Raw genomic sequence first — 56490 nt, forward strand, 5'->3', positions numbered from 1 at the left:
GGGAACGTCGAGGAAAACCATTTGCCCGCGCACCTCGCCGGCGAGCGCCTGGAACAGCGTGTCGGCGATCTCCGGCGTATCGGCGAGCAGCGGGCCGATCTTGAAGCCCTCCCGGCACCGGCGGATCACCCCGTAGCCGCGCAAGTTGCCGTCCTCGACGAAGACATAGCCGCGCCGCCCGGCGATCATCGGCGCGCACCAAGTGGTCAGGAACCGGTCGCGCGTGGTGGCGAAAAACGGCCGATCGTAGGCAAGCACGGAGGGCATCACCCCCTGCCCCAGGACGGCGACGCGGGGGTCCATCGGCGGCGTCGCCACCGAGAGCCCGCCATGGCGAAGCGTGTGATAGTCGCTTTCAAAGCCCGTCAGGCGATAGGTCTCTTCCTGCGCCAGAACCGCGTCGAGGCCGATGGTACGCCCCTTCAGGTGTTCGAGGGCGCGGTCCCACAGCGGTCGCGCCAGGCCCTGTCCGCGCCAGTCCGGATGGCAGATGTAGAAACCGATGAAGCCGAAATCCTCGCCGTAGCGGACCGCCGAAATGCAGGACACCGGCGTGCCGTCGCATTCTCCGACGAAGAAACCGCCCGGATCGCTGGCGCGGAAGGCGGCCGCATCCTCAAGGCCCGGGTTCCAGCCCTCCTCCGCGGCCCAGTCGAGGGCGCGCTCCATGTCGGCGGCTTCCATCGGGCGGATGACGAGGGTCGCTGACATGTCTGGCTCTCCGGTGCGCGGATACGGGTCGGGCGTCAGGAGCCCGCAGGCGCCAGCAGCCGGTAGGATACGGGATCGTCCGGGCAGGACGCCAGACCGCATTCAAGCCCGGTGCTGAGCGCATTGGCTGCGGCCAGCAACACGATGAGGCCGACGGCCAGCGTCCCGAACGCCGGCCAGGCCGCGCGGTCGCGCGGGTCGCGCCGGGCGGCGGGCGTAGAATCGCGCAGGATCAGCATGGCGGCGCAGGCGGCAATCGCCACGACGAAGACGACAAAGGCCCAGGTGTAGAAATGCAGCCCGAGGAACGGCGCGCCATAGCCCGCGTCGCCCGGCTGGATGTGCAGCAGCACCTGGCGCATGGCAAAGCCCGCGCCGACCAGCCCGGCGAGAATCGTCACGCCGTAATGCGCCGGATGCGGCCCGCGCGCGACGGTCAGCACCGGGCCGATGGCGAGCAGCAGGAAGCCGCCGCGCTGCAGCAGGCACAGGGGACACGGCAGTTCGCCGCCGAAGATCTGGTCCGCGAAGGCCACCAGCAGGACCGCGGAAATCGCGAAAAGCGCGGCGACGTTGAGAAGACCCTCGGTCTTGTGGGAAATCATCGAAAGATCTTTCAAAACGACAGCGGAAGCGCGTCGGAGGCGTGATGGAAATAGACGCCGATGGCGAAGACGAAGGACAGGCCGGCAAGACCGACGGTCATCCGCCGGGAGCCGAAGCCGGCGGAGGCCAGGGTCGCGGTCAAAAGCACAAACAACGCAGTCAGAAACATGGCCTGAGGGACCTGAAAACGAGAGGACGCGGAACGCGGGTCGAGCGGAAGCCGCACGCCGCCAGGACGCCGACACTGCCTGTGCTTACTCCCGTTTCGCGCCCGCGTCGAGACCGCCTCAGTCCAGATCGACCAAAACGGAGCGTCCTCCCAGTCCGTGCACGCTGTCGCGGGCCCGCACCTCCACCGATCCGGTGCCGGCCGGAATCTCGACACCCGACAACGACCGGGTGAAGGGCTGCTCGTCGACATGAGGATGCGCCAGCACGCGTTGCCCGAGCACCGTGCCGTCGGGCGCCACCACCTCCCACAGGTCGGCATAGTGGTCCCAGCCTTCCTCGGCATGGGCAACGGTGACGTCGAAGCGCCAGGTGCCGTCGCCGGCCTGCTGCGCAACGACCTCGACGACATCCGCCTTTCCGGCGAGCGCGGGGGGCGGCGCGGACCATGCGAGAGCGGCGATCCCCGCGCAAACGGCCCACAGGGTGCTGCGTTTCCTTGGCATGATCGGCCTCCCGGGTTGATTTTGACGGGTGTCTCGGCCTTGACTACCCCCTCATGGCACGGATGCGCGAGTCACAAGCGCGTCACCGCCCGCCGCCTGCGGGCGTGCCAGCCAGAACAGGGGACGCCACGCATGGCCGCCACAGGCTCCAAAAAAGTCATCTATGCCGCTCTCGCCGGCAACGGCCTGATCGCCATCACCAAGTTCTTCGCGGCCGCCTACACCGGCTCCTCGGCGATGCTGTCGGAGGGAATCCACTCGCTGGTCGACACCGGCAACCAGGGGCTCCTGCTCTACGGCCTCAAGAAGGCGGATCAGCCGGCCGACGAGAAGCACCCGTTCGGCTATGGCGTGGAGCTCTATTTCTGGGCCTTCGTGGTGGCGATCCTGATCTTCGCCGTCGGCTCCGGCATTTCGATCTACGAAGGCATCCAGAAGATCCTGCATCCGCATCCGATCACCTCGCCGATCGTCGCCTATGTGGTTTTGAGCCTGGCCATCGTCTTTGAATCGGTTGCCTGGTGGATTGCCTACAAGGAGTTCGACCGGGTGCGCGGCCAGCGCGGCCTTCTGCAGGCGGTGCGCGAGAGCAAGGACCCGGCCGTCTTCACCGTGCTGTTCGAGGACACCGCGGCGATGGCCGGCCTTGTCGTGGCGCTGCTGGGGCTGCTCGGCGTCCAGTTCCTCGGCCTGCCGTGGCTCGATGGCGCGGCCTCGGTCATGATCGGCGTGATCCTGGCGCTGACCGCCGCGTTTCTGGCTTATGAAACCAAGAGCCTGCTCGTCGGCGAGGGCGCCGACCCCGCCACGGTGGAGGTTATCCGCAACCTCGTCGAGGCGACGCCGACCGTCTCGCGCATGAACGAGATCCGCACCCTGCATCGCGGTCCGCAGGACGTGCTGCTGGCGCTGTCCATCGATTTCGAGAACAACCTCACCGTCGGCAGCGTGGAGGAATCGATCTACGCGCTCGAGGTGGCGATCAAGCGGCGCTTTCCCATCGTGCGACGGGTGTTCATCGAAGCGCAGGCCACCCGCCATCATATGGAAATGCTGGAAGCCGACCGCCGGCACGACGATCCGCCGGCGAGTTGACCCGAGGCCCCTTCAGCGCCCGAGGCGCTCCGCCAGATCGCGCCAGGGATCGAGCGACCAATGGCCGCGCGCGGCCCCTGACGGTGACGGCAGCACCTGGATCCGGGTCGTTTCAATCGTCGGGGTCTGGAGGCCATAGGCCAGAGCGCGGGTCGGGCAGCCGAAATACAGGGCCGCGGCCCGCTTGCTGGTGAAGGCCAGGGCGCGCGGCGCCACGGCCGCAATGCGCTCGGCGAGCCCGCGCGCGTCGCAGCCAGCGGGATCGAGCTCATGATCCTGGCCGATGTGCGCCTTGGCGATATCCGTCAGACCGATGCCGAAGTTGGGAAGTTCCGGGAATTCCTGCGGAGAAAACAGGCGCGGCGTCAGGCCGACTTCGGCCAGCGCCCACCAGAACCGGTTGCCGGGGCCGGCGTAATAGGCCCTCGCCTGCGCGGACCGGCGCCCGGCGCCGGTGCCGCAAAAGACAACGTCCAGACCCGGCTGCAGAACGTCGGGCAGGACGGGCGCGCGCGATGCATCTGTCTCGCGCGCCTCCATCGTCAGAACGGGATTTCGTCGTCCATGTCGCCCGGACCGCCGAAGCCGCCGCGCTGACCGCCGCCGGAAGACGATCCGCCACCGGGCTTGCCACCGCCGGACGGACCGCCCTGGTCGTAACCGCCGCCCTGATCGTAGCCGACGCCCTGGTCGTAGCCGCCGCCGCCCTGCTCGACGTAGCCGCCACCACCGCCGGAGCGACCGCCACCGCCAGCGCCGCCCTCACCGCGCCCGTCGAGCATGGTGAGCGATCCGTTGAAGCCCTGAAGCACGACTTCGGTGCTGTAGCGGTCCTGACCGGACTGGTCCTGCCACTTGCGGGTCTGGAGCTGGCCCTCGACATAGACCTTCGAGCCCTTGCGCAGATAGTTTTCCGCGACCTTGGCAAGTCCCTCGTTGAAGATCACGACGCGATGCCATTCCGTGCGCTCGCGGCGCTCTCCGGAGTTCTTGTCGCGCCAGTTCTCGGAGGTCGCCAGACGCAGGTTCACCACGGGACGCCCGTCCTGCATCCGCCGGACTTCCGGATCGGCACCCAGATTGCCGACCAGGATCACCTTGTTGACGCTTCCCGACATCCTCGTCTCCTCAAATCCGTGCTGTGTGCCTGTTGGCCCCGACCATAGGCGCTAGCGCCCGGCGGCGCCGGGCCAATCTGCGGCTTTTCCACAATCGCAAGGCCATCTGCTGCAAATGTTCCTTATTCGTTCCATATCCTGAACCGCTAAACAAGCGGGAAAATGTGGATTCCCTGGCAAGTCCGGTTAAAAGCTCCAATTGAATGCGAGGCGACATCACGCCACGTTCGCCTTGCCGGGCTTGCGTGCACAGGCATGTTCCTTTTATGTTCACGCAATCGGGTTCGCTCCCGCCCGCGTAAGACCATTCCAGTAAGACCGGCGTTCCACGTGCCCCGCGTCCGGGGGCGGGACGCGCCGCCGCAAAAAAGCTCGCGCGCGCCGCGACCATCCGCAATCGGCACTGCCACCAGGGACCCATTCATGTCCAAGAAGCGTTCGTCCGCCCCCTCCACCGCCACGCCGCCGCCTGCGGACCGGCGCCTGATCACCGTTCGGGGCGCGCGCGAGCACAATCTGAAGAACATCGATGTCGAACTGCCCCGCGACAAGCTGATCGTGATGACCGGCCTGTCCGGCTCGGGCAAGTCGTCGCTCGCCTTCGACACGATCTATGCGGAAGGCCAGCGCCGCTATGTCGAAAGCCTGTCGGCCTACGCGCGCCAGTTCCTGGAGATGATGCAGAAGCCGGACGTCGACCAGATCGACGGTCTGTCGCCGGCGATTTCCATCGAGCAGAAGACGACGTCGAAGAACCCGCGCTCCACCGTCGGCACCGTGACGGAGATCTACGACTACCTGCGCCTGTTGTTCGCGCGCATCGGCGTGCCCTACTCGCCGGCGACCGGCCTGCCGATCGAGAGCCAGACGGTGTCGCAGATGGTCGACCGGGTGCTGGCGCTGGAGGAAGGCACGCGGCTCTACCTGCTGGCGCCGATCGTGCGCGGACGAAAGGGCGAATACCGCAAGGAACTTGCGGAGCTGATGAAGAAGGGCTTCCAGCGGGTCAAGATCGACGGCGAATTTCACGAAATCCCGGACGCGCCAGCACTCGACAAGAAGCTGAAGCACGACATCGACGTCGTGGTCGACCGGATCGTAGTGCGCGACGACATTGGCGGCCGGCTAGCGGATTCGCTGGAAACCGCGCTCGGCCTCGCCGACGGCATTGCCATCGCGGAACTGGCCGACAAGCCGTTGCCGGCGCCGGCCGGCGACGCGGTGCTGCAGAACCGCAACGAGACGCATGAGCGCATCGTCTTCTCGCAGAAGTTCGCCTGCCCGGTCTCCGGGTTCACGATCTCCGAGATCGAACCGCGGCTGTTTTCCTTCAACAACCCCTTCGGCGCCTGCCCGACCTGCGACGGGCTTGGCACGACGCTGGCCTTCGAGCCGGAACTGGTCGTGCCCGATCACACCCTGAGCCTGCGTCAGGGCGCGGTGCTGCCCTGGGCGAAGACCGGGTCGACCTCGCCCTATTACACGCAGACGCTGGAGGCGATCACCCGGCACTTCAAGGCGTCGATGACCACCCCATGGTCGGATCTCGCCGGAGAGGTCAGGAACACGATCCTCTACGGCTCGGGGCGCGAAAAGATCGAGTTCACCTATGACGACGGCGTGCGCAGCTACCGCACGGCGAAGACCTTCGAGGGTGTCGTCGGCAACATCGAGCGGCGCTGGCGCGAGACCGATTCCGAATGGGTGCGCGAGGAGCTGTCGCGCTACCAGTCGGACCGCCCCTGCCCGGCCTGCAACGGCAACCGGCTGAAGCCCGAGGCGCTGGCGGTGCGCATTGCCGAGCGTCACATCGGCGACATCGCCAAACTGTCGATCCGCGAGGCAGGCGACTGGTTCGAGGCCTTGCCCGAGACGCTCACCGACAAGCAGTCGCAGATCGCCGTGCGCATCCTCAAGGAGATCCGCGAGCGGCTGAAGTTCCTCAATGATGTCGGGCTGGATTATCTATCCCTGTCGCGCAATTCCGGCACGCTGTCGGGCGGCGAAAGCCAGCGCATCCGGCTTGCCTCGCAGATCGGCTCCGGCCTCACCGGCGTGCTCTATGTTCTCGACGAGCCCTCCATCGGCCTGCATCAGCGCGACAACGCGCGCCTGCTCGACACGCTCAAGCACCTGCGCGATCTCGGCAACACGGTGATCGTCGTCGAGCACGACGAGGACGCGATCCTGACCGCCGACCATGTGGTCGACATCGGCCCGGGCGCCGGCATTCACGGTGGCGAGATAATCGCGCAAGGGGCGCCGGCCGACATTCTCGCCTCCGACGCCTCGCTCACCGGCCAGTATCTCTCCGGCAAGATGGACATCCCGATGCCGGCCGAGCGGCGGCCGATCTCCAAGACCCGCCGGATCCGCGTTTCGGGCGCGCGCGGCAACAACCTCAAGGACGTGACGGCGGATATTCCGCTTGGCACCTTCACCTGCATTACTGGCGTTTCCGGCGGCGGCAAGTCGACCTTCCTGATCGACACGCTCTACAAGGCCGCGGCCCGCCGGCTGAACGGCGCGCGCGACAATCCGGCGCCGCACGACCACATCGAGGGACTGGAGTTCCTCGACAAGGTGATCGACATCGACCAGTCGCCGATCGGGCGCACGCCGCGCTCCAACCCGGCGACCTACACCGGCGCCTTCACGCCGATCCGCGAGTGGTTCGCCGGCCTGCCGGAGGCTAAGACGCGCGGCTATGCGCCGGGGCGGTTCTCCTTCAACGTCAAGGGCGGGCGCTGCGAGGCCTGCCAGGGCGACGGCGTCATCAAGATCGAGATGCACTTCCTGCCGGACGTCTATGTGACCTGCGACGTCTGCAAGGGGAAACGCTACAACCGCGAGACTTTGGAAGTCGAGTTCAAGGGCAAGTCGATCGCCGACGTGCTGGACATGACGGTGGAGGAAGGCGCGCGGTTCTTCTCCGCCGTGCCGTCCGTGCGCGACAAGCTGGAGACGCTCGCCCGCGTCGGCCTCGGCTACATCAAGGTCGGCCAGCAGGCGACGACGCTGTCGGGCGGCGAGGCGCAGCGCGTCAAGCTTGCCAAGGAACTCGCCAAGCGCGCGACCGGACGCACGCTCTACATTCTCGACGAACCGACGACAGGGCTGCACTTCCACGATGTCGCCAAGCTTCTGGAGGTGCTGCACGAGCTGGCCGACCAGGGCAACACCGTGCTGGTGATCGAACACAATCTCGAGGTCATCAAGACGGCCGACTGGATCGTCGACCTCGGGCCGGAGGGCGGCGACGGCGGCGGCATGATCGTTGCCGAAGGTCCGCCGGAAACCATCGTCGAGACGCCGGAAAGCTACACCGGCCGGTTCCTGCGCGAAGTGCTCGAGCGTCGTCCGGTCCAGCGCCTGAGTGCCGCCGAATAAGGCAGCGGGTGCCACGGGCCGGAGTTCGGGGCACCCCGCGCGGCATAAGCCGAAAACCGCAGCCATTCCGCGCCGTTTCGCCGGGCGTTTGCGCGCATGTCTGTGCGCGCCGCGTCCGGGCGTGTCGCTCCGGGATGGTGCAATGCACAATCCGCACGCCTGCCATGCAAACAATGCACTTTTTTTCAGCGGCTGAAAAACCTACTTCATGGTCATCGAATTCGGGCGGCGCAAACGGTTCTACCGGGCGTCGCCTTACACCCATCGAGGCCAATATGTTCGACTCACTTGCGCGCAAGTACCGCACCTGGCGGACTTACCAGAACACCGTCTCCGAGCTGTCGCGCCTGTCCACGCGCGAGCTTGACGACCTCGGCATCGCCCGCGGCGACATTTCCTTCGTCGCCCGTCGCGCCAGCCGATAACAGCTCACGATCAAAGAGATAGACCTCCTCCCCTGTCTCTTTGTCGTGTTCGGGCGGGACCTCCTCCTCCCAATCCCGTCCGACCATTGCGTCGCCCGCCGGTCCTCCTCCCTCCGGCGGGCGATCGCATTTTTGCGGAGCATCCCGGCGGCCACCGCCGCGAGCGGCCAGATGCGCCGCGCTTCCGTTTTCCGGCTTGCAGGATCTGCATGACGGGCATGCGGAATGAGCGCATTCCGCTTCCGGGGACTCACCCCATATCCAAGCAAGAAGAGAGTGCTGCAGCGCAACATGCGCGGCGCATCTCACCCCAGACAGATCCAGACGATGGAGTTTCCAATGCTCGACAATCTCGTGCGCAAATATCATTCCTGGCAGAAGTACCGTCGCACCTATGACGAACTGTCCCGCCTGTCCAATCGCGAGCTGAACGACCTCGGCATCGGCCGCGGCGACATCGACTTCATTGCCCGCAGCAACATGCGCTAATCCGTCGCGGTCCTGAACGGGCCGCCGGATTCTTGCCTCAAAAAGCGCCGGCCGGTTTCCTCCGGGCGGCGCTTTTTGCATTCTGAATCAGCAGTTTGCTCATGAATGCACCGCAACATTCACGAAAGTGAATTGCTACCCGCTCTGCGGGGGGCAGCTATGCAGGAACCGCTCTGGAAATCCCGGCGCGAGTCACCCATATCACTGTTATCGGGTTCGGGCGCACCTCCTCCCAGCGCCTTGAGCCTGACTCGACCGGCGCTCCTCCTCCCAACGCCGGTCACAATCGAAAACGACGCCCACCGGTCCTCCTCCCTCCGGTGGGCGTTCGTTTTTCCGGACCCCGCTTCCGGGCCTTGCCCTCATCCCCAAGCTGCCCCATGACTCACGGACTGAAGCTGCCTTCGCGCGCTTTCCCATCGTGAGATCAATGAATTGTGAGATCAGGGAATCGGCATGTCGCTCGATACCGCCAGTCCAGGCCTTCCGGCCTTCTACGACGACCTCGACCTGACGCTTGAAGAGATCAGCCTCAGGCTCACCGACGGTGTGCGCAACCGGCGGTCCGCGTTTCACACCCCGGCGGTCGCGACGGTGACCCCGCAGAACACCCCGGACGTGCGCCGGATGGTCCTGAGGGGCGTGGACAAGTTGCCCCTGACGCTTCGCTTCCATACCGACAAACGCAGCGGCAAGGCGCATCAAATTCATCAAAATTCGAGCGGATTTTGCGAAATTTACGACTCAGATTGCAAAATTCAGCTCAGATTGAGCTGTCGGCTGACCCTTTTGCAGGACGGCGAAACGGTCGAGCGGGCCTGGTCCGCGACCCGTCCGATGAGCCGCGCCTGCTACCGGATCGAGACCGGGCCCGGCACAGAAATCCCCGCGCCCGGCACGGCCGTCTACGACACCGGACGCCCCGACGAGGGACGGGCGAATTTCGCCGTACTGATGGCCGAGGTCTTGCGGATGGAGTGGCTCTATCTCGCGGCCAGAGGCCATGCACGGGCGCGCTTCGAACGGGCCGGCGACGGCTGGACGGGATGCTGGCTCGCGCCGTGACGCCGTCTCACCGCGCCTTGCGGGTGCTTCCCAGCACGTCGAGATAGGCTTGCTGCATGTCGGAGATCCGGCCGGCGACCGCTGCATTCGCCTTGAAGCTGTTTTCCGCCTGCATCATGTCGACCATCGCGCCCGCCATGTCGGGGGCGAATCCGATCGGACGCGCGCCGCGCACCGGGTCCGCGCCGCCTGGCGCCGGGACGCCCGCGCCGGTCGTTCCCTGGGCCGTCTCGGTCAGCCGATTGCCGGCCTCTGCCCCGGCCGCGACGATGCGGCGCGCGGAGGTTTCGAAGCGATCCTGCGCGCCCTTGAGGCCCGCGATTGAGGTCATCAGTGCCGACATGGCGACCACTCTAGGCCAGAGTGTGTTAACGCTGCTTTTCCGTCGTCCGACGAACCTTACGAATCGCGAGAGCCTCCGCCCCGCCAGGGGCCCGAAAGCCGGATCCGACCGAAATGCTGCTGACCCTGTCCCTCACCGGCCCGTTCTTCGCCGTGGTCGCGCTCGGTTTCTTTGCGGCGCGCAAGGGCTGGATGCCGGACGGGGCGGTCCGCAGCCTGAATGTCTTCGTCTTCTATTTCGCCATGCCGGCCCTGATCATCCGCGCGCTCGGCCGACAGGACATCGCCGCCGCGCTCAATGGTCCGGCCGTTCTCGTCTGGGCGCTCGCCGGCCTGTGTGCCTTCGGCCTTGCCATGGCGATCATGCGTCTCGCCTTCGCCGCGCCGCTGCCTGAAATGGCGCTTGCCGGACAGGCCGCATCGGTTGGAAACATCGGCTTTCTTGCCCTTCCGCTGATGCTGGCCGCCTTTGGCGATGCCGCGGCGCCGCCGATTGCGGTTGCCCTGACGATCGATCTCGTCGTGCTGATCCCGCTCTCCATCGGCCTGCTCGAATGGTCCGCCGGCAAGAGCGGCGGCACGGCGAAGATGCTCACCAGTGTGGCGCGCGGGGTGGTGGCCAATCCGTTCATGCTGGCGATTGCCGCCGGCGGCGCACTGTCGCTCTCCGGACTGACGCTGCCCGAACCGATCGACCGGTTCTTCGTCTTTCTCGGCAGTGCTGCGGGTGCCACCGCGCTGTTTTCCCTTGGCGTCTCGCTTGCCGCGCGCCGGGTCGGTGGTGACGGACGCGCCATCGCGCTTCTGGTCGCGCTGAAGCTTGTCGCCCATCCGCTGCTCGTTTTCGCCCTGGCCCGGGTCTTCGGTCTCGATCCCTTGCAGACCGGGTTGCTGATGGTCATCGCGGCCATGCCGATTGCCGGAAACGTCTTCGTCATCGCGGAGCGCTACGGCGTGCTGGTCCAGCGGCTTTCGACCGCGATCCTCGTCTCCACCGCGCTCGGGGTGATCACCGTGTCGTTTGCGGTGATGGCGGCAAAGGGCTGACAAAGCCGGCAAACCGCCCCATATCCGGTAGACCACCCCGGTTGTCCGCAACCGCGTCCCCCGTCTTTCAAGGAACATCATGCGCGATCCCGAAAACCCGCTGCTCGCCTGCTGGAGCGGCCCTTACGGCCTTCCGCCCTTTTCCCGCATCGAGACGCATCACTACCCGCCCGCCTTCGAAACAGCCCTGAAGGAGGCCCGGAGCGAGGTCGAGGCCATCGCCAATGCCCCGGAGACGCCCACCTTCGACAACACCATCGCGGCGCTGGAACGCGCCGGCGAACGGCTGACGCGGGTTGCCTCGACCTTCTTCAATGTCGCGAGCGCGAACACCTCCCCAGAGCTTCAGGCGATCGAGCGCGACCTGGCGCCGAAGCTTGCCCGCCATTCCAGCGAGACGCTGCTCAACCAGACGTTGTTTGCACGCATCACGCAGCTTTGGGCCGACCGCGACACGCTTGGCCTCGACCCGGAGCAGGCACGGGTGCTGGAGCGCTACCACTCGATGTTCCAGCGCGCCGGCGCCGGGCTGAACGATGCGGATCGCGCGCGCATGAGCGAGATCACCCAGGAGCTCGCCGTGCTGGGCACGCAGTTCTCGCAGAATATTCTGGCCGATGAAGCCGCCTACCGGCTCGTGCTGGATGGCGAGGCGGACCTTGCCGGCCTGCCGCCATTCCTGCGCGCGGCGGCCGCGGAAGCCGCCGAGGAACGCGGCCTTGCGGGAAAGCACGTCATCACCCTGTCGCGCTCGCTGATCGAGCCGTTCCTGCAGTTTTCCACCCGCCGCGACCTGCGCGAGGCCGCCTTCACCGCCTGGCGCGCACGCGGAGAAAACGGCGGCGACACGGACAACCGGGAGATCATCGCCCGCACCCTGAAACTGCGGCGCGAGCGCGCCAGATTGCTCGGCTTTGAGGATTTCGCCGCCTACAAGCTCGACGACAGCATGGCCAAGACACCCGATGCCGTGCGCGAGTTGCTGGAAAGCGTCTGGAGCCCGGCTGCGGACAAGGCGCGCGGTGAAGCCAGGGCCCTGCAGGATCTGGCCGAACAGGATGGCGACAATATCGAGATCGCCCCCTGGGACTGGCGTTTCTACGCGGAGCGCGTGCGCCAGCGCGACCACGCCATCGACGAGGCGGAGCTGAAGCCCTACCTCCAGCTCGAGGCGATGATCGAGGCCGCCTTCGACACCGCGACGCGCCTGTTCGGACTGACCTTCGAGGAGCAGCACGGGCTCGATCTCTATCACCCGGACGTGCGCGCCTTTGCGGTGCGCGACCGAAACGGCAGGGACATCGGCCTGTTCCTCGCCGACTATTTCGCCCGCGCCTCGAAGCGTTCGGGCGCCTGGATGAGCGCCTTCCGCCAGCAGCAGAAGCTTGCCGGCGACATCACCCCGATCATCGTGAACGTGATGAATTTCGCCAAGGCGCCCAAGGGCGAAAAGACCCTTTTGACCTTCGACGACGCGCATACGCTGTTTCACGAGTTCGGCCATGCGCTGCACGGCCTGCTGTCGAATGTCACCTATCCGATCGTGTCCGGAACCTCGGTGTCCCGCGACTACGTGGAACTGCCGTCGCAGCTTTACGAACACTGGCTCGACCAGCCGGAAACACTGCAGCGCTTCGCGGTGCATGTGGAGACGGGCAAGCCGATGCCGGACGATCTGCTTGAGCGCGTCCTTGCCGCGCGCACCTTCAATTCCGGCTTCGACACGGTCGAGTATCTCGCCTCGGCACTGTTCGATCTCGACGCCCATACGGCGCCTGAGGACATGACGGATGTGACGGCGCTGGAGGCCGCGACGCTGACGCGGATGGACATGCCGAAGCAGATCGCCATGCGGCACAGGCCCACGCATTTCGCCCATGTGTTCTCCGGTGAGAACTACGCTTCGGGCTACTACAGCTACATGTGGTCGGAAGTGATGGATGCGGATGCCTTCACCGCCTTCACAGAAGCGGGCGACATCTTCGATCCGGCAACTGCGGCACGGCTTTACGAGCACATCTATTCCAGCGGCGGACGCCAGGACCCGAAGGACGCGTATATCGCCTTTCGCGGCGCGCTGCCGGACGCAAGCGCCCTGCTGAAAAAGCGCGGTTTTGCCTGACAAGCCTGATCGTCGGCGGCGCGCGGGTCGCACGCCGCCTTCATCACCGGTCGATCAGAGAAACTCGACCTTGCCGCTGGCAATGTCGTAGACCGCACCGACGACCTTCACCCGGCCGGCGGCCACGGCGTCAGCGACGATGGGGGTTGCCGCTGTCAGCGTCTCGACGTTGTAGAGCACATTCTCCCGGGTCGCGGCGTCGACCGGATCGGCCGGCTTCTTCGCAAGCGCCCGTTCCACGCCGGGCTTGAGGGCGTTGACCAGATCCGGCAGATGCCCGGGCAGCTCGGTTCCGTTCTCGATGACATCGATCGTCGCTTTGACCGCACCGCAATTGCTGTGGCCGAGCACGACAAGCAGCGGAATGCCGAGAACGGCAACGCCGTATTCAATGCTGGCAAGGCCGTTCCCGTCAACGAAATTGCCGGCAACGCGCAGCACGAAGAGCTCTCCCGGCCCCTGATCGAAGACAAGCTCCGGCGACACGCGGGAATCGGCGCAGGACAACAGGCCGGCGAAGGGAAACTGCACGCCGGCGCGCGCCATCCGTCCGACGGAGAAATCGGCATTGGCCGGCTGATTGGCCGTATAGCGCCCGTTGCCCTCTTTCAATCGCGCCAGCGCCTTGTCGGGATCGATATCATTGGGTGCGGCCGGCGCTTCATCCGCAAGCGCCTCGCCGGGAAGCGCGAATCCGCCGGCGAATGCGGTGGAGGCGGCCGCGGCACCGAGCCCGAAGAGGCCGCGCCGCGTCAGATCGAACGCATGATCGTTACACATAGACTGAAATTCCTTGTCCCGCGTCGCGGTGGCCTTACCGGAGGTTCCGGAAATCGGCATGCGACATGCGGCCGGCAGTACCGGAGCGCACAACCCCGACGAAATTGAAGGGGCGAAACGACTCCCGTGCGGACCGCAAGAGGCACCGGGCAGCAGCAGTGCCGCCGCCGGTCGGGCTCAAGTCTTTAGCAGGACGCGCGCCTGCGCAAACCCTGAAACCGCTGATTGCGCGATATTCCTGTGTGTTGTTTCCAAAAGATTATCTTTTCAAATCAATATGTAAGCATCGAAGGCACGGAGTAACGCAGGGTCTTCCAAGGATCTCGCCACCGTTTCCTAGCCGTTTGCCAGCAGGCCCTCGACATAAGGGGCAAAGCTGCGCCAGCACTCGACGACGAAGGTATCCGGGCCGGTGCGCCAGAGCACGATCTCCGCCTTGGTGAACAGCGTTCGCGTCACCTGTCCGACGGGAAACGCACCCTCGTCCAGGTCCAGAAACACCTGTGTGTTAAGCAGGGCTGCCGCGCGCGGGCCGCTGACGATCAGCGCCACGTTTCGCTCCGAGACATCGACCAGCGCGTGCGGATGCGTCCCGACCGCTGTCGCGATCTCGTCGCACAGGGTCCTGGCAAGGGCCCAGGGCACCTCCTCGCCGACGGTCCCGGATGCGGCAAGCAACAGCCATTCGTCCGGTCCGAGCCAGAGTGCGGCGCGCTGGCCGACAGGATTGGCGGCAAGCGGCGCCATCGGCAGCGACGCGCCGAAGGCCGCACCGGCCTTGCCGGCGGCCGTGGCATCACCGCGAAAGGCAAGGCGGGCCAGCGGGGCCGCCCGGGTCACCGTGACATCGGGACGTGAGACGACGGAGGCGCCTTGCGTCGTGGCGGGAGCATAAAGGGCGGTGTCAGGCATTGAGCCGGCTCCCTTCCGGATCGACGAAGACGGGCTGGACGACCTCGACGGCGATGCCGCCGTTCGGCATCGGAACATGAAGGGTCTCGCCGATCCGGTCGCGACCGCCGGCGATCATCGCCAGAGCAATCGGGCGACCGGCGGCGGGCGACTGATAGGACGAGGTGACGTGACCAAGCGCGGAAGTGCCGCGCGCCGGCGACCGCTCGACGGTCACCTGGGCGCCCTCCTCCAGCAAGGTCTTTCCGTCCTTCGTCAGCAGGCCGACCATCTGCTTGCGCCCTTCGGCGACCAGATCGGGACGGGCGAGCGAGCGTTTGCCGACGAAATCGGGCTTCTTCTTGCCGATGGCCCAGCTCATGCCGACGTCGTCCGGCGTGACGGTGCCGTCGGTTTCCTGTCCGACGATGATGTAGCCCTTTTCGGCGCGCAGCACATGCATCGCCTCCGTGCCGTAGGCGCAGCCGCCGAGCTTTTCGACATTGGCCCAGACCGCTTCCCAGACCGCGCGGGCGCGCGACGGTGGCACGTTGATCTCGTAGCCGGCCTCGCCGGTGAAACTCATGCGGAAGAGACGGCAGGGCACGCCGCCCATCACATGGCCCTCGCGCAGCGACATATGCGGGAAGGCGTCGCCCGACAGGTCGATATCGTCGACGAGCGGCGCGATGGCCTCGCGCGCCTTCGGCCCCTGAACGGCAATCACCGCCCATTGCTCGGTGGTCGAGGTCAGCCAGACGTTCAGGTCGCTCCATTCGGTCTGGAGATAGTCTTCCATATGGGCGAGCACGCGCGGCGCACCGCCGGTCGTGGTGGTGACATGGAAGCGGTCGTCGGCAAGCCGTCCGACAACGCCGTCGTCCATGATGAAACCGGCCTCGTTGAGCATCAGCCCGTAGCGCAACTTGCCGACGCCTAGTTTCGTCCAGGGGTTGGTGTAGATGCGATTGAGGAATTCGGCCGCATCCGGGCCGACGATCTCAATCTTGCCGAGCGTGGTCGCATCGAAGAGGCCGACGCTTTCGCGCACCGTGCGGCACTCGCGGGCGACCGCATCGTGCATATCCTCGCCGCCTCGCGGAAAATACCAGGCGCGCTTCCACAGGCCGACATCCTCGAAGGCCGCGCCTTGCTCCGCCGCCCAGTCATGGATCGGCGTCTTGCGCAAGGGATCGAAGAGGTCTCCGCGCGAGGTGGTCGCCAGCGTCCCGAAGGTCACCGGCGTATAGGGCTGGCGGAAGGTGGTGAGGCCCACCTGCGGGATCTCGTTGCCGAGCGCGCCGGAGGCAATCGAAAGCGCGTTCATGTTGGACAGGCGGCCCTGGTCGGTCGCCATGCCCGTCGTCGTGTAGCGCTTGATGTGCTCGATGGAGTGCATGCCCTCGCGCACGGCAAGCTTCACGTCCTTGGCCGTGACGTCGTTCTGGAAATCGACGAAGGCGCGCACGCGCGAGGCATCGCGGTCATGCGGCACAGCTCCCAGCCACCAGCCGCTGCCGGCGTCGCCGCCGGTCGCCGTGAAGACCGGCGCCTCGCCCGTGTGGCCGGCAGCGGTCGCGGCCGCGACACCGGCACGTGCGCCGTCGGCCAGCACCTCGGCGAGACCGTCGACGCCCCGGCAGCTTCCGGCGGAGCGCTGCGCCTGCACGGGATCGCCCGGCAGGAAGGCGCCCATGTGCGGCTGCCAGTCGAGCTTGCCGCGCGCCTGCGAATGCAGGCTGACATTCGGCGTCCAGCCGCCCGACATCAGCAGGCAATCCGCCTCGACCTCGCCTGCCGGAACAACACCCGTATCCGACATGCGACCGAGCAGGACGCGCGTCACCCGCGTCTTGCCGATGACGCCGGTCACGGCACAGCTTGGTTCCACGCGAATGCCGAGCGCTTCGGCACGCTCGACAAGAGCCGCCGGCGGCTCGGCGCGCAGATCGGCGATCACCGCAATCGTGTCGCCGGCCTCGGCGATGTCGAAGGCGGCCCGCCAGGCGCTGTCGCAGGCGGTCGCAACAGCGATCGCCTTGCCGGGAACGACCCCGTAGCGGTTGGCGTAGATGCGGCCCGCTTCGGCCATCATCACGCCGGGGCGGTCGTTTTCCGGGAAGACCAGCGGGCGCTCGATGGCGCCGGTGGCGAGCACGACCTCCTTGGCCCTAACCTGCCACATGCGTTCGCGCGGGAGCGCGGGATCCGGTTCCGCCAGATGGTCGGTGACGCGTTCGGCGAGCGCCAGGAAGTTCTGGTTGAAGTAGCCGAAGACGGTGGTGCGCGACAGGAGCGTCACGCGCGGGTTGTCGCCAAGTTCTCCAATCGCGTCAGTCACCCAGTCGGCAGCGGGCTTGCCGTCGATTTCCGCGCCGCGCTCATGCAGCAGGCTGCCGCCGAACTCCGCCTGCTCGTCGGCGAGGATCACGCGGGCGCCGCTGCGCGCGGCCGCTAGGGCTGCGGCAAGCCCCGCCGGTCCGCCGCCGGCGACCAGCACGTCGCAATGGGCATAAGTGTTGGCGTAGGTGTCGGTATCCGGCTTCGTCGGCGCCTTGCCGAGACCGGCGGCGGCGCGGATGAAGGGCTCATAGACCCTGTTCCAGAATCTCTTCGGCCACATGAAGGTCTTGTAGTAGAAGCCGGCCACAAAAAGCGGCGACAGCTTGTCGTTGACCGCACCGATATCGAAGGCAAGCGACGGCCAGCGGTTCTGGCTTTCCGCCGCAAGCCCGTCGTGGATCTCGACCTGTGTCGCGCGCAGGTTCGGGGTCGCCTCGCCGCTGGCGTGTTTCGCCCGGCTGCGGGCAACGCCGACCAGCGCATTCGGCTCTTCAGAACCGGCGGTGACGATGCCGCGCGGGCGGTGATACTTGAAGGAGCGGCCGACCAGATGGACATCGTTGGCCAGAAGCGCCGAGGCGAGCGTGTCGCCGGCAAAGCCCTGGTATCGCTTGCCGTCGAAGGTGAAGGTGACCGGCGTGCCGCGATCGATGCGCCCGCCTTCTGAGGTGCGGTTTTGCTGTGTCACTGTGCGCCCTCCCTGGCGAGCGCCTCGAGATCCGGGCATTTTTCGCCGGTCTTGTAGACGCAGACGAAGCGGTCGCTCACGGTGTGGCGCACGGCGTTGAAGAAGCGTCCGCAGCCATGGACGTGACGCCAGCGCTCGGCAAGCAGCCCCTTGGGATTGCTGCGCATGTAGAGGAATTCGGCCCATTGGTGATCGTCGAGATCGGCGGGTTGCGCGGGGCGGTCGATATGCGCCTCGCCGCCGTAGCGGAACTCGATCTCGGGGCGTTCGACGCGGCACCAGGGACAGGAAATCAACAGCATCGGCCTTGCCTCAATGTGCCACGGCGGCAGCCGCCGCCTCGTCGATTAGCCGGCCGGTGCGGAACCGGTCGAGCGTGAAGGGCGCGTTGATCGGATGCGGCTCGTCGCGCGCGATGGTATGCGCAAAGACATGCCCCGATCCCGGTGTCGCCTTGAAGCCGCCCGTGCCCCAGCCGCAATTGACGAAAAGCCCCGGCACCGGCGTCTTGCCGATGATCGGCGAGCGGTCCGGCGTGACGTCGACGATGCCGCCCCAGTTGCGCAGCATTCGCATGCGGCGAAACATCGGAAACAGCTCGCAGATGGCATCGACGGTGTGGGTGGTGATCTGCAGGCCCCCGGTCTGGCTGTAGGAGACATACTGGTCGGTGCCGGCGCCGATCACCAATTCGCCCTTGTCGGACTGCGACAGATAGGCGTGCACCGTGTTGGACATGACCACGCAGGGAAAGCAAGGCTTGACCGGCTCGGAGACCAGCGCCTGCAGCGGGTTCGATTCCAGCGGCATGCGCACGCCGGCCATGTCCATCACCACGCTGGTGTGGCCGGCCGCGACGACGCCGACCTTCTTCGCGCCGATGAAGCCGCGCGAGGTCTCGACGCCCGACACCGACCCGTCGGCATGGCGGCGGATGCCGGTGACCGCGCAGTTCTGGATGATGTCGACGCCGTATTTGTCGGCGCCACGGGCATAGCCCCAGGCGACCGCGTCGTGACGGGCGACGCCGGCCTTGCGCTGGAGCGCGGCCCCCATCACCGGATAACGGATGTTCTTCTCGATGTTGAGCGGCGGGCAGTAGGCCTTGGCCTCCTCCGCGCTTAGCCACTCGTTCTGGACGCCGGCAAGCCGGTTGGCGTGGACATGGCGCTTGAACACCTGAACGTCGTGCACCGTATGCGCCAGCATCATGACGCCGCGCGCGGAATACATCACGTTGTAGTTCAGCTCCTGCGAGAGGTCCTGCCACAGGTCCATGGCGTGATCGTAGAGACCCTCGCTCTCCTCCCACAGGTAGTTGGAGCGCACGATGGTGGTGTTGCGCCCGGTGTTGCCACCGCCGAGCCAGCCCTTTTCCAGCACCGCGACATTGGTGACGCCGTGTTCCTTGGCCAGATAATAGGCGGTCGCGAGGCCGTGACCGCCGGCGCCGATGATAACCACGTCATATTCGGGCTTCGGATCGGGCTTGCGCCACTGGTGGCCCCAGTCCTGATGGGCGTTGAGCGCCTTGCGGGCCAGTTCCCAGAACGAGAAACGGGTCATGCGAACCTCGGTTGTGTCGCCCGGCGGTCTTGCCCCCGCGCATCATCCCTGATTTGTGCCGCCGCCAGCAGCGCGACGCTTGCATAAAACCGACATCGGGGCGGTCCAATGCGTCGCCTTTGGACGGGGTCTGCGCCCGCTCAGCCTCCGCGCCGCGACAGCGCAGCAAGACCGGCAAGCGCAACCGATGCCCAGGCCAGGATCAGCAGACCGCCGCCAAGCGGCGCCGCGAAGGCGAAAAGCCGCTGGCCCAGAAAGGCCCGCGCGCACAGGTCGCCACAAAAAAGCGTCAGACCGACCGCCGCGATCCAGCAGATCGCAGCTCCAGCGCCGCGCGGCGTCAGGCCTGCGGCAAGGCTGAGAAACAGGAACAGCGGCGCATGGGCCAACAGCATGCGCGCTGCGGGATCGAGCAGCGCGCCGGCCGGAGAATGCGTGGCCGTAGCCGACAATCCGACGCCAAGCAGCCCGGAAAGGCCCGCAAGAACGAGCGGAAGGGCGCGCGGCGTGGAGGACAGCGTATCGCCCGCCCCCGTCACGTGCCGTCCCCGTGCCTTTGCAGCGACATGCCGGCAGCGCTCCAGGCGCCCGGCCAGACCTCGGCCCCGCCGGCGCGCAAGTTTCGGATTTCACCGACCGGAACATCGACGACCAGATACGGCTCTTCGCCGGCCATCCCGTCGACGGGCGGCAGTTCGCCGCCGATCCCGGTGTAGCCGAGGCTCGGCTCGCAGGGCAGATAGAGCGCCGCGCCGGAGACATTGGTGTCATTTTGCGTGGTGCCGGGTGCGGCCCCCACGACACCGCAGACGGCAACGGCGCTCATCAGTTCGACGGCGCGCGCCCTGGCACACCCGAACACGCGGTGATAGCCGGCCAGGCTCGAGGTCATCGACGGGACCAAAAGCACGTCCGGCGCATCCTGCGCGATCAGGCAGGAGAGCGCCGGCATCTCGACGTCGAGGCAGATCAGAATCGCCATGCGCACGCCCTCGATCTCGAACAGCGGCACATGGGCGCCCGGCGTGAGCAGCCAGGTCTCGGGGTCTTTTTCAAACGGGGTCAGCGCGAGCTTGTCGTGGACCACCTCGCGCCCGTCGGCGAGCAGCGCGAAGGCGCGGTTGACGTACCCACCCTCACCACCGGGGGCGGGCCAGGGCATGGAGCCGGCGAGCAGGGTGATCCCGTGCCGGGCGACAAGGTCCTTCAGCGCGGGAAGAAGCGCATCGGCTTCACCCGCCATCCAGGCGAGTTCCTCCGTCGGCAAAAGGCCAGCGGGTTTCCAGGCAAGGAATGCCTCGCTCAGATATTCGGGGAGAACGAGCAGCCGCGCGCCGTCGTTGCGCGCGCGTTCAAGCCGCGTAGCGATCCCGGCGAGAAAAGCGTCGCGGGAGGCACCGCCCGTCGAAAGATTGTAGGCGCAAAGCGCGAGGCGAAAGGAATCCGTTTTCATGGGGCGGGATGCTGACCGCAAAGACGCTCGAATTCAAGCGCATGCAACCGGGATCGGGGACCCCGCGTCGAATTGCCCGCAAAACACCCCGATTTCGCGGTTCAATCCTGCGTGGCCAGGATCTTGGCGGCCATCAGCAAGGTGGCGAGCACCAGCCCGGAGCGCAGCGGCGTGACAGCCGCATCCTTCTCCGGCAGCACGCCGACTACGCCGCGCGCGCGCATGGTCTGCAGCGCGCGATCCGCGTTGTCCGCCGCCTGATCGACATCCGACATCAGCCGGCGCAATTGTGCCCTCGGAGACATGATTCCATCCCACATTACCCATCCATCTTCAGGGTATGGGGACAGTCTTTCCGTAGTGTTAATGGCCGGCAAAAACTGCCGGGACAGATATGCCGACGCCTTACATCCGGCTTAGCCGCGGGTCGGCAGCATCCAGCACCCGGAACTGCACACGCTCGCGCCCCTGCCAGGTGTCGAGCGAGAGGCAACCGGCGACATGCAGCGGATCGCCGCGCTTCTCCAGAAGCATCTTGCCAAGCGGCGTGTCCGCCGCCTTGAAGGCAATCGCCTTGAGGCTTCCGCCGCCGCCATCGGCCAGCGTCAACCGGACGTGGCCCTTGCCGACGGTGTCGGCGTAGGACACCCGGTGGCTCGGCAGCGCGAAGACCGGCTCGGGATGTCCCGCGCCGAAGGGGCCGGCCTGCTCCAGCGCATGCACCAGATCCGTGCTCGCCGCCGATGCCGTCAGCGCGCCGTCGATCTTCAGCTCGTTTTCCGCGCGCGCCACCTCGACCTGTGCCGCCAGTGCCGTATCGAGGAAGACGGAGAGATCGGCGAGACGCTCTCGGCGCACGGTGAGGCCCGCGGCCATGGCGTGGCCGCCGCCCTTTTCCAGAATGCCCTCGTCGACGGCCTTGCGCACGGCCGCGCCGAGATCGACGCCGGGAATGGAGCGCCCGGACCCGGTGCCCTTGCCGTTCACGTCATAGGCGATGGCGAAAGCCGGACGGCGGTAGCGGTCCTTCAGCCGCGAGGCGACAAGGCCGACGACACCGGGGTGCCAGCCGTCGGACCCGGTCAGCAGGACGCTCGGATCGCTGTCCTCGACGGAGACCAGCGCCTGGGCATCGCCCTCCTCCAGCATGATGGCTTCCATCGCCTGGCGTTCGCCGTTCAGACGGTCGAGCGTTTCGGCGATCGTGCGGGCCTCGTCCATGTCATGGGTGGTGAGAAGCCGCGCGCCGAGGGCGGCATCGCCGATGCGCCCGCCCGCATTGATGCGCGGGCCGACCATAAAGCCGAGATGATAGGGCGATGGCGGACCATGAACCCGCGCGACATCGCAAAGTGCGGCAAGTCCGACATTGGCGCGGGAATGGAGCGCCAGAATGCCCTTGCGCACGAAGGCGCGGTTAAGGCCCCTGAGCGGCACCACGTCGCAGACGGTTCCAACGGCCGCGAGGTCGAGAAGCGCCAGAAGATCCGGCTCGCGGCTGGCCTTGAACAGTCCCCGGCGGCGCAATTCCCGATTGAGGCCGACCACAAACAGGAAAGTGACACCGACCGCCGCAAGATGGCCGAGACCGGAGAGATCGTCCTGGCGGTTCGGGTTGACGAGCGCGACCAAGTGGGGAAGCTCTTCGCCGACCTGGTGATGATCGAGCACGACGACGTCGAGCCCAACGCTTCGCGCCTCCTCGAACGCCTCGAAGGAGGTGCTGCCGCAATCGACACAGACCAGCAGGCCGGCGCCCTCCTCCCGCAACAGGCGGATCGCGGGTCCGTTCGGCCCGTAGCCTTCGATGATGCGGTCGGGGATATGGATGCGGTTGCGGGTTCCGAGCGCGGAGAGATAGCGGCTCAGCAGCGCGGAGGAGGTCGCACCGTCGACGTCGTAGTCGCCGAAGATCGCGATGGTGTCGCCGGCCTGGATCGCGTCGGCGACGCGGGCCGTGCCCGCTTCCAGATCGCGCAGCACCGACGGGTCGGGCATCAGCGCCCTGATCGTCGGATCGAGAAAGGCTTCGGCACCGTCAATCGTCACGTCCCGGGCGGCCAGCACCCGCGCGACGATCTCCGGTATGCCGCTGCGCTGCGCGATGGCGAGCGCCGCGGCGTTTTGCTGGGCGCTGAGACGCTCCCGCCAGACGCGTTCGCCGGCGGAACGCCCGACCCCAAGCACCTGACGGCGTGTTTCGCGTTCGGCCGGGGACTGGGTGTTCATGCGCGGCGTCCGTCGTACGGCTTGGGCGCGATGCGCCTCAATCCAGGTGGAATTTCTCGACCTGCGTGTGACGCGCCTTGATGTAGCGCACCGTGCCGGTGGTGGAGCGCATCACGACCGTGTGGGTGGTGATGTCGTTGCGGCCGAAGCGCACGCCCTGCAGGAAATTGCCGTCGGTCACGCCGGTGGCGGCAAAGAGCACGTCGCCGGTCGCCATCTCTTCCATGGTGTATTTGCGCTTGATGTCGGAGATGCCCATCTTGTGCGCACGTTCCACCTGCTCGTCGCGGGTGATCACCAGCCGGCCCTGCATCTGGCCGCCGATGCAGCGAAGAGCGGCTGCCGCAAGCACGCCTTCCGGCGCGCCGCCGATGCCCATGTAGATGTCGATGCCGGTCTCGTCCGGATCGGTGGTGTGGATGATGCCGGCAACATCGCCATCGCCGATCAGGCGAACGGAAACGCCGGTCGCGCGCAGGTCCTCGATCAGGCGGGCGTGACGCGGACGGTCAAGCACGCAGGCCGTGATTTCCGCGACCGGAACGCCCTTGGCCTTCGCCAGCGCCTCGATGTTTTCCGCAACCGGCGCGTCGAGATCGACGATGCCGGCCGGATAGCCCGGACCGACGGCGATCTTGTCCATGTAGCTGTCGGGAGCGTTCAGGAGGCCGCCCTTCGGCGCCAGCGCGATCACGGCCAGCGAGTTGGGCAGGTTCTTGGCGCAGATCGTCGTGCCTTCCAGCGGATCAAGCGCGATGTCGACGGCGGGGCCCTTCCCCGTTCCGACCTTCTCGCCGATGTAGAGCATCGGCGCCTCGTCGCGCTCGCCCTCGCCGATCACCACCATGCCGTCGATGGGCAGGCAGTTGAGTTCGCGGCGCATGGCATCGACGGCAGCCTGGTCGGCGGACATTTCATCGCCGCGTCCGCGCAGGCGCGCGGCGGCGACGGCGGCGCGTTCGGTCACGCGGGCCAGTTCCAGGGTCAGAATGCGGTCGAGAGCTTCACTATGCGCGGCGTCGGAGGTGGACATCGGATTTCCTCAAATCGGGGTCAACAAGGGGTCAACGGAGCTTTTCGATGCGGATCATCTGGGGCGTTCCTGCCACCACATTCCTCGCGGTGATTGTCCCCAGTGCCCGTTTCACGGCGGCTTCCGTGGTTTCATAGGTGGTCAGGATCACCGGTTGGGGCGCATCGCCATGCGTCTCCGCCTCGGTGTGGGTGCGGGTGCGGTCGCGCTGGACGATGGATTCAAGCGAGATGCCCTCGTCCGCCATGATCCGCGCGATCTCGGCAAAGGCGCCGGACCGGTCATAGACCGCCAGGCGGATATAGTAGCCACCCTCGTGCATGCGCATCCGCGCCGCCTTGTAGGGAGCAAGTTCATGCGCCGGCATGCCGAGCGTCGGCACCGAGAGGCCGCGCGCCACGTCGACGATGTCGCCGAGCACGGCGGACGCAGTCGCGCTGCCGCCGGCGCCGGGGCCGACCAGCACGACCTCGCCGACCGCATCGCCGTCGATCGCGACCGCGTTCAGCACGCCGTCGATGCGCGCGATGGCCGAAGCCTTCGGCACCATGGTGGGGTGCACGCGCTGCTCGATGCCACTGTCGGTGCGCTGGGCAACGCCGAGCAGCTTGATGCGGTAGCCGAGCTCGCTTGCCGCCTCGATATCGGCGCGGGTGATGGAGGAGATGCCCTCCAGATAGATCTTCTCGCTGTTGATCTGCGAGCCGAAGGCGAGCGACGTCAGGATCGCCAGCTTGTGCGCCGTGTCGTTGCCCTCGATGTCGAAGGTCGGATCGGCTTCGGCATAGCCGAGACGCTGGGCGTCGGCGAGGCAATCGGAGAAGTCGAGCCCGTCCTGCTCCATGCGGGTCAGGATGTAATTGCAGGTGCCGTTGAGAATGCCGTAGACGCGGTCGATCTCGTTTCCGGCCAGCGACTCGCGCATGGTCTTGATCACCGGGATGCCGCCGGCAACCGCCGCCTCGTAGGACAGGCTGACCTTGTTGTCTTCCGCCAGACGCGCAAGCTCGACGCCGTGTTTGGCAAGCAGCGCCTTGTTGGCGGTGACCACCGACTTGCCAGCGGCAAGGGCGGCGCGCACGCTGTCCTCGGCCGGCCCGTTGTCGCCGCCGATCAGCTCGACGAAAACGTCGATGTCGGGAGAACCGGCAAGCGCAACCGGATCGTCGAACCACGCCATGGCGGAGAGATCCGCCCCCCGGTCGCGCGTGCGGTCGCGCGCGCTCACCGCGCTGACGCGCACGGAGCGGCCGCAGCGCGCGGCCAGTGCCGACGACCTGGTTTCCAGAAGATGCAACAGGGAGGCGCCAACCGTCCCCAAGCCCGCGACGCCGACGCGCAGTTCAGTGGTCATAAATCCGCAATCCGTTTGTGAGCCGTGTGGCAGAGGCGCCGAACGTGCCGCGCCTAACCCGATACCTCGATGGGGATCACGTTGTGCAACGTTTTGTCTGCGGTTTCAAGGAAGCGGCGCAGCCCGCGGGCCGCCTGGCGAATGCGCTGCTCGTTTTCCACCAGTGCGATGCGCACATGGCCGTCGCCGTACTCGCCGAAGCCAAGGCCGGGCGCAACCGCAACGTCGGCGTGCTCGATCAAAAGCTTGGAGAACTCGACGGAGCCGAGATGGCGGAATTTCTCCGGGATCGGCGCCCATGCGAACATGCTCGCTTCCGGGGGCGGAATGTCCCAACCGGCGCGCCCGAACGATTCCACCAGCGTGTCGCGGCGCTTCCTGTAGATCGCGCGCGCTTCGACGATGCAGTCGTCCGGCCCGTTCAGCGCGGCGGTCGCCGCCACCTGGATCGGCGTGAAGGCGCCATAGTCGAGATAGGACTTCACCCGCGCCAGCGCCGAGATCAGCCGCTCGTTGCCGACCGCAAAGCCCATGCGCCATCCCGGCATCGAATAGGTCTTGGACAGCGAGGTGAATTCCACCGCGACATCGATGGCGCCCGGCACCTCGAGAATGGAAGGCGGCGGCGTCTCGCCGAAGTAGATCTCGGAATAGGCGAGATCGGACAGAACGAAGATGTCGTGCTTCTTGGCGAAGGCGACGACGTCCCGGTAGAAGTCGAGCTCGGCGACCGAGGCGGTCGGGTTCGCCGGATAACAGAGGATCATGGCGATCGGCTTGGGCACGGAATGCACAAGCGCGCGTTCCAGCGCGTGAAACACCTCCGGTCCCGGCTCGGACGGGATAGCCCTCAGCACCGCGCCGGCCATCAGGAAGCCGAAGGCATGGATCGGGTAGCTCGGGTTGGGCACCAGCACGACATCGCCCGGCGCGGAAATCGCCTGCGCCATGTTGGCGAAGCCTTCCTTGGAGCCGAGCGTCGCGACGACCTGGGTCTCCGGGTTCAGCTTCACGCCGAAGCGTCGCTCGTAGTAGGCGGCCTGCGCGCGTCGAAGGCCGGGAATGCCCTTGGACGAGGAATAGCGGTGGGTCTTCGGGTTCTGCACCGTCTCGGTGAGCTTTTCGACGATGTGCTTTGGCGTCGGCAGATCGGGATTGCCCATGCCGAGATCGATGATGTCCGCGCCGCCGGCGCGCGCCTTGGCCTTCAGACGGTTGACCTGTTCGAAGACATAGGGCGGCAGGCGCCGGGTTTGGTAGAATTCTTCCATGGTTCGATCCTCGCCCGCAGGCTGCAGAACGGCGCGCGCGGCCCCGCGTTTTCCGTTCGATCCGTCATGACGCAATCCCGCGCGCTCAGCGCTTCGGGTCGCGGGGTTTTATCAGGCGCGACGCGCGCGCGCATCGGCAAAAACTCGCGGTCGACCTGCAAATTGTGCAAAGCCGCGCAGGCCGCGGCGTCACTCGCCCGCCGGCCCCTCGATGTCCTGAACGGCGCGGTCGGCGTGTTCGGCCCACAGCCGCTTCAGCTTGTCGAGAGATGTGGTGGCGCGGGGGGTGGCGATTGCCTCCCGGTTGCGGGCGAGTTCCTGCAGGCGCAGCCGCTGCTCTTCAGCTTCCTCGTAGGACATCAGCCCGCGCGAGACCGACGGCGCGCCACTCAGCGCGCCGGTCGACGCGTTTCCCGCAGGAGTGGTCGAAGATTGGAAGCCCTGCTCCACCGGCGTGCCGGAAGACGTCCCCGTCCCCGCCTCCACGGCGGCAGCGGATTGCGCCAACTGGCCGGCGCCCGGCATCACGGCGGAGGCGGTGCCCGGCGACACATAGGGATCGCCGCCGTCCAGCGCCTCGAACAAGGTGCCGGAAGGCGCATAGGCGCAGCCGCCGAGCAGCCCGGCGACACAGATAACAAGGCAAAGTCTCATCAAGCGCACTCGCGACAAATCGGCTCCGTCCTGATAAAACCGCAAGCAGCAAGCTTGCAACCGCTGCGGCGTCTACGACATTGTAAGCGCTTTGTCCAACTTGTCAGCCAAGCGTCACAGGTCGCTATTATGCCGGCAAGAGGGAGAGCTACCAATCATTATCGGGCAGTGAGCCGCAGAGCTCGCCCCGGAAACCGATCATGCGGAGGGCGCAGCCAGGATGACGGACGACCAAAAGAACCCCCTTCTCCAGTATATCGTCAAGAATCCTGAAGCCTTCGCCCAGAATCTCGCCCGCATCGTGGAGAACGCCGGCAAGGCCATGGCGGCCTATGTGGAACCGCGCGAGAAGGGCGAGATCAAGCCAGAGATGGCGGACGAGCTGACCGTCATCTTCAAGACGCTCGGCCAGGTCGGCGAATACTGGATGTCGGACCCCCAGCGCGCCGTAGAGGCGCAGGGGCGCCTGTGGACGAAATACATCGACCTGTGGAACTCGTCGCTAAAACGGATGATGGGCGAGCCGTCGACGCCGGCCGTCTCCGCCGATCCGCGCGACAAGCGGTTCGGCGATCCGGAATGGGACGACAACCAGTTCTTCGATTTCGTCAAGCAGATCTACCTGATCACCTCGCAATGGGCGGAACAGCTGGTGGTCGAGGCCGCCGATCTCGACGAGCACACGCGGCACAAGGCGGATTTCTACGTCAAGCAGATCGCCAACGCGCTGTCGCCGTCGAACTTTGTCCTGACCAACCCGGAGCTTTTGCGCGAAACACTGGAATCGAACGGCGAGAATCTCGTGCGCGGCATGAAGCTGCTCGCCGAGGACATCGAGGCCGGCAAGGGCGATTTGAAGATCCGCCAGTCCGATCCGACCAAGTTCAAGGTGGGCAAGAATCTCGGCATCACGCCGGGCAAGGTGATCGCGCAAAACGACGTGCGCCAGGTCATCCAGTACACGCCGACCACCGACACCGTGCTGAAGCGGCCGCTGCTGATCGTGCCGCCGTGGATCAACAAGTTCTACATCCTCGATCTCAACCCGGAGAAATCGTTCATCAAGTGGGCCGTGGATCAGGGACACACGGTCTTCGTGATCTCCTGGGTCAACCCGGACGAACACCAGGCCCAGAAAAACTTCGAGCACTACATGCGCGAGGGCATTCTGGAGACGCTGGACGTGATCAAGCGCGCCACGCGTCAGGAAGAGGTCAATGCCATCGGCTATTGCGTCGGCGGCACGCTGCTCGGCGTCACGCTCGCCTATATGGCGAAGGTGGGCGACACGCGCATCGCCTCGGCCACCTTCTTCACCACACAGGTCGATTTCACGCACGCGGGCGATCTGCAGGTCTTCGTCGACGAGGAGCAGATCGAGGCGCTCGAGCGGCGCATGGGCGAAAAGGGCTATCTCGACGGCTCGAAGATGGCCTCCGCCTTCAACCTCTTGCGCTCCAACGACCTGATCTGGCCCTATGTCGTCAACAACTACCTGAAGGGCAAGGAGCCCTTCCCCTTCGACCTGCTGTACTGGAACTCCGATTCCACCCGGATGCCGGCAGCGAACCATTCCTTCTATCTGCGCAACTGCTACCTGGAAAACCGGCTGAGCAAGGGCACGATGGAAATCGGCGGCAAACGGCTCGACCTCGGCAAGGTGACAATCCCGATCTACAATCTCGCCACCCGCGAGGACCATATCGCCCCGCCCGAATCGGTGTTTCTGGGGTCCCAGTTCTTCGGCGGCCCGGTGGATTACGTGCTTTCGGGATCGGGACATATCGCCGGCGTCGTCAACCCGCCGTCGCGCAACAAGTACCAGTTCTGGACAGGCCCCAAACCCGCCGGAAAATACGAGGACTGGCTCGCCAAGGCCGAGGAACACCCCGGCTCCTGGTGGCCGCATTGGGACACATGGATCCGCGCCCATGACGACACCACCGCAAAGGCCCGCAAGCCCGGCGCCAACCGCATGAAGATACTGGAAGATGCGCCTGGAAGTTACGTAAAGGCGACATCCTGACGTTGCAGTGGGCGCAATAAACCGCGGGCTTTGCATGGCAATGGGCAGTGCCTTGCGCTAAACTTCCCTTCCGGAGTGCGCGCCCGTTTGCCTTTTGGTCGCGCCCTGCATTCCGCATCGGTCGTGAGCCGATGCGACAGCCGATACCATCAGAGCCGCCGATGCCCGAACCGACGCTGCCAAGACCCATCGCACCGGCCCCGCCACGGCGGCGCGCGCGCGGCTACAGCGCCTATCGCCCGATGAACGCGGGTCGGCTCCGCCTGCTCGGCATGGATTCCTCCGTCTGGCAACGCCACGCGAGCGGCTGGAGCGTCTGGACCCGGTTCGCCACCCTTCCGTTCCTGTTTCTGGCGATCTGGTCGCACGGCTGGTACGGCTGGCCGGTTGCAAGCGGGCTCGTCGTCGCCGTTTGCGTCTGGCTCTGGCTCAATCCGCGGATTTTCCCGCCGCCAAAACGCCTCGACAGTTGGCCTGCGCGCGCCACCTTCGGCGAACGGGTCTGGCTCAACCGCGGCGTCGTGCCGATCCCGTCCTCAGACAACCGTCAGGCCGTCGTCCTGTCGCTGGTCACGGGCACAGGTTTCTTCATTGGCATGTGGGGCGCGATCATGTTGCATGTGCCGGCGGTGATCGTGGGCACCCTGCTCACCTATGCCGGCAAGCTGGCCTTTCTAAAAGGCATGGCGCGGCTTTACGACAGGATGCGCGATGCGCATCCCGTCTATCGCTCCTGGACGGTCGTGCCGGAAAACGACAATCACCCGAACAGCGGCCTGCACAGCAAGACCGGATCGTGAAACGCAGGACGGGAGCGCTCCCCGCGCTTTGTCAGCCGTCCTTCGTGGCGCTTTGCGCCCCTTGCGCCGCCTGCTTTTCCATCCGCCGAACGTCCTGGTCGTAGCGCGGATCGAGCGTGCCGCAGAGGCGATCCCAGACGGAAAAGAAATTCGCGAAATTATAGCGGAAATGGGCGTGGTGCTGGTCGTGGAAGGTCACGCAGACCATTGGCGAGGGTCGACGCGACAGCGGCGAGGCGTAGAACTCGAAGCCGGAATGGCCGATCGTGCCGTTGAAGTGATCGACCAGCCGATGCACGATCAGGACCTCGACCGGGATCGGCAGGATGAACACCGCCCACAGGTAGTAGCTCTGCATGACGAAGGCATCGACAAGGCTGTCGCTATAGGTGCTCCACACCGTCGGCGCCACGGAGCGGTGATGCTCGGCATGGAACCGGTAGAGCCAGCGGGTGTGCATCAGCCGATGGCCCCAGTAGAACCAGGCATCGAAGGCGACGACGGACACGGCGAACATGAGGATCGCCGACCACCAGGTCAGCGGCAGCGGCTCGACGAAGGTCCATCCCTTGACGGACGCGAAGACGCCGCCGGCAAGGCACCCGGCCGTCACCGTCAGCGACAGCACGCTCTGGCGGATCTCCGTCCACATGCGTTTCTCGCCACGGCGGTTTTGCTGGATCCGCCGTTCGGGGTGCCGGCTCTGGATCGCGACGAGCACGATCCCGGTCGCGAAATAGAGCGCGACATTGATGCCATAGGCACCCGCATAAAAGGGCAGAAACTCCAGCAGGACATCGAGCATCGCGGTTCAAGACCTCCCTGTCGTCATGCCCCTGCTTAGGGCCCCGGGACGCGCGGTGCAAGGCCGGCCGCAGCGCGTCACTGCATGCGGGTCAGCACCTTGTCGAAACGCTCCAGCGCCCAGTCGACATCGTTGCGGGTGAGCACGAGCGGCGGCGCGATGCGGATGGTGTGGTCGTGGGTGTCCTTGGCAAGGATCCCCTCCCCGCGCAGCGCCTCGCAATAGGCGCGCGCGCCACCGGCCTCCGGGTGAAGCTCCACCGCCAGCATCAGCCCGCGCCCGCGTACCTCGCGAATGGCATTGGAGCGGATGCGCGACAGGCCGTCCTTGAAATAGTCCCCGATCACGGCCGCGTTCTCGATCATGCCTTCCTCCACCAGCACCTTGAGCGCGGCGCGCGCCACCGCACAGGCCAGCGGATTGCCGCCAAAGGTGGATCCGTGTTCGCCGGGCTGCAACACGCCGAGCACCTCGGAGTTGGAAAGCACGGCGGAGACCGGATAGAAGCCGCCGGACAGTGCCTTGCCGACAAGTGTCACATCCGCCTCGATCCCTTCATGCTCCTCCGCCAGCAGCTTGCCGGTGCGGCCGAGCCCGGTCTGGATCTCGTCGAGAATGAGCGTCACATTGTTGGCGGTGCAGATCTCGCGCACCTTGGCGAAACAGCCCGCCGGCGGGATCAGGATGCCGGCTTCGCCCTGGATCGGCTCGACCAGAAAGCCGACGGTGTTCGGCGTGATCGCCGCTTCAAAGGCTTCGGCATCGCCGAAGGGCACGACGCGAAAGCCCGGAGCGAAGGGACCGAAACCGGTGCGCGCGGCCGGGTCGGTGGAGAAGCCGACAATGCCGAGCGTGCGACCGTGAAAATTGTTGTCGCAGACGATGATCTCGGCCTTGTTCTCCGGCACGCCCTTGACCTCATAGCCCCATTTGCGCACCGCCTTGACCGCGCTTTCCACCGCTTCCGCGCCGGAGTTCATCGGCAGGATCTTGTGTGCGCCGGTGAGCCGGGCGAGATCCTCGTAAAGCGGCGCGAGCTGGTCGTTGCGAAAGGCCCGCGAGGTCAGCGTCAGTTTCGAGGCCTGGGCGACCATCGCGTCGCGGATCACCGGATGGCAGTGCCCCTGGTTGACGGCGGAATAGGCCGCGAGGCAATCGAGATAGCGGTTGCCGTCGACATCGTAGAGCCAGACGCCCTCGCCCCGCGACAGCACCACGTCGATCGGCTTGTAGTTATGGGCGCCAAGCAGGTGTTCGGCGGCAATATAGTCTTCCGGCATGCGGCTCATGGGTCTCTCCGAACGGATCAGTCGTTGCAGTCAGGGTCGGAACGGCAGCGGTCAGGCGAAGGCTTGCGTCGGCCGATCCATCACATCCTGGCCGAAAAGGCTTGCGACCAGTTCGGCAAGCGCGATGGCACTGCGGCCGCGCTCGTCGAGGAAGGGGTTCAGCTCGACCACATCCAGCGACACGGTGACGCCGGCATCCTCCAGAAGCTCCATCACCAGATGCGCCTCGCGATAGGTGGCACCGCCGGGAACGGTGGTTCCGACCCCCGGCGCGATGTCGGGATCGAGGAAATCGACATCAAGCGACACATGAAGAACGCCGTTTTCCGATTTGACTTTGTTGAGGAATTCCCGCATAAGGACCGACACACCATTCTCGTCGATCTGGCGCATGTCGCAGACTGTGACGCCGCGCTCGCGCAACAGGCGGCGCTCGCCCGGATCGATCGACCGGGCACCGAAAACACACATGCGCTCCGGCGCAACGGTGGCCCGCGGCGTATCGCCCATGACCGGTGCCAGCGACGGTTCGCCGGCGGCAAGCGCAAGCGACATGCCGTGCATGTTGCCGGACGGCGAGGTCTCGGGCGTGTTGAAATCGGCATGGGCATCGAGCCAGAGCACGAACAGCGGCCGACCCTCCTCCTGCCAGTGCCGCGCGACACCGCTCACCGAGCCCATCGACAGGGAATGATCGCCGCCGAGAAAGATCGGCAGCTTGCCGCCGGCGGATATTTCATAGGCGCGGTCGCACAGGGGGCGGACCCAGGCGGCAACCGTGTCCGGCAGATGAGCCGCGCCGTCGAGGTGGAGCGGGGCGACCGTGGTCTTGTCGAGCGGCGCGAGATCGCCGAGATCCTCGACCTGCCAGCCGAGCGCGGACAAGCGCCCCTCCAGATCGGCGACACGCAGGGCCGCCGGCCCCATGGCCGCGCCGCGGCGTCCCGTTCCCGCCTCAAGCGGCACGCCCAAAAGGGCAATCGGCCGTTTCGATTCATTGAGCATCAACACACCTTTCCGTTCGCAGGTCGGCTGCGTGCACAGGGACCGCATGTCCCACGCGCGCCGAGCGAAGGGTAGCCGATGCAGAGGGTGCGCATCCGAGACGTTGACGGAAAGGCGATTTATTGTCACTTTCGAAGGCAATTCTTGCCAAAGTGGCAGATGCAATCGAGCATAGTGACGGATATGGACGATCTCGACCGCCGACTGATCGCGCTGCTGCGGCATGATGCCCGCCTGCCGGTTGCCTCGCTCGCCGCCGATCTCGGCGTATCGCGCGCCACGGTGAAAGCCCGGATCGACCGGCTCGTGGACAACGGGATCATTCAGGGGTTCACGGTGCGGCTGCGCAGCGCGGAGGCCGGCGGGCGTGTCCGCGCGATCATGATGATCGAGGTCGAGGGGCATCGCACCGACGCGATCCTGCGCCGGCTGCAGGGATTTCCGGAAGTGCGCGCGCTCTATTCCACCAACGGGCGCTGGGATGTGGTCGCGGAACTGGAGACCGACACGCTGGAAGCGTTCGACCGGCTGCTGTCGGGCGTGCGCACCATGGACGGCATCGCCAGTTCGGAGACCAGCATTCTGCTGTCCGCGCGCAAGGGCTGAGGCCGCTGCCCAAACGAAAACGGCCCACCGAGGGCGGGCCGTTCGAAAGTGCAACAAGCAGGCTGACGGATCAGCGCTTGGAGAACTGGAAGCTCCGGCGAGCCTTGCGGCGGCCGTACTTCTTGCGCTCCACGACGCGGCTGTCGCGCGTCAGGAAGCCTTCCTTCTTGAGCAGGCCGCGAAGCTCCGGCTCATAGTAGGTCAGCGCCTTGGAGATGCCGTGACGCACTGCACCGGCCTGGCCGGACAGGCCGCCGCCGGCGACCGTGGCGATCACGTCGTACTGGCCATCGCGATCAACGAGCACGATCGGCTGGCGCAGGATCATCTGCAGCACCGGACGTGCGAAGTACTCCGAGAAGTCCTTCTTGTTGATGATGATCTTGCCGGTGCCCGGCTTGATCCAGACGCGCGCGATGGCGTCCTTGCGCTTGCCGGTGGCATAGGCGCGGCCCAGCGAGTCAAGCTTCTGGACATGCACCGGGGCTTCCGCCTCGACAGTGCCGATGGCGCCGCCCAGGTCTTCGAGGGACTGAAGCTCAGCCATGATTACGCCCTCTTCCCGTCGTTCTTCGCATTCACGGACTTGAAGTCGACCGGAACCGGCGACTGTGCCTCATGCGGATGAGTGGAACCGGCGTAGATCCGGAGGTTCTTCAGCTGGGTGCGGCTCAGCGGCCCGCCCGGCATCATGCGCTTGACGGCCTGCTCGAGCACGCGCTCGGGGTGCTTGCCCTCGATGATCGCGCGAGCCGTGCGCTCCTTGATGCCACCCGGATATCCGGTGTGCCAGTAGTACTTCTTGTCCGTCAGCTTCTTGCCCGTCAGAACGGCCTTTTCGGCGTTGATGACGATGACATTGTCGCCGCAGTCAATGTGAGGCGTGAAGGTCGGCTTGGTCTTGCCGCGCAGCGTGTTGGCGATGAAGGCGGCCAGACGGCCGACAACAACGCCTTCGGCGTCGATCAAGATCCACTTCTTATCGACCTCGGCCGTTTTGGCGGAGTAGGTCTTCATGGGTGCGATCCGTGTTTGTCGCGGACCGGACAGCGCCTGATAACGGCGAAACCGGCCCGAATGCCATGCAAAACGGCCCCGAACCGGGACCGCGTGCTGTCGGAGGGTGTTTACGCCCGTCCGCGGAGACTGTCAATCTCCATAATTCGGCACGCACCCCAGAAAGCCACATAAAAACAATTAGTTAGAAAAACGGTATTATTTTACCACATGAAACAAGGGTGGTTTCGCCCTGACCGAAGCCCGAGTCCGTCAGCGTCAACCGGAGAAGATGCCCCCTGGACCCTCGGCGCAAGCGAATTGCGCGCCTTGGTTGCGCATGCTCATATGGCAATCCACGCGAATTTGAACATCCATCGCATCGAAGACATAGACGGTTTCCCTTCGCAGGATTTTTCAATGACAGACTACTCCTTCCCTTGTGCCTCGGCGCTGCGATTTCTCGCTGCGGCAGGTGTCGCGTTTTTCGCAATCGCCAACGACCTGAGACCGGCGGACGCCATGTCGGTCAAACGCATGTATGACCTCCATGCTCACAATTGGGCCTGTACATCCAAGAGCGCCTACGCTCAACACAGGCGCCGACTGTCGAGCGGGCGCGTCAGAACGGAGCTGGTGGGTGGCAAGGCCGTCTTGGTCGACGTTCGGGCGGGCAAGGTCCTTCCGTCGCCGGACTGCGTTCCCCTCCTGGGCAAAACGGCACGTGTCGTCGAGCGGACGATGTTCGCGGGCCAGTGGTGCGTGACAACCGAGCGCCACGGCCGTTGCCTGTGGATCGACAAGGCTAAGTTCAGGCGGTTGTACGCAGGTGCGGCGGACGGGGACGTCTACCGGAGGATCAGCATACGGGTCGTGAACCCGCGCCGAACTCGCTAGCGCGGCGGGATCGAGTAGGTTGCCGTGGCGTGGGCGACGGGATCGCCGCCGTCGGCACCGGTGATCGCGCATTCCACCACGGCGAGCCGCTTGCCGAGCTTCAGCAGCTTGCAGGTGGCGACGAGATCGCCCGGCTCGGGCTTGCGCAGAAAATTCATGTTGAGATTGGTGGTGACCGCGAGCGCCACCGGGCCGATATGGGCCAGGATCACCACATAGGCCGCGAGATCGACCAGCGTCATCATGGTCGGACCGGAGATCGTGCCACCGGGCCGCAAATGACGCTCCTGCGGCAAGACCGACATGACGGCGCAGCCTTCGCTCACCTCGCGGATCGCGTAGATCCGCCCGTCCGCATGAACCTGCGGAAACTCGCGGTCTATGAAGGCATCGAGTTCCGCTATCGTCATCACTGGCTGCAAGATACCGCCTCCCCCGAACTGATCTTCCCTTCTCGTTAACGGAAGGGCGGAGAGGCGACAAGTATCAAGACGTTGCGGTTCGTGCTTTCTGAGCGGTCGGCTTGTTGGTACAAAGGGGCCAATTCGCCTCGACAGGAGAGCCGCCATGGACAGCGCCACACCGCCGCCGCTTGTTGAAACCCGCGAGGGGGGCGTGCTGACCCTCACGATGAACCGGCCGGAGCGAAAGAATTCCCTCTCCGAAGAGATGATGGCCGCGCTCCAGGCAGCGCTCGACGCCGCCCGCGACGACGCGGACGCACGGGTGATCGTGCTGCGTTCCACCGGCAATGTCTTCTGCGCCGGACACGATCTCAAGGAAATGACGGCGGCCCGCGACCACGACGACCGCGGCCGAGCATACTATTCAGACGTCATGAACCGCTGTGCCACGCTGATGCAGACCATCGTCACCCACCCGCGCCCGGTGATCGCGCAGGTGGAGGGCATGGCGACCGCCGCCGGCCTGCAGCTCGTCGCCTCCTGCGATCTGGCAATCGCCGGCGAGGACGCGCGCTTCTGCACGCCGGGCGTCAACATCGGCCTGTTCTGTTCGACGCCGATGGTGGCGCTGTCGCGCAATGTCTCGCGCAAGCAGGCGATGGAAATGCTGCTCACCGGTGAGGTCATCGACGCCGGCACGGCGCGCGAGTTCGGCCTGGTCAACCGGGTCGTGCCGCAGGCCTATCTGGAACAGGTGGTCGCGAAATACGCCGAGACCATCGCCTCCAAGTCGCCGCTGACTCTGAAGATCGGCAAGGAAGCCTTCTACCGGCAGGCGGAAATGCCGCTCGACGAGGCCTATCGCCACTGTGCCCAGGTCATGGTCGACAACATGATGGCGCGCGACGCGGAGGAAGGCATCGGCGCCTTCATCGAAAAGCGCGCGCCCGTGTGGAGCGGGGAGTAGATCATGGCGAGAATTACGAGCTTTGAAAAAAAACATCGCGACCAGCTCACAACGCACGGCGGCATACCAGCAACCTATTTCGTTCAAAAATCTGAAGGACGCATCCTTATTCAAATAGATACTCACGGAAGTGAGCACCGAAAACTCGAAGGAAAAGTTAGCCAATCAATACAGCTCGACGACGTATCGGCAAGAGAGTTGCTTGGCATCCTCAAGTTTGAGCTGGATGAATGATGGTTTCCGCCCACGACCGCTATTCCGACGCCTTCATCCGCGACGTGCTGGACGGCACCAAGACCATCGCCATGGTCGGCGCCAGCGCCAACACCGTGCGGCCGTCCTATTTCGTGCTGAAATACATGCTCTCCAAGGGCTACCGCGTGTTCCCGATCAATCCGGGCCAGGCGGGCAAGGAGATCCTCGGCCAGACGGTCTACGGCTCGCTTGCCGATGTGCCCGAGCCGATCGACATGGTCGATATCTTCCGAAACTCGGAGGCGGCCCTCGGTGTCACGCAGGAGGCGCTCGTGCTTTCGCCGCTGCCGAAGGTGATCTGGATGCAGCTGTCCGTGCGCAACGACGAGGCGGCAAAGCTCGCAGAGCACGCCGGCCTCAAGGTGGTGATGGACCGCTGCCCCAAGATCGAATACGGACGGTTGTCGGGGGAAATCGGCTGGACGGGCGTCAATTCGCGCATGCTGTCCTCCAAGCGGCCGACGCTGAAGGCCGGGTTCCAGCATCGCGGCCTCGGTGGCAAGCCGACCGGCAGCTGACCTTCACAGACATCATTGCGGAAGAGCTCCGCCCGGAGGCACCGAGACAGACGCGTGCCGGAACGGTGGATCCCGACCGCGCGCGGGGTTTGCGGATTTGACGCAAGCCACGGGCGCCGTGCACTGTGTGGGTATGGTCCGGCCCGCCTTGCGGCCTGCCTTGAAACAATGAGTGTGAGATCCGTCGCGTGACGATTGTTTCCAAAAAGCCCCGCAAAGGGGCGCCGCCGGAGGGGGACCGCCCCCGCTCGAAGCGGGTTACCGACATCATCGGCTGGCGCGAATGGGTCGCGTTGCCGGACATCGGCATTCCGGAAATCAAGGCCAAGATCGACACCGGAGCACGCACATCGGCGCTTCATGCCGTCGACCAGGAGGTCTTCGAGCGCGACGGCCGTCCCTGGGTGCGGTTCCGCGTGCCCGCCTCGAACAAGCATCGCGACATTCCGGTGGAAGCCCCGCTGATCGACGAGCGCGACATCAAGAACACCAGCGGCATTCCCGAACGCCGGCGCATCATCCGCACGACGCTGCTGCTCGGACGACATCACTGGCGGATCGACATCTCGCTCGCCAATCGGGAACGGATGGAGTTCGACATCATTTTGGGTCGCACGGCGATCCGCAGCCGTGGCGTGCTCGTGCATCCCGGCAAATCCTTCGTTGCCGGCCCGCCACAGCCGCAAGTCTTGACCGGACGCGCTATTCCGCCCGCCGGTTTACCGGGAGACGTTCAATGAAAATCGTCATGATGGCCCGCAACCCGGACCTCTATTCGCACCGCAGACTGGTCGAGGCCGCGCAGGAACGCGGCCACGAGATCGACATCGTCAACACGCTGCGATGCTACATGAACATCGCCTCGCGACGGCCGGAGGTCTATTACAACGGCGAAAAACTGCCGCAGTACGACGCGGTGATCCCGCGCATCGGCGCCTCGGTCACTTTCTACGGTCTGGCGGTGCTGCGCCAGTTCGAGATGATGGGCGTGTTTCCGCTCAACGAATCCGTCGGCATCGGCCGCTCGCGCGACAAGCTGCGCTCCATGCAGCTGCTCGCCCGCGACGGCATCGGACTGCCGGTCACCACCTTCGCCCACGATCCGCGCCAGACGGAAGAGGTGCTGAAGCTCGCCGGCGGCGCGCCGCTGGTGATCAAGCTGCTGGAAGGCACGCAAGGCATCGGCGTGGTGCTTGCAGACACCGACCGGTCGGCGAAATCCGTGATCGAGGCGTTTCGCGGCGCGGGCGTCAACATTCTCGTGCAGGAGTTCATCAAGGAAGCCGGCGGCACCGACATTCGCGCGCTGGTCGTCGACGGCAAGGTGATTGCGGCGATGAAACGCACCGGCGCGGAAGGCGAGTTCCGCTCCAACCTGCACCGCGGCGGCAGCGCCCAGGCGATCCGCATCTCGCCGGAGGAACGCCAGACCGCGATCCGCGCGGCAAAGACGATGGGCCTGAACGTCTGCGGCGTCGACATGCTGCGCGCCAACCACGGCGCGGTGGTGATGGAGGTGAACTCCTCCCCCGGACTTGAGGGCGTCGAAAAGGCAACCGGCATCGATGTTGCCGGCAAGATCATCCAGTTCATCGAGAAAAGCGCCAAGCCGGGCAAGACACGCACGAAGGGCAAGGGGTGAACGCGGACAGCCGGAAACCGAAAAAACGCCCCGCATTCGAGATCGGCGAGTTCGTGATCGAAGCGGGGACGCGGCGCACAGTCGATTTGCCCGTCAGCGTGCTGTCGGACCACACGCCGGTCTCCATGTCCGTGCATGTCGTCCATGGCGCGCGGCCGGGGCCGACGCTCTTCGTTAGCGCGGCGGTGCATGGCGACGAGATCATCGGCGTGGAAATCGCGCGCCGGCTGCTGTCCGTCGACAGTCTCGACGGCCTGCGCGGCACGCTTCTCGTCATTCCGATCGTCAACACCTTCGGCTTTCACAGCCACTCGCGCTACCTGCCCGACCGGCGCGATCTCAACCGCAGCTTTCCCGGCAGCGCGCGCGGATCGCTCGCCGCGCGGCTGGCCCAGCTCTTCATGTCGGAGGTGGTGGCGCGCTCGAACTACGGCATCGACCTGCATTCCGCCGCGATCCACCGCACCAACCTGCCGCAAATCCGCGTGTCGCCCTCGCGCCCGGAAACGCTGGAGCTCGCGGAAGCCTTCGGCGCACCGGTGATGCTGGTCTCGTCGCTGCGCGAGGGATCGCTGCGCCAGGCCGCGCAAAAGCACGATGTCGACATCCTGCTCTACGAGGCTGGCGAAGGCCTGCGCTTCGACGAATTCGCGGCCCGGGTCGGGGTCAGCGGCATCCTGCGCGTCATGCGACGGCTCGGAATGGTCGGCCCCAGGGGCGTGACGCGGCCCAAGCACCGCTCGCTGCGCGGCGGGTCGAGCACCTGGCTGCGGGCGCCGGCGGGCGGTCTGCTGCGCGCCTTCAAGACCATCGGCGACAGCGTCCAGGAGGGCGACGTGCTGGGCATTGTCTCCGACCCGTTCGGCGAACGGGAACGCCCTGTCACCGCCACCTCCGGCGGACTGATCATCGGCCGGTCGAACCTGCCTGTGGTCAACGAGGGCGATGCGCTGTTTCACGTCATGCAGGTGGATACCGACCATGCCGAACCGGCACTTGCCGGGATGACCGCCGAGGTCGGGCGCGATCCGCTGTTCGACGAGGACGAGATCATCTGAGGCGTTGCGCGTTTGCCCGGATTGGCGATGCCATCGTCTCAAAATGCATGATGATGAAAGTATTTGATCCTAATCCCGCTGAGGAAAACGACCGCGCTTTGCTTTGACGCGCTCCCCCCCTTGCGCCAGTATGCCGCCGGCTTTCCGACATTGTCGATTGAGGAGAATTTCATGTCCGACCGCATTCCCGGTTTCTCGACGCTCGCCATTCACGCGGGCGCCCAGCCCGACCCCTCCACGGGCGCGCGGGTAACGCCGATCTACCAGACGACCTCTTTCGTGTTCGACGATGTCGATCATGCCGCCTCGCTGTTCGGCCTCCAGGCCTTCGGCAACATCTACACGCGCATCACCAACCCGACGACAGCGGTGCTGGAAGAGCGCGTCGCGGCCCTTGAGGGCGGCACGGCAGCGCTTGCGACGGCCTCCGGCCATTCCGCCCAGCTCCTGACCTTCCACGCGATGATGACGCCGGGCGACAATATCGTTGCCGGCAACAAGCTCTACGGCGGGTCGATCAACCAGCTGAACCATTCGTTCAAGAGCTTCGGCTGGGAAGTGCAGTGGGCCGACGCCACGGATCCGGCGAGCTTCGATGCGCTGATCAACGACAAGACCCGCGCGATTTTCATCGAGAGCCTCGCCAATCCCGGCGGCGTTGTCACCGACATCGCCGCGATCTCGGAAATCGCCCGCAAGCACAACATCCCGCTTGTCGTCGACAACACGATGGCGACGCCCTACCTGTGCCGACCGATCGAGCATGGCGCCGACATCGTGCTGCATTCGCTGACCAAGTTCATGGGCGGGCACGGCAATTCGATGGGCGGCATTCTGGTCGACGGTGGCACCTACGACTGGTCGTCGACCGAGAATTACCCGATGCTCTCCAAGCCGCGCCCGGAATACTCCGGCATGGTGCTGCACGAGACCTTCGGCAATTTCGCCTTCGCCATCGCCTGCCGCGTGCTTGGCCTGCGCGATCTCGGCCCGGCGATCTCGCCGATGAACTCCTTCATGCTGCTGACCGGGATCGAGACGCTGCCGCTGCGCATGCAGCGTCATTGCGACAACGCCCAGAAGGTGGCGGAATTCCTGGAAAGCCACGACAAGGTCGCCTGGGTGTCCTACGCCGGCCTGCCGAACGACCCCAACCACGAGCGGCAGCAGAAATACATGCCCAAGGGCGGCGGCGCGGTCTTCACCTTCGGCGTCAAGGGCGGCTATGAAGCTGGCGTTGCGGTGGTGACCAACTGCCAGATCCTGTCGCATCTCGCCAATATCGGCGACACGCGCTCGCTGATCATCCATCCGGCGTCGACCACCCACAAGCAGCTCACCGAAGAGCAGCGCGCGGCGGCGGGTGCGACCTCCGACGTGGTGCGGCTGTCGATCGGCCTGGAGGATGCGGAAGACATCATCGCGGATCTCGATCAGGCGCTCGCTGCCATCGACGGCTGAGCGGCACAAGCTTCGCCAAAAACTGAGACAGGCCGGGCAATGCCCGGCCTGTGAGAGTGATGACAAACCCTGAAGAATCGTCATCCCGGCCGAATGCAATGAGAGCCGGGATCGGGGAGGCACTGCCTGTCGGCTTCTTTTGGCTTGAAGTTATAGGCCTTTAGCTCTCCGATACCGGGTCGCGCTGACGCTTGCCCGGTATGACGCCTGGAGCAACTCCACCTTTGTCAGCAGTCTGACAGGCCGGGCAATGCCCGGCCTGTTTCGCATTCGGGTGGTAAAAGCGCCCTAGGCGGGGCGCGGGGCGAAGCGGGCGCGAGTCAAAAGCTCGATGCAGGCCGCGATCACGGCCACGATGAAGCCCTGGTGCGCCAGTGCGAGCCAGAAGGGCACGTGACCGAGCAGGGTCGCGATCCCGATCACCATCTGGACGGCAATGACGATGACAAGCACGGGTGCGACGGCGGCGAGATGCCGCGCGGCCGGATTGCGCATCACCGATACCCAAAGCCAGACGGCGGCGATGGCGAGCGCATAGGCGGTCATGCGGTGCTGGAACTGCACGGTCAGCACGCTCTCGAAATGGTTGAGCCACACCGGCGTCATCGTCCACAGGCCGGAAGGGATGAAGGCACCGTCCATCAACGGCCAGGTGTTGAAGGAAAGACCCGCTTTCAGCCCCGCCACAAGCCCGCCGAGAAAAATCTGCACGAAGAGCAGCGCGACGATCGCAGCCGCGGCGCCGGCATAGGGGCCGCTCGCTTGCGCACGCCTGGGAAGCGTCGCAGGGATCAGCGCGAGATAGCGCGCAAGGCCGTAGAGATAGGCGAAGATCAGGCAGGCAAGGGTCAGATGAGTGGCCAGCCGGTACTGGCTGACATCGACCCGGTCGACCAGACCCGAGGCGACCATCCACCAGCCGATCACGCCCTGCATGCCGCCGAGCGCGAATCCGCCGACGAGCCAGGGCAACAGACCGGGTTCGATCCGCCCGCGGACCCAGAACCAGACGAGCGGAACGAGAAAGGCCAGGCCGATCACCCGCCCGAGCAGCCGATGACCCCACTCCCACCAGTAGATGAACTGGAATTCGGCGAGCGACATGCCCTTGTTGACGAGCTGGTATTCCGGGATCTGGCGGTATTTCTCCAGCTCCTCCTCCCATTCCGCCACGGAGAGCGGCGGGATCACGCCGTGGATCGGCTCCCACTCGGTGATCGACAGGCCGGAATCGGTCAGCCGTGTCGCGCCGCCAACCACGATCATCGCGAAGATCAGCAGGCACACCGCATAGAGCCAGATGCGGATGGCGCGGCGGTCGCGCGCGATCTTTTCGCTGGAAGGATCGGCGTGAAGGGAGGTATCGAAGGGAACGTCGCTCATGCTTTGGTTGCTCGCAGGGGAAAACGGGTCGCCCGGCGGAGTGATCACCGGAACACTAAGGTCGGTTATAGGCGGCGTGAGCGGTTTGCAAGGGCTTGACGAATGCCCGCGATGTGACACATCCCCACGCCAGACGCCCCGCAACGGAGAACTCGATGCCCCCTCGCCTGCGCAAATTCATTGGAATGGTCATGCTCGTGGTCTTCGTGATCGTCTACGCCTTCGTGGCGATGGTGATCGGCGACATGACCATGCAGAACCGGCCGACGGGCGTGCAGTTTCTCTATTTCGCTGTCGCCGGCCTCGTGTGGACGATCCCGGCAGGGGCAATCATGTGGTGGATGGACAAACCGGAACGGATGCAGGCAAGGGCAAGGGCCGAAGCCGAGGCGCTCACGCGCAGGAGCGACGCGGAATGACACCGTCGCGGATCTTGCGCAGGGTGTTGTAGATCGGGAACGGCGCGCCGTTGAGGTATTGCGAGACGATCACATCGTCCTGAAAATAGCCGTTGAGCGACACCCGCGGCATGGCAAAGCGATCCGAGGTCCCGTCGAGCATCCCCGGATGCGTGGTGAAGGCCGCGCGAAAGCCGAACTGCGAGACGACCTCGAGCGACTGGTGATTGACCGCCGCCTCAAAGCCGTATGGGTAGGCGAAAACCTGCGGCGACACGCCAAGTTCGCTGGCGAGCCGGTCCATGCCGGCGGCGATGTCCTCCTGCATGCGAGCGCGGGTCAGGCGCGCCAGCGCGAAATGATTGTGCGTATGCGCACCGACCGTGAACAGCGGATCCTGGCACAGCGTCCGCAATTCGTTCCAGTCCAGAATGAGCTCATCCGCCAGGGCGGCGAGATCCAGACCGTGGATTCCCGCCAGCCGGCGCAACTCCACGCGCTGAGAGTCCTCGCCCAGCTCCTGGGTAAACCAGTGCAGCAGCCGGTCGTAGATGCGGACCTTGCGCTCGCTGGTGCTGGCATCCAGGGTTCGCATGCGCTCGCCGATCGGCGTTTCGATGGACTGAGCGCCGCGCACGATCCGCTCCAGCGCCTCCCACCAGATCTCGCTGCTGCGATCGACAAAGCCAGAGGTCACAAAGATCGTGAAGGGCACCTCGTGCTTGCGCAGCACCGGATAGGCATGGATCAGATTGTCCCGGTAGCCGTCATCGAAGGTGAAGGCGCACACGCGCGGCCCGTCGGGATCGCCGTTCTGCGCATGGTCGAGGGCCTCCGTCAGCGACACGATGCGCAAACCCGCCGCGCGGGCCTGAAGGATGGTGTGTTCGAGAAAGTCCGGCGTTACGGTAAGATGGCGATTGGGCGCAAACCCTTGAGTTCCGGCGTCCGGGCGTACACTGTGCAAGGTGAACACAAGCCCGCGCCGGCCGGTGATCGGCGCCAGCAGCCGGCCCAGCCCGCTTGCGTGCAGGAGCCGGCATCCCGTTGCCAACATTTGCCGCCGCATGTCCATTCGTGAAACCGACCCCCGAATTCAACCGATCGAACCCTATCGACGTTTTCTTTAGAACTCCTTGCTATTCAAGATTGTAGTTGAGGCCCGCCGATGCTCCGGCAGTTTTTTTTTAAAAGGTTGAGCACATGTCCAACGCCCTCGCCCGGTCCACCGAACTGTTCCGGTTTCACAACTGGGAGGAAATGGACATGGAAGCCATGAGACTGGATGCCATGCTTGAATCGGGAGAGCTCATCATCCGCACGGCATCCGATCCGGCCGAGGTCGAGACGGAATGGCGGGCACTGGAAAGAAATGCGTTCGGAACGCTGTTTACAACCTACGACTGGCTGTCGTCCTGGTACCGGCTGGTGGGACGGCCACGGGGCTACCGCGCCCTCATCGTGGTCGGCGAAATCGACGGCGAACCGGCCTTCCTGCTTCCGTTGGCGCTGACCCACAAGGCGAAAGGGCTGTTGACCATCGGGCGGTTTCTCGGCGACTTTCACGGCAATCAGAACAGCGGCTTGTGGCGCAAGGACATTCTGGCCGGCATCCACACCCAGTCGCTGCACAAGGCACTGGTCGAGCTGGGACACACGCATGGCATCGACCTCTTCGACCTGAAGTATGTTCCCGCGACGATCGACGAGCGCATTCACCCGCTGATCGACCAGCATGCGATCGAGAGCCTCAATTCCATCCATGTGTTTCCGCTGGAAGCGGACTTCCAGTCGGTCTATCGCACCCGGCGCAGCGGCAGCGCGCGCAAGAAGCTGCGCGCGAAGGAACGCAAACTGGCGGAAACCGGCGAGCTGCGTTTCGAACGCGCGCGCGATGCCGCAACGGCCATCCGGTTCTTGAACGCGCTGGTCGAGCAGCGCAGCGCCCGACAGGCCTCGCATGGCATCCCCAACGTGTTTCACCACGCGGATGCGCATGCCTTTCTTCAGGATCAGCTGCTGCAGGCGATGGAAGAAGGATCCGACCGCTTCATGATCCATGCGCTCCTGCTCGACGGCGAGGTGCGCGCGACCTATCTGTCCGGCCTCAGGTTCGGGCGGTTTCATGCCTATACCAACAGCATTTGCGACAGCATCGCCAGCCACAGTCCGGGCGACCTGCTGCTGAATGCCGTGATCGCCGATGCCTGTGCTCTGGGCGCGTCGAGCTTCGACTTCGGCCTCGGCGCCGAACGCTACAAGACCGCCTGGGCCGACAAGGAACTCCTGATGGATGTCGAGGTGCCGGTGTCGCTTCGCGGCAAACTGGCCTCGGCGGCCATCCAGCGGCTGCGGCAGATCAAGCGGCGCGTGCGCAGTTCGCCGAAGCTCTGGGCGCTGGTTCGCCGGATCCGCAAGCTCAAGGCCTGATTAGCAGGCCCCTCTCCGGACCTTCAGAATACGAAAAGGCCCGCCGCATGATATTGCGGCAGACCTTGGAATGATGACAAAGCCTCGAAAGAGGCGTCCTCCCGGACGCAGCGCTAGCTGCGATCCGAGATCGGCGCGGCACGGTGTTGCAGCTGGCAATTCCCTAAAAAGGCTAGGTCTTGGCTCTGCGATACCGGGTCGCGCTTTCGCTTGCCCGGTATGACGCGGGAGAGCAATCCCATCCTTTGTCAGAAGTCTGAGGCCCGCCGTATGGACGTGCGGCGGGCCTTTGGTTTATGTGCCTGCGGTTGGTTTCAAGCAGCCATATCGGAATGGCGCCTAGCGGTTTCGCCCTTGCGCTGCACCGATTCCACCGCGACGGGAGCACCCGTCTGGTCTTCCAGCATGCGCAGCGCTTCTTCCAGCTCCGGCCCCGCCGGCGACCCGCCCGTTGCAACGACGACCTGATCGGCCATCGCCAGGATCTGGGCGCTGATGAGCGAATCGTCGATCAGGCCGAGATCGAAGAACACCTGATCATAGGTATGGTCGATTGCATCCATCAGCATTTCGAAGCGTCCGGCCTCGGCCAGCTCGTCATCGATGACCCGGCGTCCCGATTCAATCACATGGGCGCGCGAGGCGGCGTCGCGGTAAATGACGCCGGCGAAGGACGCGGAGCCTTCCAGCAATTCGGCGAACCCCGGAACGGCCTCGGGATCGCCAAGGTCCGGGCGCACCTCGAGGAAGAGCGGCATGATCCCCTCTTCCGCCGCCTCGCGTACCAGGCGGAAGGTGACTTCCTGGGCGACCTCGTCGCTGTCCACGCTCAAGACGGCAACCCGGCGCGGACGCATCCGGTCGACCGCAGGCGCGGCAACCGGAGGAGGTGCGGGTGCGGCAAGCTGCTCGCCCTCCTGTGCCGCGGCGACCGGGGTGACATCCTCGTCCCCGACGGGGCCGCGCTCGTTCCCGGAAGGCCCGGCACCGGTCGCCCCGCCCTGTCCGTTCGACGGCCAGTCGTAGCCAAAGCCGCTCGATGCATAACCGGCCTGACCGGCGCGGTAGCCGGGTGCTGCGGACGACGGCATCGGCGTGGAACTCGGTGTGGCCGACGCGCCAAGCGGCACATGACGGAAAGCCCGGCCGGAGAGGAACTGGCCGAGGATCGCCCAAAGGCTCCCCAGCAGGAACACGACGAAGGTCAGGATCGAGGCAATCGGCACCACCTTCGGCGAATAGGGCTCGAGCGGAACCGTCGCGCGGGAAATCACGCGGGCATCGGCACCAAGCTGCGGGGCGTTGCGGCGGGTATCGGCCTCGCGGTAGCGGGTCATCAACTGGTCGAGCTGGGTTGCCTTGACCTGTGCCTCGCGTTCCAGCTCGCGCAGCCGGATCTGATCCTCATTCGAGCGCGACGCGCGCTGCTTGAACTGTTCCAGCGTCGCGGTGAGCGATGCGACGCGGTCCTGCTGCACGCGCGCCTCGTTCTCCAGACCGGCTGCAATCTTCTCCGCCTCGTTGCGGATCTGGCGTTCGAGGTCGGCAAGCTGCGAGCGCAAGCCCCGGATCTGCGGGTGGTTGGGCAACAGCGTGGTGGACAGCTCGGCGATGCGCGACTGCAGCTCGACCTGGCGTTCGCGAAGCCGCTGGACGAGCTGAGAATTCAGCACCTCGGCCGCGCTGTCGAGAGAGGCGCCAGTGTCGAGCTGACGGCGAATGAGGTTGGCGCGCGCTTCGGCCTGCGACTGGGCGGCGCGGGCATCGGAGAGTTCCGTGCTGAGTTCTCCAAGCTGCTGCTGGTCCAGGGTCTGGTTGTCGGCACCGAGCAACAGGCCGGCCTGGGAGCGGAACGCCTCGACCTTTTCCTGGGCTTCCTTGACCTCCTGGCGCATCCGCTCGATTTGCGGCTCAAGGGCGGTTGCGGCGAAATCGGTGGTCTCGCGCTTCACCGACGACTGAAGATCGAGATATTCCTCGACCAGCGCATTGGCGATGCGCGCCGCGCGCTCGGGATCCCGGGAGGTGAAGCGCACGGAAATCACACGCGAGCCGTCGACCCGGTACACCTCCAGATTCTCGTAGAACACCTTGAGAACGCGTTCTTCAGGAGAATTGCGACCAGGATCGCGCATCAGGCCAAGGGCGACCAGCGCCTCGCGCAGGAGATTGGATTTCGGCCCGGCCTCGAATTCAGGGATGGAGGCGAGGTCCAGCCGCTGGGCCACCCGGCGCAGCAGGTCGCGGGACATCAGCAATTCGACCTGGCTCGCAACCCCTTCGTTGTCGAGCAGCGCGCGCTCTTCCTCGACGCCGCGCACATCTCCCGGGTAGACCGAATCCGAAGTCTGGATCAGCACCTTCGATTCGGCGCGGTATTTGGACGGGACGAACTGGAGAACAACAACGGTGGCGATGGCGACGGCAATGCACAAGGGCAACAGCCATCGCAGCGCCCGCTTGAGGGCACCGGCCAGAGCAGACAGGTCGATCTCGACCCTTTCATCCGCGCCATGTACGTGCGGCTCAGTCATTCGCTGTACTCCCAGGAACCATGAACCGAGTTTGCGCGATTATGGTAAGCGGACCGTTAACCGGACCTTCAAGACATGCTGAACACCTTCGATTGAAATGATCCATCCGGATTCACCGCAAGTTAACCACGTTGCGGGAAATACTGGCGCAGCCTCTTCGGGAGTTCAGCATGATCACGCGCCTTGCCATTGCCATATGTCTGGCCCTCACGGTTGCCGCCTGCGGCGGATACCGTCAGCCGCCGACGGCATTCCACGAGATCCTCACCAAGCCCTACCGGCTTGATTCAAGCGACCAGTTGCGCGTCATCGTTTTCGGGCAGGCGGAGCTCAACAACACCTATACGGTCGACCAGGCCGGCTATATTTCGATGCCCTTGATCGGCAGCGTCGCGGCCCGCGGCCTGACCCTGCGCGATCTCGAGGCGACGATAACAAAACGCTTGAAAAACGGATACTTACGCGATCCGGACGTCTCGGTCGAAGTGGCGGTCTATCGCCCGGTCTTCGTCATGGGCGAGGTCACCAACGCCGGCCAGTACCCCTATGTGGCCGGCATGACGGCACAAAATGCGATCGCCACGGCCGGCGGCTTTTCCCCGCGCGCCCAGCAGGGCAATGTCGACATCACACGGCAGATCAACGGCGAGGTCTTTTCCGGCCGGGTGCCGATCACCGATCCGGTGCGACCGGGCGACACGATCTACGTGCGCGAACGATTCTTCTGATTTCGCAACAAACGGGGCCGAACGCGGATCCTGCCATGAATTAACCTGAGACTCACGGCTCCCTGCTAGCGTCTAGCGTGCATGACCTGAAGCCATAATTCGGGCGTGCACGAGCTAGAGACAGGGAGTTTCTCATGGCTACCGCGCCCTTGCGCATCGTTCATATCGTTCGAGCGCCGATCGGGGGGATCTTCCGCCACATCGCGGATCTCGCCCTTGCACAGACCCGAGCCGGCCACCAGGTGGGCGTCATCTGCGACGCCTCCACCGGCGGCGCATTCGAGGCCGAGGCCATCGCCCGCCTTGCCCCGCAGCTTGCCTTTGGCGTCGCGCGGTTTCCGATGCGCCGTCAGGTCACGCCCGGCGATCTGCGATCCGTGCTCAGCCTTTACCGTCATGTCCGCGATCTGGCACCGGACGTCCTGCATGGCCATGGTGCCAAGGGCGGCGTCTTTGCCCGTGTCATCGGCTCGGTGCTTCGCCTGGGCGGGCGCAAGGTGACACGAATCTATTGCCCGCACGGCGGTAGCCTTCACTACGACCCGTCCAAGCTGGAGGGCCGGATCTATTTCCGGCTGGAGCGCCTGCAGCAGCGCTTCACCGACGGCCTCGTGTTCGTGTCCGACTATGAATATGCCGCCTACGAATCGAAGGTCGCTCACCCGACGATCCCCGCGCGCGTCGTCTACAACGGCTTGTCGCCGGAGGAGTTCTCCGCCGTTCCCACCGATGCGGACGCCGCCGACTTCCTGTTCATCGGCATGTTGCGCGACCTCAAGGGACCGGATCTCTTCATCCGCGCCCTGCATGACCTCAAGACGATCTACGGCATCACCGCGAGCGCCCGGATCGTCGGCGACGGCGAGGACCGGCCGCGCTATGAGGCGATGGTGGCCGACCTCGGCCTGTCCGACCACGTGACCTTCACCGGCGCCCTCCCGGCGCGCGAGGCCTTCCGCAAGGCGCGCTGCGTCGTGGTGCCGTCCCGCGCGGAGGCAATGCCCTATATCGTGCTGGAAACAGTCGCCGCCCAGGTTCCCCTGATCGCGACCCGCGTTGGCGGCATCCCTGAAATCTTCGGCCGCTACGCGGACCGCCTTGTCACGCCCGGATGCGTTCAGGAACTCGCCGCAGCGATGGCTGCTGCCCATGCCGACCCGGATGACATGCAAAGGCAGGCCGAAAGACAGCGCAAATGCCTGTCGGAAACCTTCAACGTCGAACTGATGAGCGACCGCATCACATCGCTCTACATGAGCACGCGCGGCGCGCGCGATCCGTCCGCCCCCGTCCGGAGCACCGAGGCGCCTGCCCTCGGGTCCTCCGCGGTGCTTGCCCGCAACGAGACATCGCCCTCCGGCGACGCGGATTGAGCGGGGAGGAAACAGCATGACACAGAACCACTCCGCACAGTTGCTCAAGGACGTCCTGCCGGCCGCGGCTCCGGGCGAAGCGCACGCAACCTCCGGCACTGGCACTGGCACTGGCACTCGCACCAGCACTGGCACCGGAACTGGCGCCAAGGCTTCCGGCGGCCTTTCCCCGCGCGCGCTCGAAGTCGCCGAAAGCCTGCAGAAATCCGTCATCTCGCCGTCGGTTCTGAGCGGTTTCGTCCGCCTCGCGGACATGGCAATCGTCGGGATCATCGGCGTCGTTGCATTGACGGGCGGGTTCGGCGGGGAAAGCGCCATGACCGACGTCCTGGCGACGCTCGGCATCGCGCTGATTCTCACGGCGACCTTCCTTCAGGCCGCCGACTGCTACCAGATCCCGGTGATGCGCAATATCGTGTCCCATGGGGCACGCATGACCATCGCTTGGACGCTGGTCTTCGCCGCCCTTTTCATGATCAAGACCTTCGGCGGCCTGCTCGACGGCATTGCCGACGAGCAATATTCGATCTGGTTCGGCCTTGGCCTTGCAACCTTGCTTGCCGCGCGGTTCACGGTCTCGCTGTTCGTGCGCAAATGGACGAAGGACGGCCGGCTTGAACGCCGCGCGGTCATCGTCGGCGGCGGAGAGGCGGCGGCCGACTTCATCCACGAGGTGGAACGCCAGCCGAACAACGACATTCGCATTTGCGGCCTGTTCGACGATCGCAAGGGATCGCGCTCGCCGGAGGTCGTCGCCGGCTATCCCAAGCTCGGCACGGTGAACGATCTCGTCGAATTCGCTCGCGTTGCGCGCATCGACATGCTGATCGTCACGATTCCGCTGCGGGCCGAAAAGCGCCTTGCGGATTTCCTCAAGACGCTGTGGGTGCTGCCGGTCGACATCCGCCTGTCGGCCCATACCGACAAGCTGCGCTTCCGCGACCGCGCGTCGTCCTTTATCGGCACGGTGCCCTTCGTCGATGTCGTCCACAAGCCGATGGCGGACTGGGATTCCATCGCGAAGCGGGCGTTCGACCTGGTGTTCGCCAGCCTGATGATCGTGCTGCTGGCGCCGGTGATGGTGGCCACCGCCCTCGCGATCCGGATGGAAAGCAAGGGCCCCGTGCTCTTCCGCCAGAAGCGCTACGGCTTCAACAATGAAGTCATCGACGTACTGAAGTTCCGCTCGATGTATCACGAGATGGCCGATCCGCTCGCCAAGAAGGTCGTGACCAAGAACGACCCACGGGTGACCAGGGTGGGGCGTTTCATCCGGCGCACGTCGATCGATGAACTGCCGCAGCTCTTCAACGTGTTGCGCGGCGATCTCTCGCTGGTCGGGCCGCGGCCGCATGCGGTCAACGCCCATACCAACGAAAAGCTGTGGGACGAGGTCGTCGACGGCTATTTCGCCCGCCACAAGGTCAAGCCCGGCGTTACCGGCTGGGCGCAGATCAACGGCTGGCGCGGCGAGGTCGACACGCCCGAGAAGATCGAGAAGCGGGTGGAATACGACGTCTACTACATCGAGAACTGGTCGATCCTGTTCGATCTGCGCATCCTCTTCCAGACCCCCTTTGCGCTTCTGAAGACGGAGAACGCCTATTGACCACGACCATGCCCCCCGGGGTCTTCCCCGCGACACCTGCGACGATGCGGCACGGCCCCGGCCTCGCCGCATCTTCCGTTGCGACGGTCGCCCTGTGGGTCGTGGTGTTCCTGGGCGGCTTCGTGCTGAACGAGCCCGCACCTTACGAACTGGCGATGCTGATCGTCATCAGCGGCTGGCTGTTGAGCGGTCCGCGCTTCGCGACGGCATTGGCGCCGCTCCTGCTGATTGTCACGCTTTTCATCACCGGCGGGCTGATCGCCACCTTGATGTCCGACGATTTCGGCGAAGCGATCCTCTATATTGCGGTGACGGGCTTCCTCGCGCTCACGACCGTGTTCTACGCCAGCGTCGTCGCCGCTGACCCTGCGCGCCTCGATACGGTTCGAAAAGCCTATACCGCGAGCGCGATCGTCGTCGCCCTGACCGGGATCGGCGGCTATTTCGGCCTGCTGCCCGGCGAGGTATTCACCCTCTACGGCCGCGCCAAGGGAACCTTTCAGGACCCCAACGTCTTCGGCCCCTTCCTCGCCCTGCCCTGGGCCTTCCTGCTTCACGGGCTGCTGACGCGCCCGTTCCGCGAGATGCTCTGGCCGGCCCTCGCCCTTGCCGTGCTGAGCTTTGCGATCCTTCTCAGCTTCTCGCGCGCCGCCTGGGGCCTTGCCGCCTTTTCCGGCATCGGCATCTATGCGCTGGTCTTCATCACCGCCACCGACGGACGGCAACGCGCGCGTCTTCTGGCAATCGGCGCGGCGGCCGCGCTTGCCGTCGTCGCGATGATCGTGATCGCCCTGTCGGTCGAGTCCATCTCGGGAATGCTGCTGCAGCGCGCAAAGCTGGTGCAGGATTACGACACCGCCCGCCTCGGGCGCTTCGCCCGCTATGCGCTGGGGTTCCAGATGGTCGTCGACCATCCGCTCGGCCTCGGGCCCTTGCAGTTCCGCAACTTCTTCCCCGAGGACGAGCACAACACCTTCCTCAAGGCCTTCACCACCTATGGCTGGCTCGGCGGCGTCGCCTATCTTGCGCTGGTGTTTTTCACCGCAAAGCAGCTCTCGGGACTGATCTTCCAGCCCCGCGCATGGCAAGGCGCGGCGCAATGCGTGTTCGTCGTGCTCCTGGGGCACATGCTGATGTCGTTCATCATCGACACCGACCGCTGGCGGCACCTCTACCTGCTCTATGGCCTGGCCTGGGGCCTGATCGCGGCCGAATACAGTCTGCGCGCGCGCCGGCGCGACGCCTCCCGCAAACCGGCCGCTCCGGCGCCGTGAGGCGACAATCCCCAACACCGCTTCGACATCGCTCCAGAAGCGCTTGCGCCCCCAACGTGAAGCGGTTAGGAAGAGCGGGTTCGGCCGTGCCGGACAGTCGGGCAGTAGCGCAGCCTGGTAGCGCACTTCACTGGGGGTGAAGGGGTCGTCGGTTCAAATCCGGCCTGCCCGACCATTACTTGATCTGTTTCTTCCAATCATACGCATTGAGACATATCGAGACCGACCGATCCGGCCGGACCGGCCGACGCGCGGCTTCCATCGCGCGCTTGCGTTGCAAATCGAAGCAACCGTCGTTTCCCGCAAGACAGCCGCCCGTTTTGCATGCCGAGAGGCGGAGCGAGCCATTTTCCCGGCAAGGGACATCCGCTCGTCTTTTCAGCTTATGAGCAGGTCGAGCAGCCTGGCGTTCTTCTCTGCGTCGAGGCGATCGGCCCCCAACACAAACCCGTTCAAGATGCTTTTTCCCTTTTCGTTCGAGAGAATCGAGCGATCGACAATCCGCGTTGGAACGAACCATCCGTCTTCCACCGCGCTTTGAAGCCGCTTGATCAACGAGCGAACCGACAGCGGAACATCGGCGACAACGGAACGACTGACGGTGAGCCCTGCCCTTTTCGTCGCCGCATGGTGAAGAAGGATCTGCTGCGTGCAGGCATTGAAGCGGAAATTCGGATCGAAAACGATCAGTCGCCCATCGGCAATCCGGCCGATATCGAGCCCCGCCACCCCGATGAACCCCATCGCACGCGCTGCCTCCCCGATTTCGATGGCAAGGTCCACGCCTTCTGGCGGAAGGGGAGTGTTCGGATCGATTATGCTCCCCGACTGGCAGCCCGGCGCGGAAAACATCTGCTCGGCGGCGCCCAGATAGACCACGCCGGCTTCTGAGATCGCAAGGTTGGCACACCAGCACCTTTCAACCGGCAGCTCCTGTTCGACGACGCAAGTCGAGATCTCCCTGGAGAGGAACTCCGCTTTCACTTCGAGCAGGCGTTCGAGCGTATCGCAAAACCGCACGGTGCCGCCCCAACCGGTTGCCTCCTCGCCCCCCGCCTTCACGACAACCGGGTGGTCAAGGCGCGCGCCGAGGGTTGCGGTCGGCACGATGCGGCGCGGCGCCAGGGCCCGTGCCGGAGCGATCCCGGCGAGCCCCGCCTTGCTGTTCAACCGCCCCCACAGACCCGTCCGCACAAGATGCGCGCTCTCGTGAAACCGGCCGCGGCGAAGGGGATACGGCCAAAACAGGGGCCTCCCCTCGGCCGCCAACGAATCCGCAATGGCCTCGGCCTCCTCCGCGCTGTCATAGATGCGGATGTCTTCTGCGATCATCAGTCCCGCATCCTGCAGAAACGTCAGGATTTCATCCGTGACGCCGGAACGGTGGCGCACGGTCGGGCGGGTCCCCAAGACCCCCAACAAGTGGAGCGTGATCGAATCGAGATTCGCAGGGCCGACCCCGAGCAACCGAAGGCGTTCAAGATCCGTCCGTGCCATGAAGGCCGCGTTTTCAGGCCACAAGCGCGCCGGTTCAACCGGGGGAGAAAGCTTTGGCAAGGCAGTCATCAAAGAAATTCCTTGATCGCCATTGCCAGCTTCAGCACGCGCGGGCTTGCCCGGTCCCCGGAAATCGTCGGTGTCTTGTTTATGTCCAGAAGCACCGGCTTTCCATCATGCAGGACATAATCGAACTTTCCGAAATCGACCTGCCACTCCTTGCGAATGTTCATCAGTTCTGCCGGAACCTCTTCCAGATAATCGAAGCGAACCATGGTTCCGGTCTTCACCAGAGGGTCGGTTGCATAAAGCCGGTACCCGTAATTTTCCGATCCGAGGAAAACCCATCCACGCAAACAATACAGGTCGCCATCGCGCTCGGGCAGGAAACGTTCGACAATCAGGTCGTTCCGGGACCAGACCCACTTTGGAACACGTCGCATATCTTTAAGGATCGGGTAGTCATCCCCGGGCAAATAACGCGCGAGCTTCCAGTTCAAGCTGGCGAGCCGCTCCCGGTTTTTGTTGAGAAATCTCGCGCCTTTCGACATCTGGCGAAATTCCGGCCCGCCAAAATGGTTCAAGTCCGTCTTGACGATGACGGGGCCGTCCCAATCGTCGTCTTCCTTCAAGAGGATACGGGACAAACGACGCTTGGAGATGTCCAGCACATTGCCGTTCAATACGGGCACACCGACGGGAGGCTCGGGCAGTCGCAGCGGGTCAAGTCGGGTGACATCGTGATGAAGGATGCAAAGGTCGGACATCTCATGAAAGCGGCGACCAACCGACACGGTCCATCCCATATCCTCCCAGGCACTGCGAAAACAGTTCACCAAATAACTGTCTCCAAGACCCCTCTCGAGGTGAGAGATACTGACATGAACCATTATTTTTCCCGGAACAGAATAAGAAAATCGATTGATCAATGTCTTATTCGAGACGACAGAATAGAAAATAGTCAGACATGCACACTTAAACAGCGTCCCTATTTCAGGTCTTCTCAGAACAAAGGACAGGTAAGCGCCCAGCCGGAAGATCGGCGCGGAACATACCCGTTGTTTGCAGGCGTTTTAGAAAGCGCGCATCCGTTCAAGGGGCTGCGCTTCACCCAGCCGACATCCACCACAAGGAGCTACCTGTTCGACAAGGCAAATCCGAGGTCGACCGGTCAGCTTTTCGGCGGAAA

General features: G+C 65.1%; 55 protein-coding genes and 1 tRNA gene (1 of these 56 only partly in view). 25 read left to right on the plus strand and 31 right to left on the minus strand.

All coding sequences use genetic code 11. The features are described from left to right. From LC092_RS00265 to LC092_RS00280, 4 genes are all read right to left on the minus strand, one after another. Nucleotides 1-711: the 5' portion of a GNAT family N-acetyltransferase gene (locus LC092_RS00265; protein ID WP_224803889.1), read on the minus strand. The gene continues 141 nt to the left of window position 1, outside the view; only the first 711 of its 852 coding nucleotides appear in the window; its start codon is at nucleotides 709-711; its stop codon lies off the left edge, out of view. A gap of 35 nt (nucleotides 712-746) precedes the next feature. Next, a complete protein-coding gene (locus tag LC092_RS00270) occupies nucleotides 747-1316 on the minus strand; it encodes a disulfide bond formation protein B (protein WP_224803891.1) in 570 nt (189 codons plus the stop codon). Nucleotides 1317-1327: 11 nt separating this feature from the next. Next, a complete protein-coding gene (locus LC092_RS00275) occupies nucleotides 1328-1486 on the minus strand; it encodes a DUF5993 family protein (RefSeq protein WP_224803893.1) in 159 nt (52 codons plus the stop codon). Nucleotides 1487-1604: 118 nt separating this feature from the next. Further along, the gene (locus LC092_RS00280; protein ID WP_224803895.1) at nucleotides 1605-1991 is read right to left on the minus strand and encodes a hypothetical protein; all 387 of its coding nucleotides are present in this window, start codon (nucleotides 1989-1991) and stop codon (nucleotides 1605-1607) included. A gap of 132 nt (nucleotides 1992-2123) precedes the next feature. Between LC092_RS00280 and LC092_RS00285 the strand changes: the two genes are divergently transcribed. After that, nucleotides 2124-3086 (plus strand): cation diffusion facilitator family transporter, encoded by a 963-nt coding sequence (locus LC092_RS00285; RefSeq protein ID WP_224803897.1) that lies wholly within the window; start codon nucleotides 2124-2126, stop codon nucleotides 3084-3086. Between the two features lie 12 nt (nucleotides 3087-3098). On the opposite strand, the gene LC092_RS00290 is transcribed toward LC092_RS00285, so the two are convergent. Both LC092_RS00290 and ssb read right to left on the minus strand, forming a co-directional pair. Continuing rightward, a complete protein-coding gene (locus LC092_RS00290; protein WP_224803899.1) occupies nucleotides 3099-3626 on the minus strand; it encodes a mismatch-specific DNA-glycosylase in 528 nt (175 codons plus the stop codon). Between the two features lie 2 nt (nucleotides 3627-3628). Beyond that, the gene (gene ssb / locus LC092_RS00295) at nucleotides 3629-4204 is read right to left on the minus strand and encodes a single-stranded DNA-binding protein (protein WP_224803901.1); all 576 of its coding nucleotides are present in this window, start codon (nucleotides 4202-4204) and stop codon (nucleotides 3629-3631) included. A gap of 423 nt (nucleotides 4205-4627) precedes the next feature. Between ssb and uvrA the strand changes: the two genes are divergently transcribed. From uvrA to LC092_RS00315, 4 genes are all read left to right on the plus strand, one after another. Beyond that, nucleotides 4628-7594: an excinuclease ABC subunit UvrA gene (uvrA, locus tag LC092_RS00300; protein ID WP_224803903.1), complete on the plus strand. Its 2967-nt coding sequence runs from the start codon at nucleotides 4628-4630 to the stop codon at nucleotides 7592-7594. A 275-nt stretch (nucleotides 7595-7869) separates the two neighbouring features. Continuing rightward, on the plus strand, nucleotides 7870-8019 hold the full coding sequence (locus LC092_RS00305) for a DUF1127 domain-containing protein (RefSeq protein ID WP_224803905.1): 150 nt from the start codon (nucleotides 7870-7872) through the stop codon (nucleotides 8017-8019). A gap of 339 nt (nucleotides 8020-8358) precedes the next feature. Beyond that, a complete protein-coding gene (locus LC092_RS00310; protein WP_224803907.1) occupies nucleotides 8359-8508 on the plus strand; it encodes a DUF1127 domain-containing protein in 150 nt (49 codons plus the stop codon). Nucleotides 8509-8964: 456 nt separating this feature from the next. Next, nucleotides 8965-9573, plus strand: coding sequence for a pyridoxamine 5'-phosphate oxidase family protein (locus tag LC092_RS00315; RefSeq protein ID WP_224803909.1), 609 nt, complete (start codon nucleotides 8965-8967; stop codon nucleotides 9571-9573). A gap of 7 nt (nucleotides 9574-9580) precedes the next feature. Here the strand turns inward: LC092_RS00315 and LC092_RS00320 are convergent, their stop codons facing one another. After that, complete coding sequence (locus tag LC092_RS00320) at nucleotides 9581-9916, minus strand: hypothetical protein (protein ID WP_224803911.1); 336 nt, start codon at nucleotides 9914-9916, stop codon at nucleotides 9581-9583. 113 nt (nucleotides 9917-10029) lie between these two features. On the opposite strand from LC092_RS00320, the gene LC092_RS00325 reads away from it, so the two are divergent. Together LC092_RS00325 and LC092_RS00330 are read left to right on the plus strand one after the other, a co-directional pair. Then, nucleotides 10030-10962 (plus strand): AEC family transporter, encoded by a 933-nt coding sequence (locus LC092_RS00325; RefSeq protein WP_224803913.1) that lies wholly within the window; start codon nucleotides 10030-10032, stop codon nucleotides 10960-10962. A gap of 79 nt (nucleotides 10963-11041) precedes the next feature. Beyond that, on the plus strand, nucleotides 11042-13084 hold the full coding sequence (locus LC092_RS00330; RefSeq protein WP_224803915.1) for a M3 family metallopeptidase: 2043 nt from the start codon (nucleotides 11042-11044) through the stop codon (nucleotides 13082-13084). 54 nt (nucleotides 13085-13138) lie between these two features. Here LC092_RS00330 and LC092_RS00335 read toward each other — a convergent pair whose 3' ends face one another. From LC092_RS00335 to LC092_RS00395, 13 genes are all read right to left on the minus strand, one after another. Continuing rightward, nucleotides 13139-13864: a carbonic anhydrase gene (locus tag LC092_RS00335; protein WP_224803917.1), complete on the minus strand. Its 726-nt coding sequence runs from the start codon at nucleotides 13862-13864 to the stop codon at nucleotides 13139-13141. 336 nt (nucleotides 13865-14200) lie between these two features. Further along, the gene (locus LC092_RS00340) at nucleotides 14201-14776 is read right to left on the minus strand and encodes a sarcosine oxidase subunit gamma (protein ID WP_224803919.1); all 576 of its coding nucleotides are present in this window, start codon (nucleotides 14774-14776) and stop codon (nucleotides 14201-14203) included. Then, a complete protein-coding gene (locus LC092_RS00345; protein WP_224803921.1) occupies nucleotides 14769-17786 on the minus strand; it encodes a sarcosine oxidase subunit alpha family protein in 3018 nt (1005 codons plus the stop codon). The genes LC092_RS00340 and LC092_RS00345 overlap by 8 nt, the downstream gene beginning before the upstream one ends. Further along, nucleotides 17783-18088 carry a sarcosine oxidase subunit delta gene (locus tag LC092_RS00350; protein WP_224803924.1) on the minus strand — a complete coding sequence of 102 codons (306 nt, stop codon included), beginning with the start codon at nucleotides 18086-18088 and terminating at the stop codon, nucleotides 17783-17785. Before LC092_RS00350 ends, LC092_RS00345 begins: the two co-directional genes overlap by 4 nt. A 10-nt stretch (nucleotides 18089-18098) precedes the next feature. Next, entirely contained in the window at nucleotides 18099-19352 is a 1254-nt protein-coding gene (locus LC092_RS00355; RefSeq protein ID WP_224803926.1) for a sarcosine oxidase subunit beta family protein, read from the minus strand. Between the two features lie 140 nt (nucleotides 19353-19492). Beyond that, a complete protein-coding gene (locus LC092_RS00360) occupies nucleotides 19493-19891 on the minus strand; it encodes a DUF423 domain-containing protein (protein ID WP_224803928.1) in 399 nt (132 codons plus the stop codon). After that, nucleotides 19888-20805 carry a nitrilase-related carbon-nitrogen hydrolase gene (locus LC092_RS00365; protein WP_224803930.1) on the minus strand — a complete coding sequence of 306 codons (918 nt, stop codon included), beginning with the start codon at nucleotides 20803-20805 and terminating at the stop codon, nucleotides 19888-19890. The genes LC092_RS00360 and LC092_RS00365 overlap by 4 nt, the downstream gene beginning before the upstream one ends. A gap of 101 nt (nucleotides 20806-20906) precedes the next feature. Then, nucleotides 20907-21110, minus strand: coding sequence for a hypothetical protein (locus LC092_RS00370; protein WP_224803932.1), 204 nt, complete (start codon nucleotides 21108-21110; stop codon nucleotides 20907-20909). 100 nt (nucleotides 21111-21210) lie between these two features. Beyond that, a complete protein-coding gene (recJ, locus tag LC092_RS00375; RefSeq protein ID WP_224803934.1) occupies nucleotides 21211-23034 on the minus strand; it encodes a single-stranded-DNA-specific exonuclease RecJ in 1824 nt (607 codons plus the stop codon). 37 nt (nucleotides 23035-23071) lie between these two features. Further along, nucleotides 23072-24067, minus strand: coding sequence for a class II fructose-bisphosphatase (gene glpX / locus LC092_RS00380; protein WP_224803936.1), 996 nt, complete (start codon nucleotides 24065-24067; stop codon nucleotides 23072-23074). 31 nt (nucleotides 24068-24098) lie between these two features. After that, entirely contained in the window at nucleotides 24099-25421 is a 1323-nt protein-coding gene (locus tag LC092_RS00385; RefSeq protein WP_224803938.1) for a homoserine dehydrogenase, read from the minus strand. Nucleotides 25422-25474: 53 nt separating this feature from the next. Then, entirely contained in the window at nucleotides 25475-26692 is a 1218-nt protein-coding gene (locus tag LC092_RS00390; protein WP_224803940.1) for an LL-diaminopimelate aminotransferase, read from the minus strand. A gap of 189 nt (nucleotides 26693-26881) precedes the next feature. After that, nucleotides 26882-27346, minus strand: coding sequence for a hypothetical protein (locus LC092_RS00395; protein WP_224803942.1), 465 nt, complete (start codon nucleotides 27344-27346; stop codon nucleotides 26882-26884). Between the two features lie 220 nt (nucleotides 27347-27566). On the opposite strand from LC092_RS00395, the gene LC092_RS00400 reads away from it, so the two are divergent. After that, a complete protein-coding gene (locus LC092_RS00400; protein ID WP_224803944.1) occupies nucleotides 27567-29372 on the plus strand; it encodes a PHA/PHB synthase family protein in 1806 nt (601 codons plus the stop codon). 161 nt (nucleotides 29373-29533) lie between these two features. Beyond that, nucleotides 29534-30172, plus strand: a complete 639-nt coding sequence (locus LC092_RS00405) for a DUF6653 family protein (protein ID WP_224803946.1) — start codon at nucleotides 29534-29536, stop codon at nucleotides 30170-30172. Between the two features lie 31 nt (nucleotides 30173-30203). On the opposite strand, the gene LC092_RS00410 is transcribed toward LC092_RS00405, so the two are convergent. From LC092_RS00410 to rocF, 3 genes are all read right to left on the minus strand, one after another. Further along, nucleotides 30204-30977, minus strand: a complete 774-nt coding sequence (locus tag LC092_RS00410; protein ID WP_224803948.1) for a sterol desaturase family protein — start codon at nucleotides 30975-30977, stop codon at nucleotides 30204-30206. Between the two features lie 77 nt (nucleotides 30978-31054). Further along, on the minus strand, nucleotides 31055-32266 hold the full coding sequence (gene rocD / locus LC092_RS00415) for an ornithine--oxo-acid transaminase (protein ID WP_412103497.1): 1212 nt from the start codon (nucleotides 32264-32266) through the stop codon (nucleotides 31055-31057). A gap of 51 nt (nucleotides 32267-32317) precedes the next feature. Next, a complete protein-coding gene (rocF, locus tag LC092_RS00420) occupies nucleotides 32318-33271 on the minus strand; it encodes an arginase (RefSeq protein ID WP_224803950.1) in 954 nt (317 codons plus the stop codon). 159 nt (nucleotides 33272-33430) lie between these two features. Between rocF and LC092_RS00425 the strand changes: the two genes are divergently transcribed. Then, nucleotides 33431-33877 (plus strand): Lrp/AsnC family transcriptional regulator, encoded by a 447-nt coding sequence (locus tag LC092_RS00425; protein WP_224803952.1) that lies wholly within the window; start codon nucleotides 33431-33433, stop codon nucleotides 33875-33877. A gap of 70 nt (nucleotides 33878-33947) precedes the next feature. Here the strand turns inward: LC092_RS00425 and rpsI are convergent, their stop codons facing one another. Further along, nucleotides 33948-34424 (minus strand): 30S ribosomal protein S9, encoded by a 477-nt coding sequence (gene rpsI, locus LC092_RS00430; RefSeq protein WP_037544979.1) that lies wholly within the window; start codon nucleotides 34422-34424, stop codon nucleotides 33948-33950. 2 nt (nucleotides 34425-34426) lie between these two features. Next, a complete protein-coding gene (gene rplM, locus LC092_RS00435; RefSeq protein ID WP_224803954.1) occupies nucleotides 34427-34894 on the minus strand; it encodes a 50S ribosomal protein L13 in 468 nt (155 codons plus the stop codon). Between the two features lie 327 nt (nucleotides 34895-35221). On the opposite strand from rplM, the gene LC092_RS00440 reads away from it, so the two are divergent. Further along, nucleotides 35222-35770: a hypothetical protein gene (locus LC092_RS00440; protein ID WP_224803956.1), complete on the plus strand. Its 549-nt coding sequence runs from the start codon at nucleotides 35222-35224 to the stop codon at nucleotides 35768-35770. Here the strand turns inward: LC092_RS00440 and LC092_RS00445 are convergent. Continuing rightward, entirely contained in the window at nucleotides 35767-36180 is a 414-nt protein-coding gene (locus LC092_RS00445) for a PaaI family thioesterase (RefSeq protein WP_224804888.1), read from the minus strand. The genes LC092_RS00440 and LC092_RS00445 overlap by 4 nt on opposite strands. A 157-nt stretch (nucleotides 36181-36337) precedes the next feature. Between LC092_RS00445 and LC092_RS00450 the strand changes: the two genes are divergently transcribed. The 7 genes from LC092_RS00450 (at nucleotide 36338) to LC092_RS00480 (ending at nucleotide 42075) form a co-directional block, all read left to right on the plus strand. Next, a complete protein-coding gene (locus LC092_RS00450) occupies nucleotides 36338-37141 on the plus strand; it encodes an enoyl-CoA hydratase (RefSeq protein ID WP_224803958.1) in 804 nt (267 codons plus the stop codon). Nucleotides 37142-37144: 3 nt separating this feature from the next. Beyond that, a complete protein-coding gene (locus LC092_RS00455) occupies nucleotides 37145-37375 on the plus strand; it encodes a methionyl-tRNA formyltransferase (RefSeq protein WP_224803959.1) in 231 nt (76 codons plus the stop codon). Beyond that, a complete protein-coding gene (locus LC092_RS00460; protein WP_224803961.1) occupies nucleotides 37372-37914 on the plus strand; it encodes a CoA-binding protein in 543 nt (180 codons plus the stop codon). The genes LC092_RS00455 and LC092_RS00460 overlap by 4 nt, the downstream gene beginning before the upstream one ends. 188 nt (nucleotides 37915-38102) lie before the next feature. Continuing rightward, the gene (locus LC092_RS00465) at nucleotides 38103-38654 is read left to right on the plus strand and encodes an ATP-dependent zinc protease (protein WP_224803963.1); all 552 of its coding nucleotides are present in this window, start codon (nucleotides 38103-38105) and stop codon (nucleotides 38652-38654) included. Continuing rightward, the gene (rimK, locus tag LC092_RS00470) at nucleotides 38651-39556 is read left to right on the plus strand and encodes a 30S ribosomal protein S6--L-glutamate ligase (RefSeq protein ID WP_224803965.1); all 906 of its coding nucleotides are present in this window, start codon (nucleotides 38651-38653) and stop codon (nucleotides 39554-39556) included. The genes LC092_RS00465 and rimK overlap by 4 nt, the downstream gene beginning before the upstream one ends. Further along, on the plus strand, nucleotides 39553-40614 hold the full coding sequence (locus tag LC092_RS00475) for a succinylglutamate desuccinylase/aspartoacylase family protein (RefSeq protein WP_224803967.1): 1062 nt from the start codon (nucleotides 39553-39555) through the stop codon (nucleotides 40612-40614). The genes rimK and LC092_RS00475 overlap by 4 nt, the downstream gene beginning before the upstream one ends. Nucleotides 40615-40785: 171 nt before the next feature. Then, nucleotides 40786-42075, plus strand: coding sequence for an O-acetylhomoserine aminocarboxypropyltransferase (locus LC092_RS00480; RefSeq protein WP_224803969.1), 1290 nt, complete (start codon nucleotides 40786-40788; stop codon nucleotides 42073-42075). Nucleotides 42076-42363: 288 nt separating this feature from the next. Here LC092_RS00480 and LC092_RS00485 read toward each other — a convergent pair whose 3' ends face one another. Beyond that, nucleotides 42364-43458 (minus strand): COX15/CtaA family protein, encoded by a 1095-nt coding sequence (locus LC092_RS00485; RefSeq protein ID WP_224803971.1) that lies wholly within the window; start codon nucleotides 43456-43458, stop codon nucleotides 42364-42366. Between the two features lie 155 nt (nucleotides 43459-43613). Here LC092_RS00485 and LC092_RS00490 point away from each other — a divergent pair, with 155 nt between their 5' ends. After that, on the plus strand, nucleotides 43614-43877 hold the full coding sequence (locus LC092_RS00490; RefSeq protein ID WP_224803973.1) for a DUF2842 domain-containing protein: 264 nt from the start codon (nucleotides 43614-43616) through the stop codon (nucleotides 43875-43877). Here the strand turns inward: LC092_RS00490 and LC092_RS00495 are convergent. Continuing rightward, the gene (locus tag LC092_RS00495; RefSeq protein ID WP_224803974.1) at nucleotides 43852-44913 is read right to left on the minus strand and encodes a polysaccharide deacetylase family protein; all 1062 of its coding nucleotides are present in this window, start codon (nucleotides 44911-44913) and stop codon (nucleotides 43852-43854) included. The genes LC092_RS00490 and LC092_RS00495 overlap by 26 nt on opposite strands. A 146-nt stretch (nucleotides 44914-45059) precedes the next feature. Here LC092_RS00495 and LC092_RS00500 point away from each other — a divergent pair, with 146 nt between their 5' ends. Further along, on the plus strand, nucleotides 45060-46286 hold the full coding sequence (locus tag LC092_RS00500) for a GNAT family N-acetyltransferase (RefSeq protein ID WP_224803976.1): 1227 nt from the start codon (nucleotides 45060-45062) through the stop codon (nucleotides 46284-46286). A 314-nt stretch (nucleotides 46287-46600) separates the two neighbouring features. Here LC092_RS00500 and LC092_RS00505 read toward each other — a convergent pair whose 3' ends face one another. Beyond that, nucleotides 46601-48820, minus strand: a complete 2220-nt coding sequence (locus LC092_RS00505; RefSeq protein ID WP_224803978.1) for an exopolysaccharide transport family protein — start codon at nucleotides 48818-48820, stop codon at nucleotides 46601-46603. Nucleotides 48821-48990: 170 nt separating this feature from the next. Here LC092_RS00505 and LC092_RS00510 point away from each other — a divergent pair, with 170 nt between their 5' ends. The 5 genes from LC092_RS00510 (at nucleotide 48991) to LC092_RS00530 (ending at nucleotide 53979) form a co-directional block, all read left to right on the plus strand. Continuing rightward, nucleotides 48991-49548, plus strand: coding sequence for a polysaccharide biosynthesis/export family protein (locus LC092_RS00510; protein ID WP_224803980.1), 558 nt, complete (start codon nucleotides 48991-48993; stop codon nucleotides 49546-49548). Between the two features lie 134 nt (nucleotides 49549-49682). After that, a complete protein-coding gene (locus LC092_RS00515) occupies nucleotides 49683-50921 on the plus strand; it encodes a glycosyltransferase (RefSeq protein ID WP_224803982.1) in 1239 nt (412 codons plus the stop codon). 16 nt (nucleotides 50922-50937) lie between these two features. Then, nucleotides 50938-52530: an undecaprenyl-phosphate glucose phosphotransferase gene (locus tag LC092_RS00520; protein ID WP_224803984.1), complete on the plus strand. Its 1593-nt coding sequence runs from the start codon at nucleotides 50938-50940 to the stop codon at nucleotides 52528-52530. A gap of 44 nt (nucleotides 52531-52574) precedes the next feature. After that, on the plus strand, nucleotides 52575-53804 hold the full coding sequence (locus LC092_RS00525; RefSeq protein ID WP_224803986.1) for an O-antigen ligase family protein: 1230 nt from the start codon (nucleotides 52575-52577) through the stop codon (nucleotides 53802-53804). A gap of 98 nt (nucleotides 53805-53902) precedes the next feature. Next, nucleotides 53903-53979 (plus strand) — tRNA-Pro (locus LC092_RS00530). A gap of 203 nt (nucleotides 53980-54182) precedes the next feature. On the opposite strand, the gene LC092_RS00535 is transcribed toward LC092_RS00530, so the two are convergent. Continuing rightward, a complete protein-coding gene (locus tag LC092_RS00535; protein WP_224803988.1) occupies nucleotides 54183-55370 on the minus strand; it encodes a hypothetical protein in 1188 nt (395 codons plus the stop codon). Further along, nucleotides 55370-56191 (minus strand): hypothetical protein, encoded by an 822-nt coding sequence (locus LC092_RS00540; RefSeq protein ID WP_224803990.1) that lies wholly within the window; start codon nucleotides 56189-56191, stop codon nucleotides 55370-55372. Before LC092_RS00540 ends, LC092_RS00535 begins: the two co-directional genes overlap by 1 nt. Nucleotides 56192-56490: the final 299 nt, after the last annotated feature.

The organism is Stappia stellulata (genome assembly GCF_020176715.1).
In the GTDB taxonomy this organism is placed as follows: Bacteria; Pseudomonadota; Alphaproteobacteria; order Rhizobiales; family Stappiaceae; genus Stappia.

Bases quoted from the DNA above. Each gene is read 5' to 3' on its own strand.
- LC092_RS00270 (WP_224803891.1), bottom strand. From the start codon at position 1,316: ATGATTTCCCACAAGACCGAGGGTCTTCTCAACGTCGCCGCGCTTTTC.
- LC092_RS00275 (WP_224803893.1), bottom strand. From the start codon at position 1,486: ATGTTTCTGACTGCGTTGTTTGTGCTTTTGACCGCGACCCTGGCCTCC.
- LC092_RS00280 (WP_224803895.1), bottom strand. From the start codon at position 1,991: ATGCCAAGGAAACGCAGCACCCTGTGGGCCGTTTGCGCGGGGATCGCC.
- LC092_RS00285 (WP_224803897.1), top strand. From the start codon at position 2,124: ATGGCCGCCACAGGCTCCAAAAAAGTCATCTATGCCGCTCTCGCCGGC.
- LC092_RS00290 (WP_224803899.1), bottom strand. From the start codon at position 3,626: ATGGAGGCGCGCGAGACAGATGCATCGCGCGCGCCCGTCCTGCCCGAC.
- ssb (WP_224803901.1), bottom strand. From the start codon at position 4,204: ATGTCGGGAAGCGTCAACAAGGTGATCCTGGTCGGCAATCTGGGTGCC.
- uvrA (WP_224803903.1), top strand. From the start codon at position 4,628: ATGTCCAAGAAGCGTTCGTCCGCCCCCTCCACCGCCACGCCGCCGCCT.
- LC092_RS00305 (WP_224803905.1), top strand. From the start codon at position 7,870: ATGTTCGACTCACTTGCGCGCAAGTACCGCACCTGGCGGACTTACCAG.
- LC092_RS00310 (WP_224803907.1), top strand. From the start codon at position 8,359: ATGCTCGACAATCTCGTGCGCAAATATCATTCCTGGCAGAAGTACCGT.
- LC092_RS00315 (WP_224803909.1), top strand. From the start codon at position 8,965: ATGTCGCTCGATACCGCCAGTCCAGGCCTTCCGGCCTTCTACGACGAC.
- LC092_RS00320 (WP_224803911.1), bottom strand. From the start codon at position 9,916: ATGTCGGCACTGATGACCTCAATCGCGGGCCTCAAGGGCGCGCAGGAT.
- LC092_RS00325 (WP_224803913.1), top strand. From the start codon at position 10,030: ATGCTGCTGACCCTGTCCCTCACCGGCCCGTTCTTCGCCGTGGTCGCG.
- LC092_RS00330 (WP_224803915.1), top strand. From the start codon at position 11,042: ATGCGCGATCCCGAAAACCCGCTGCTCGCCTGCTGGAGCGGCCCTTAC.
- LC092_RS00335 (WP_224803917.1), bottom strand. From the start codon at position 13,864: ATGTGTAACGATCATGCGTTCGATCTGACGCGGCGCGGCCTCTTCGGG.
- LC092_RS00340 (WP_224803919.1), bottom strand. From the start codon at position 14,776: ATGCCTGACACCGCCCTTTATGCTCCCGCCACGACGCAAGGCGCCTCC.
- LC092_RS00350 (WP_224803924.1), bottom strand. From the start codon at position 18,088: ATGCTGTTGATTTCCTGTCCCTGGTGCCGCGTCGAACGCCCCGAGATC.
- LC092_RS00355 (WP_224803926.1), bottom strand. From the start codon at position 19,352: ATGACCCGTTTCTCGTTCTGGGAACTGGCCCGCAAGGCGCTCAACGCC.
- LC092_RS00365 (WP_224803930.1), bottom strand. From the start codon at position 20,805: ATGAAAACGGATTCCTTTCGCCTCGCGCTTTGCGCCTACAATCTTTCG.
- LC092_RS00370 (WP_224803932.1), bottom strand. From the start codon at position 21,110: ATGTCTCCGAGGGCACAATTGCGCCGGCTGATGTCGGATGTCGATCAG.
- recJ (WP_224803934.1), bottom strand. From the start codon at position 23,034: ATGAACACCCAGTCCCCGGCCGAACGCGAAACACGCCGTCAGGTGCTT.
- glpX (WP_224803936.1), bottom strand. From the start codon at position 24,067: ATGTCCACCTCCGACGCCGCGCATAGTGAAGCTCTCGACCGCATTCTG.
- LC092_RS00385 (WP_224803938.1), bottom strand. From the start codon at position 25,421: ATGACCACTGAACTGCGCGTCGGCGTCGCGGGCTTGGGGACGGTTGGC.
- LC092_RS00390 (WP_224803940.1), bottom strand. From the start codon at position 26,692: ATGGAAGAATTCTACCAAACCCGGCGCCTGCCGCCCTATGTCTTCGAA.
- LC092_RS00395 (WP_224803942.1), bottom strand. From the start codon at position 27,346: ATGAGACTTTGCCTTGTTATCTGTGTCGCCGGGCTGCTCGGCGGCTGC.
- LC092_RS00400 (WP_224803944.1), top strand. From the start codon at position 27,567: ATGACGGACGACCAAAAGAACCCCCTTCTCCAGTATATCGTCAAGAAT.
- LC092_RS00405 (WP_224803946.1), top strand. From the start codon at position 29,534: ATGCCCGAACCGACGCTGCCAAGACCCATCGCACCGGCCCCGCCACGG.
- LC092_RS00410 (WP_224803948.1), bottom strand. From the start codon at position 30,977: ATGCTCGATGTCCTGCTGGAGTTTCTGCCCTTTTATGCGGGTGCCTAT.
- rocD (WP_412103497.1), bottom strand. From the start codon at position 32,266: ATGAGCCGCATGCCGGAAGACTATATTGCCGCCGAACACCTGCTTGGC.
- rocF (WP_224803950.1), bottom strand. From the start codon at position 33,271: ATGCTCAATGAATCGAAACGGCCGATTGCCCTTTTGGGCGTGCCGCTT.
- LC092_RS00425 (WP_224803952.1), top strand. From the start codon at position 33,431: ATGCAATCGAGCATAGTGACGGATATGGACGATCTCGACCGCCGACTG.
- rpsI (WP_037544979.1), bottom strand. From the start codon at position 34,424: ATGGCTGAGCTTCAGTCCCTCGAAGACCTGGGCGGCGCCATCGGCACT.
- rplM (WP_224803954.1), bottom strand. From the start codon at position 34,894: ATGAAGACCTACTCCGCCAAAACGGCCGAGGTCGATAAGAAGTGGATC.
- LC092_RS00440 (WP_224803956.1), top strand. From the start codon at position 35,222: ATGGCAATCCACGCGAATTTGAACATCCATCGCATCGAAGACATAGAC.
- LC092_RS00445 (WP_224804888.1), bottom strand. From the start codon at position 36,180: ATGACGATAGCGGAACTCGATGCCTTCATAGACCGCGAGTTTCCGCAG.
- LC092_RS00450 (WP_224803958.1), top strand. From the start codon at position 36,338: ATGGACAGCGCCACACCGCCGCCGCTTGTTGAAACCCGCGAGGGGGGC.
- LC092_RS00455 (WP_224803959.1), top strand. From the start codon at position 37,145: ATGGCGAGAATTACGAGCTTTGAAAAAAAACATCGCGACCAGCTCACA.
- LC092_RS00460 (WP_224803961.1), top strand. From the start codon at position 37,372: ATGATGGTTTCCGCCCACGACCGCTATTCCGACGCCTTCATCCGCGAC.
- rimK (WP_224803965.1), top strand. From the start codon at position 38,651: ATGAAAATCGTCATGATGGCCCGCAACCCGGACCTCTATTCGCACCGC.
- LC092_RS00480 (WP_224803969.1), top strand. From the start codon at position 40,786: ATGTCCGACCGCATTCCCGGTTTCTCGACGCTCGCCATTCACGCGGGC.
- LC092_RS00485 (WP_224803971.1), bottom strand. From the start codon at position 43,458: ATGAGCGACGTTCCCTTCGATACCTCCCTTCACGCCGATCCTTCCAGC.
- LC092_RS00490 (WP_224803973.1), top strand. From the start codon at position 43,614: ATGCCCCCTCGCCTGCGCAAATTCATTGGAATGGTCATGCTCGTGGTC.
- LC092_RS00495 (WP_224803974.1), bottom strand. From the start codon at position 44,913: ATGTTGGCAACGGGATGCCGGCTCCTGCACGCAAGCGGGCTGGGCCGG.
- LC092_RS00500 (WP_224803976.1), top strand. From the start codon at position 45,060: ATGTCCAACGCCCTCGCCCGGTCCACCGAACTGTTCCGGTTTCACAAC.
- LC092_RS00505 (WP_224803978.1), bottom strand. From the start codon at position 48,820: ATGACTGAGCCGCACGTACATGGCGCGGATGAAAGGGTCGAGATCGAC.
- LC092_RS00510 (WP_224803980.1), top strand. From the start codon at position 48,991: ATGATCACGCGCCTTGCCATTGCCATATGTCTGGCCCTCACGGTTGCC.
- LC092_RS00515 (WP_224803982.1), top strand. From the start codon at position 49,683: ATGGCTACCGCGCCCTTGCGCATCGTTCATATCGTTCGAGCGCCGATC.
- LC092_RS00520 (WP_224803984.1), top strand. From the start codon at position 50,938: ATGACACAGAACCACTCCGCACAGTTGCTCAAGGACGTCCTGCCGGCC.
- LC092_RS00525 (WP_224803986.1), top strand. From the start codon at position 52,575: ATGCGGCACGGCCCCGGCCTCGCCGCATCTTCCGTTGCGACGGTCGCC.
- LC092_RS00535 (WP_224803988.1), bottom strand. From the start codon at position 55,370: ATGACTGCCTTGCCAAAGCTTTCTCCCCCGGTTGAACCGGCGCGCTTG.
- LC092_RS00540 (WP_224803990.1), bottom strand. From the start codon at position 56,191: ATGGTTCATGTCAGTATCTCTCACCTCGAGAGGGGTCTTGGAGACAGT.